Annotated in this window: 50 protein-coding genes (2 of these 50 only partly in view); 31 read left to right on the forward strand and 19 right to left on the reverse strand. The window is 60.8% G+C overall.

The features are described from left to right. On the reverse strand, positions 1-705 hold the 5' end (the start) of the coding sequence (locus AKG12_RS13830) for a UbiD family decarboxylase (RefSeq protein ID WP_052819308.1). Its footprint begins 822 nt before the window's first position; 705 of the gene's 1,527 nt are visible here — the first part of the coding sequence; it begins with the start codon at positions 703-705; its stop codon lies beyond the left edge, outside the window. A 56-nt stretch (positions 706-761) separates the two neighbouring features. Continuing rightward, positions 762-1,112, reverse strand: coding sequence for a DUF488 domain-containing protein (locus tag AKG12_RS13835; RefSeq protein WP_052819238.1), 351 nt, complete (start codon positions 1,110-1,112; stop codon positions 762-764). A gap of 149 nt (positions 1,113-1,261) precedes the next feature. Here AKG12_RS13835 and ubiT point away from each other — a divergent pair, with 149 nt between their 5' ends. The 14 genes from ubiT to AKG12_RS13905 all read left to right on the forward strand — a co-directional run bounded on the left by ubiT (position 1,262) and on the right by AKG12_RS13905 (position 12,757). Then, positions 1,262-1,777 carry a ubiquinone anaerobic biosynthesis accessory factor UbiT gene (gene ubiT, locus AKG12_RS13840; RefSeq protein WP_052819239.1) on the forward strand — a complete coding sequence of 172 codons (516 nt, stop codon included), beginning with the start codon at positions 1,262-1,264 and terminating at the stop codon, positions 1,775-1,777. Continuing rightward, positions 1,768-2,745, forward strand: a complete 978-nt coding sequence (gene ubiU, locus AKG12_RS13845; RefSeq protein WP_052819240.1) for a ubiquinone anaerobic biosynthesis protein UbiU — start codon at positions 1,768-1,770, stop codon at positions 2,743-2,745. The genes ubiT and ubiU overlap by 10 nt, the downstream gene beginning before the upstream one ends. 5 nt (positions 2,746-2,750) lie before the next feature. Continuing rightward, positions 2,751-3,689 carry a ubiquinone anaerobic biosynthesis protein UbiV gene (gene ubiV, locus AKG12_RS13850; protein WP_052819309.1) on the forward strand — a complete coding sequence of 313 codons (939 nt, stop codon included), beginning with the start codon at positions 2,751-2,753 and terminating at the stop codon, positions 3,687-3,689. Then, positions 3,686-4,069, forward strand: coding sequence for a hypothetical protein (locus AKG12_RS13855; protein ID WP_052819241.1), 384 nt, complete (start codon positions 3,686-3,688; stop codon positions 4,067-4,069). The genes ubiV and AKG12_RS13855 overlap by 4 nt, the downstream gene beginning before the upstream one ends. A 149-nt stretch (positions 4,070-4,218) precedes the next feature. Then, the gene (locus AKG12_RS13860) at positions 4,219-5,199 is read left to right on the forward strand and encodes an ABC transporter substrate-binding protein (protein ID WP_052819242.1); all 981 of its coding nucleotides are present in this window, start codon (positions 4,219-4,221) and stop codon (positions 5,197-5,199) included. Positions 5,200-5,204: 5 nt separating this feature from the next. Continuing rightward, positions 5,205-6,014 carry an ABC transporter permease gene (locus AKG12_RS13865; RefSeq protein ID WP_052819243.1) on the forward strand — a complete coding sequence of 270 codons (810 nt, stop codon included), beginning with the start codon at positions 5,205-5,207 and terminating at the stop codon, positions 6,012-6,014. Continuing rightward, positions 6,011-6,763, forward strand: coding sequence for an ATP-binding cassette domain-containing protein (locus AKG12_RS13870; RefSeq protein WP_052819244.1), 753 nt, complete (start codon positions 6,011-6,013; stop codon positions 6,761-6,763). Before AKG12_RS13865 ends, AKG12_RS13870 begins: the two co-directional genes overlap by 4 nt. Next, a complete protein-coding gene (locus tag AKG12_RS13875; protein WP_052819245.1) occupies positions 6,760-7,947 on the forward strand; it encodes an NnrS family protein in 1,188 nt (395 codons plus the stop codon). The genes AKG12_RS13870 and AKG12_RS13875 overlap by 4 nt, the downstream gene beginning before the upstream one ends. Positions 7,948-8,145: 198 nt before the next feature. Next, positions 8,146-8,331: a periplasmic nitrate reductase, NapE protein gene (napE, locus tag AKG12_RS13880; protein WP_052819246.1), complete on the forward strand. Its 186-nt coding sequence runs from the start codon at positions 8,146-8,148 to the stop codon at positions 8,329-8,331. Between the two features lie 7 nt (positions 8,332-8,338). Then, on the forward strand, positions 8,339-8,839 hold the full coding sequence (locus AKG12_RS13885) for a ferredoxin-type protein NapF (RefSeq protein WP_046800941.1): 501 nt from the start codon (positions 8,339-8,341) through the stop codon (positions 8,837-8,839). Further along, on the forward strand, positions 8,832-9,119 hold the full coding sequence (locus AKG12_RS13890) for a chaperone NapD (RefSeq protein WP_052819247.1): 288 nt from the start codon (positions 8,832-8,834) through the stop codon (positions 9,117-9,119). Before AKG12_RS13885 ends, AKG12_RS13890 begins: the two co-directional genes overlap by 8 nt. Beyond that, on the forward strand, positions 9,094-11,598 hold the full coding sequence (napA, locus tag AKG12_RS13895; RefSeq protein WP_052819248.1) for a periplasmic nitrate reductase subunit alpha: 2,505 nt from the start codon (positions 9,094-9,096) through the stop codon (positions 11,596-11,598). The genes AKG12_RS13890 and napA overlap by 26 nt, the downstream gene beginning before the upstream one ends. Next, positions 11,568-12,059 carry a nitrate reductase cytochrome c-type subunit gene (locus AKG12_RS13900; protein ID WP_052819310.1) on the forward strand — a complete coding sequence of 164 codons (492 nt, stop codon included), beginning with the start codon at positions 11,568-11,570 and terminating at the stop codon, positions 12,057-12,059. The genes napA and AKG12_RS13900 overlap by 31 nt, the downstream gene beginning before the upstream one ends. Before the next feature lie 2 nt (positions 12,060-12,061). Next, complete coding sequence (locus AKG12_RS13905; protein ID WP_269747854.1) at positions 12,062-12,757, forward strand: cytochrome c3 family protein; 696 nt, start codon at positions 12,062-12,064, stop codon at positions 12,755-12,757. Positions 12,758-12,862: 105 nt separating this feature from the next. Here AKG12_RS13905 and AKG12_RS13910 read toward each other — a convergent pair whose 3' ends face one another. The 6 genes from AKG12_RS13910 to AKG12_RS13935 all read right to left on the reverse strand — a co-directional run bounded on the left by AKG12_RS13910 (position 12,863) and on the right by AKG12_RS13935 (position 20,214). Continuing rightward, complete coding sequence (locus tag AKG12_RS13910; protein WP_052819249.1) at positions 12,863-14,776, reverse strand: PhoX family protein; 1,914 nt, start codon at positions 14,774-14,776, stop codon at positions 12,863-12,865. Positions 14,777-14,906: 130 nt separating this feature from the next. Beyond that, the gene (locus AKG12_RS13915) at positions 14,907-15,623 is read right to left on the reverse strand and encodes a 4'-phosphopantetheinyl transferase family protein (protein WP_052819250.1); all 717 of its coding nucleotides are present in this window, start codon (positions 15,621-15,623) and stop codon (positions 14,907-14,909) included. A 26-nt stretch (positions 15,624-15,649) separates the two neighbouring features. Further along, complete coding sequence (gene dhbA, locus AKG12_RS13920; RefSeq protein WP_052819251.1) at positions 15,650-16,405, reverse strand: 2,3-dihydro-2,3-dihydroxybenzoate dehydrogenase; 756 nt, start codon at positions 16,403-16,405, stop codon at positions 15,650-15,652. A gap of 13 nt (positions 16,406-16,418) precedes the next feature. After that, positions 16,419-17,288, reverse strand: coding sequence for an isochorismatase (locus AKG12_RS13925; protein WP_052819252.1), 870 nt, complete (start codon positions 17,286-17,288; stop codon positions 16,419-16,421). 95 nt (positions 17,289-17,383) lie between these two features. Next, a complete protein-coding gene (locus AKG12_RS13930) occupies positions 17,384-19,009 on the reverse strand; it encodes a (2,3-dihydroxybenzoyl)adenylate synthase (protein ID WP_052819253.1) in 1,626 nt (541 codons plus the stop codon). A 29-nt stretch (positions 19,010-19,038) separates the two neighbouring features. Then, the gene (locus tag AKG12_RS13935) at positions 19,039-20,214 is read right to left on the reverse strand and encodes an isochorismate synthase (RefSeq protein WP_052819254.1); all 1,176 of its coding nucleotides are present in this window, start codon (positions 20,212-20,214) and stop codon (positions 19,039-19,041) included. A gap of 81 nt (positions 20,215-20,295) precedes the next feature. Here AKG12_RS13935 and AKG12_RS13940 point away from each other — a divergent pair, with 81 nt between their 5' ends. Continuing rightward, positions 20,296-24,753: an amino acid adenylation domain-containing protein gene (locus AKG12_RS13940; protein WP_082178850.1), complete on the forward strand. Its 4,458-nt coding sequence runs from the start codon at positions 20,296-20,298 to the stop codon at positions 24,751-24,753. 53 nt (positions 24,754-24,806) lie between these two features. Beyond that, positions 24,807-26,153 carry a condensation domain-containing protein gene (locus tag AKG12_RS13945; protein WP_052819256.1) on the forward strand — a complete coding sequence of 449 codons (1,347 nt, stop codon included), beginning with the start codon at positions 24,807-24,809 and terminating at the stop codon, positions 26,151-26,153. 201 nt (positions 26,154-26,354) lie between these two features. On the opposite strand, the gene AKG12_RS13950 is transcribed toward AKG12_RS13945, so the two are convergent. The 7 genes from AKG12_RS13950 to AKG12_RS13980 all read right to left on the reverse strand — a co-directional run bounded on the left by AKG12_RS13950 (position 26,355) and on the right by AKG12_RS13980 (position 34,450). Further along, on the reverse strand, positions 26,355-29,180 hold the full coding sequence (locus tag AKG12_RS13950) for a condensation domain-containing protein (protein WP_052819257.1): 2,826 nt from the start codon (positions 29,178-29,180) through the stop codon (positions 26,355-26,357). 75 nt (positions 29,181-29,255) lie between these two features. Next, complete coding sequence (locus tag AKG12_RS13955; RefSeq protein ID WP_052819258.1) at positions 29,256-29,534, reverse strand: phosphopantetheine-binding protein; 279 nt, start codon at positions 29,532-29,534, stop codon at positions 29,256-29,258. Continuing rightward, entirely contained in the window at positions 29,527-30,366 is an 840-nt protein-coding gene (locus AKG12_RS13960; protein ID WP_052819259.1) for a siderophore-interacting protein, read from the reverse strand. The genes AKG12_RS13955 and AKG12_RS13960 overlap by 8 nt, the downstream gene beginning before the upstream one ends. A 235-nt stretch (positions 30,367-30,601) precedes the next feature. After that, positions 30,602-31,555 carry an ABC transporter substrate-binding protein gene (locus AKG12_RS13965; protein WP_052819311.1) on the reverse strand — a complete coding sequence of 318 codons (954 nt, stop codon included), beginning with the start codon at positions 31,553-31,555 and terminating at the stop codon, positions 30,602-30,604. Between the two features lie 23 nt (positions 31,556-31,578). Beyond that, positions 31,579-32,643, reverse strand: coding sequence for a FecCD family ABC transporter permease (locus AKG12_RS13970; protein ID WP_052819260.1), 1,065 nt, complete (start codon positions 32,641-32,643; stop codon positions 31,579-31,581). Then, the gene (locus tag AKG12_RS13975) at positions 32,640-33,653 is read right to left on the reverse strand and encodes a FecCD family ABC transporter permease (protein ID WP_052819261.1); all 1,014 of its coding nucleotides are present in this window, start codon (positions 33,651-33,653) and stop codon (positions 32,640-32,642) included. Before AKG12_RS13975 ends, AKG12_RS13970 begins: the two co-directional genes overlap by 4 nt. Continuing rightward, positions 33,650-34,450, reverse strand: a complete 801-nt coding sequence (locus tag AKG12_RS13980) for an ABC transporter ATP-binding protein (protein WP_052819262.1) — start codon at positions 34,448-34,450, stop codon at positions 33,650-33,652. Before AKG12_RS13980 ends, AKG12_RS13975 begins: the two co-directional genes overlap by 4 nt. Before the next feature lie 214 nt (positions 34,451-34,664). Here AKG12_RS13980 and AKG12_RS13985 point away from each other — a divergent pair, with 214 nt between their 5' ends. Then, positions 34,665-35,966 (forward strand): NtaA/DmoA family FMN-dependent monooxygenase, encoded by a 1,302-nt coding sequence (locus AKG12_RS13985; protein WP_052819263.1) that lies wholly within the window; start codon positions 34,665-34,667, stop codon positions 35,964-35,966. 2 nt (positions 35,967-35,968) lie between these two features. On the opposite strand, the gene AKG12_RS13990 is transcribed toward AKG12_RS13985, so the two are convergent. Continuing rightward, the gene (locus tag AKG12_RS13990; RefSeq protein ID WP_052819312.1) at positions 35,969-36,745 is read right to left on the reverse strand and encodes an IclR family transcriptional regulator; all 777 of its coding nucleotides are present in this window, start codon (positions 36,743-36,745) and stop codon (positions 35,969-35,971) included. A 313-nt stretch (positions 36,746-37,058) separates the two neighbouring features. Between AKG12_RS13990 and AKG12_RS13995 the strand changes: the two genes are divergently transcribed. Next, the gene (locus tag AKG12_RS13995; RefSeq protein ID WP_082178851.1) at positions 37,059-39,125 is read left to right on the forward strand and encodes a TonB-dependent receptor; all 2,067 of its coding nucleotides are present in this window, start codon (positions 37,059-37,061) and stop codon (positions 39,123-39,125) included. Between the two features lie 227 nt (positions 39,126-39,352). On the opposite strand, the gene AKG12_RS14000 is transcribed toward AKG12_RS13995, so the two are convergent. Then, on the reverse strand, positions 39,353-40,540 hold the full coding sequence (locus tag AKG12_RS14000; RefSeq protein WP_052819265.1) for an acyl-CoA dehydrogenase: 1,188 nt from the start codon (positions 40,538-40,540) through the stop codon (positions 39,353-39,355). A gap of 97 nt (positions 40,541-40,637) precedes the next feature. Between AKG12_RS14000 and AKG12_RS14005 the strand changes: the two genes are divergently transcribed. The 8 genes from AKG12_RS14005 to AKG12_RS14040 all read left to right on the forward strand — a co-directional run bounded on the left by AKG12_RS14005 (position 40,638) and on the right by AKG12_RS14040 (position 49,281). Continuing rightward, positions 40,638-41,564, forward strand: coding sequence for a LysR family transcriptional regulator (locus AKG12_RS14005; RefSeq protein ID WP_046800921.1), 927 nt, complete (start codon positions 40,638-40,640; stop codon positions 41,562-41,564). A gap of 127 nt (positions 41,565-41,691) precedes the next feature. After that, positions 41,692-42,753 carry a LacI family DNA-binding transcriptional regulator gene (locus AKG12_RS14010; RefSeq protein WP_052819266.1) on the forward strand — a complete coding sequence of 354 codons (1,062 nt, stop codon included), beginning with the start codon at positions 41,692-41,694 and terminating at the stop codon, positions 42,751-42,753. After that, positions 42,750-43,772, forward strand: coding sequence for an ABC transporter substrate-binding protein (locus AKG12_RS14015; RefSeq protein ID WP_046800919.1), 1,023 nt, complete (start codon positions 42,750-42,752; stop codon positions 43,770-43,772). The genes AKG12_RS14010 and AKG12_RS14015 overlap by 4 nt, the downstream gene beginning before the upstream one ends. Positions 43,773-43,946: 174 nt before the next feature. After that, positions 43,947-44,774: an ABC transporter permease gene (locus AKG12_RS14020; RefSeq protein WP_052819267.1), complete on the forward strand. Its 828-nt coding sequence runs from the start codon at positions 43,947-43,949 to the stop codon at positions 44,772-44,774. After that, positions 44,771-45,550: an ABC transporter permease gene (locus AKG12_RS14025; protein WP_006315562.1), complete on the forward strand. Its 780-nt coding sequence runs from the start codon at positions 44,771-44,773 to the stop codon at positions 45,548-45,550. Before AKG12_RS14020 ends, AKG12_RS14025 begins: the two co-directional genes overlap by 4 nt. Beyond that, positions 45,543-46,568, forward strand: coding sequence for an ABC transporter ATP-binding protein (locus AKG12_RS14030; RefSeq protein ID WP_052819268.1), 1,026 nt, complete (start codon positions 45,543-45,545; stop codon positions 46,566-46,568). Before AKG12_RS14025 ends, AKG12_RS14030 begins: the two co-directional genes overlap by 8 nt. A 2-nt stretch (positions 46,569-46,570) precedes the next feature. Further along, positions 46,571-47,491, forward strand: a complete 921-nt coding sequence (locus tag AKG12_RS14035) for a nucleoside hydrolase (protein WP_052819269.1) — start codon at positions 46,571-46,573, stop codon at positions 47,489-47,491. After that, a complete protein-coding gene (locus AKG12_RS14040) occupies positions 47,488-49,281 on the forward strand; it encodes an adenine deaminase (RefSeq protein WP_052819270.1) in 1,794 nt (597 codons plus the stop codon). Before AKG12_RS14035 ends, AKG12_RS14040 begins: the two co-directional genes overlap by 4 nt. 27 nt (positions 49,282-49,308) lie before the next feature. Here the strand turns inward: AKG12_RS14040 and AKG12_RS14045 are convergent, their stop codons facing one another. After that, a complete protein-coding gene (locus AKG12_RS14045; protein WP_052819271.1) occupies positions 49,309-50,232 on the reverse strand; it encodes a LysR family transcriptional regulator in 924 nt (307 codons plus the stop codon). Positions 50,233-50,324: 92 nt separating this feature from the next. On the opposite strand from AKG12_RS14045, the gene AKG12_RS14050 reads away from it, so the two are divergent. Then, positions 50,325-51,572 carry an MFS transporter gene (locus AKG12_RS14050; RefSeq protein ID WP_052819272.1) on the forward strand — a complete coding sequence of 416 codons (1,248 nt, stop codon included), beginning with the start codon at positions 50,325-50,327 and terminating at the stop codon, positions 51,570-51,572. A 24-nt stretch (positions 51,573-51,596) separates the two neighbouring features. Here the strand turns inward: AKG12_RS14050 and AKG12_RS14055 are convergent, their stop codons facing one another. Continuing rightward, entirely contained in the window at positions 51,597-52,769 is a 1,173-nt protein-coding gene (locus AKG12_RS14055; protein WP_052819313.1) for a M20 aminoacylase family protein, read from the reverse strand. 211 nt (positions 52,770-52,980) lie between these two features. On the opposite strand from AKG12_RS14055, the gene AKG12_RS14060 reads away from it, so the two are divergent. From AKG12_RS14060 to AKG12_RS14075, 4 genes are all read left to right on the forward strand, one after another. Then, the gene (locus tag AKG12_RS14060) at positions 52,981-53,688 is read left to right on the forward strand and encodes a phosphoribosyltransferase (protein ID WP_052819273.1); all 708 of its coding nucleotides are present in this window, start codon (positions 52,981-52,983) and stop codon (positions 53,686-53,688) included. 205 nt (positions 53,689-53,893) lie between these two features. Further along, the gene (locus tag AKG12_RS14065) at positions 53,894-54,949 is read left to right on the forward strand and encodes a dipeptidase (protein ID WP_052819274.1); all 1,056 of its coding nucleotides are present in this window, start codon (positions 53,894-53,896) and stop codon (positions 54,947-54,949) included. Positions 54,950-54,999: 50 nt separating this feature from the next. Continuing rightward, on the forward strand, positions 55,000-56,640 hold the full coding sequence (locus tag AKG12_RS14070) for an ABC transporter substrate-binding protein (RefSeq protein ID WP_052819275.1): 1,641 nt from the start codon (positions 55,000-55,002) through the stop codon (positions 56,638-56,640). A gap of 18 nt (positions 56,641-56,658) precedes the next feature. Continuing rightward, positions 56,659-56,983: the 5' portion of an ABC transporter permease gene (locus tag AKG12_RS14075; RefSeq protein WP_003499026.1), read on the forward strand. Its footprint extends 743 nt past the window's final position; 325 of the gene's 1,068 nt are visible here — the first part of the coding sequence; the start codon lies at positions 56,659-56,661; the stop codon falls past the right edge of the window.

Below are 56,983 nucleotides of genomic sequence, written 5' to 3' on the forward strand. Positions count from 1 at the left end.
GATGGCGACGGTAACGGGCATATCCAGCCCGCGTGCCTGCCACTGGCGGTGGTGCTGCGCGCCGCCGCGATGCGCCAGCCAGCGCATGATCACCCTGTCGGGCGCAAGCACTTGCATGCGGTAGATGCCGACATTGATATCATCGGGGTCATCAGGCGAACGGGTGATAACCAGCGGCCAGGTGATGAGTGGGGCCGGTTCTCCCGGCCAGCACCATTGCACCGGCAGGCGGGCAAGATCGACCGCATCGCCTGTCAGTACCTTTTCCTGCACCGGCGCGCGTGCAACGTTGCGGGGCCGCATGGAAAGTGCTGCTCGCAGCAGGGGCAGCTTACCCCATGCCTCGGCCATGGATTTGGGCGGGCGCGGCTCGCTCAATTCGGCGAGCTTTTGTCCAAGCGCGGGTAGTCCTCCCGCTTCCAGCCGAAGCCCCCATTCGATCCGCTGCCGCGTGCCGAAGAGATTGGCAAGCAGCGGCATGTCCCGCACCTTGCCCTCATGGTCAACGGGTTGCTCGAACAGCAACGCCGGCCCACCATCGGCGAGCACGCGGCGGTGGATTTCGGTGATTTCGTGCACCAGCGAGACCGGCTGGCGGATTCGCCGCAGTTGCCCGCGTTCTTCCAGCAGCCGGACGAAACCGCGCAGATCGGCTGCGCGGGTGGGCTTCACCTCTGTCTTTGTGTCTGTCGGTTCGTCTCTCATGCCGTCTGTTTGCAGGCGGTAGTGCGGCATGTCCTTGCGCTGCCGCAAACGCGGCTTCAGTGCGAACGAAGATAGTCGGCGAGAACGAGGGCGTGGTTGTGTTCGGTATCATGGGCGGCATAAAGCAGTGTGACGCGGCCATTCGCCATCAGCTCCTTCATGCGCGCCACGGCATCGGGATTGGCCGCCAGCTCCTCATGATAGTGTTGGATGAATTCCGCAAAGCGCGACGGCATGTGCGAGAAATTCTTGCGCAATTCGTTGCTGGGAGCGATTTCCTTCATCCACAGGGAAAGTTGTGCGGTTTCCTTGCGCATGCCACGTGGCCACAGCCGATCCACCAGAATGCGTGCGCCGTCATCATCGCTGGCGGCATCGTAAATCCGTTTGATCCTTATATCGGACATTGGCGGCCTCCTTCGCTTCGCAAGTGAATGATTTATAGCGGCTTTTGTGACGCCGCACCCGAAAATCTCTCTGTCTTTGCGTTCGCTCAAACCTGTGCTGGCGCGCTGCGGTTAGGTTTCTGCCCGCAACTGACCTGACAGGACCATCCATGAGACCTTTCCCCGCCGCCATCGCCCGCCCCATGAATTTTTTGCCCCTTGCCGTGGTGCAGCGAGCGACGGCGGCGATGCTGGCGCAGATCATGAAACGGCACCCTCATCTGTTTGCACGGCTCGGTGAGCATGGCGGCAAGCGCTACGCTTTTCTGCCCGTCGATCTGCCCTTCGCCTTCATGGTCGAACCGGCTTATCCCGCCATCACCGTCAGCCGCAAGGGCCGCCTGCCGAGGGTGGATGCGGCGGTCGAAGGGCCGCTTTTCATGCTGCTGGCGCTGATGGAGGGGCGGCAGGATGCCGATGCGCTGTTCTTTTCGCGTGACCTGAGCGTGACGGGCGACATGGAGGCGATGCTGGCGCTGCGCAATGCGCTTGACGATAGCGGCATCGACCTGCCGCGTGATCTCGGTGCATTTGCCGGGCCTTTCGCGCCGGTGGTAACGGGGCTTGCGAACCGCCTGCGCGGCCATGTTCTATCCGAAACACGGGGAGGTGAGGCATGGAACTGATCTGTCCTGCCGGAACGCCCGCCGCCTTCCGCGAGGCCGTGGATGCCGGGGCAGACGCCGTCTATTGCGGCTTTCGCGATGAAACCAATGCCCGCAATTTTCCCGGCCTCAATTTTTCCCGCGAAGAGCTTGCCGAGGCCATCGCTTACGCGAAGAAGCGCGGCGTCCTGACCTTCGTGGCGCTTAACACCTTCATGCGTGCCGGTAGTGAGGATATCTGGTATCGCGGCGCGGCCGATGCCGTGAAGGCGGGGGCGGATGCGCTTATCCTTGCCGATTTCGGCCTGATGGCGCATGTGGCGGAACATCATCCGCAGCAGCGCATCCACGTTTCCGTGCAGGCCTCCGCCTCCAATGCCGATGCGGTAAATTTCCTCGTTGATGCTTTCGGCGCGAAACGTGTGGTGTTGCCGCGCACGCTGACCATTGCCGACATCGCCCGGCTGGCGCGGCAAATCCGCTGTGAAATCGAAATCTTCGTGTTCGGCGGGCTCTGCGTCATGGCGGAGGGGCGCTGCTCACTGTCCTCCTATGCGACAGGCAAATCACCCAACATGAACGGCGTCTGCTCGCCGGCAAGCCATGTGCGTTACCGGCAGGATGGGCGGGAGCTGGTGTCGGAACTCGGCGATTACACCATCAACCGCTTTCCCGCCGGGGAAGCGGCGGGTTACCCCACGCTATGCAAGGGCCGTTTCGAGATTGCCGATGACAGGTCCTATGCCTTCGAGGATCCGGTCTCGCTTGATGTGATGGACCAGATCGATGCCTTGCGCGAAGCGGGGGTCAGCGCGCTGAAGATCGAAGGCCGCCAGCGCGGCAAGGCCTATGTGGCGGAAGTGGTTTCCACCCTGCACAGGGCGCTGGCTGCCAGCGCCGAAGAACGGGGACGGCTGCTGTCGCGCCTGCGACTGTTAAGCGAAGGCCAGCGCACAACTGTCGGCGCCTACGAGAAACGCTGGAGATGATGGCGATGGCAAAAAACGCAAAAGCCACATTGGCGCTCGGGCCGGTCCTTTATCTCTGGCAGGGCGAGAAATGGCGCGATTTCTATTTCCGCATCGCCGATGAGGCGCCCGTCAGCCATGTCTATCTCGGTGAAACCGTCTGCTCCAAACGGTTTCATTTCACCGAACCGCATCTCGCCGAAGTGATAGAGCGGCTGGAGGGCGCCGGAAAACAGGTGATCCTCTCGACACTTTCGCTGGTGACGCTGGAGCGGGAAAGCCGCCAGCTGCGCGGCCTGATCGCCGACAGCCCTTATCCCGTCGAGGCGAACGATCTTTCCGCGCTCGGCATGCTGCATGGCACGCCGCATGTCGTCGGGCCGACGGTGAATGTCTATAATGCCGCGACCGCGCGGTTGCTGTCATCTCGCGGCGCGAGCGCCATATGCCTGCCGCCGGAACTGCCGATGACCTCGGTGGAGCGCATCGTGGCGGAGACGCCGGATTTGGACTTCGAAGTCTTCGCCTTCGGCCGCCTGCCGCTCGCCATTTCGGCGCGCTGCGCCCACGCCCGCGCCAAGGGCAATATCAAGGATAATTGCCAGTTCGTCTGCGGTGACGATCCGGACGGACTACCGGTACGCACGCTTGATCGGCAGTCGTTTCTGGCGCTGAACGGCGTACAGACGGTGTCGCACACCTGCCAGTCGCTGCTTGGCGAATTGCAGGATCTGGCCGCTGCCGGCATCGCCCGCTTCCGGCTCTCGCCGCAGGATTGCGACATGGTTGCGGTGGCGCAAATCCATGACGATGTTCTGGCCGGCAGGCAGGCTGTGGAAGATGGCCTTGCCCGTCTCGGGGAAATTTATCCGGACGTGCCTTTTTCCAATGGTTTTCACCACGGGCAGGAAGGGGCGGCCTGGATCGCCCGTGCTCGCAACACGGCGCATGGGGTAAATGCATGACGACGGACGGGCAAGAGCCACCATCACTGTCTGCGGCAGCGCCGGGCGGGGCGGATATCGCCGCTGCGATCCATCTGGTACGCAACATCGTTTTGGAAAGCGCGCTCGATTGCGGCTGCCGAGACAAGGTGCATGAGGCGCTGCGCGAGCTCGAGGATTTTGAGCGCCAGCGCAATATCGTCAAGCTTCTGACCGCCGCCCGCGAGGAGCGGCGCAAGATCACGCTTCTGACCGAGATGCTCTGCGATTTCGCCGAAGACGACACGGTGGATGAAGGCATCGTCGAGACGGCGAGCCTGATGTTTCTCGACATCGCCGCCGCCGCTCAGGAGGGATCGCGAATTTTGCGCGACGCGCTCTCACTCAAGAAGGGTGAATAAATCCCTGTTTTCGGCCCTGTTTGATCCTGCGCAAAGAGCGGGCGCTTGCAAAATGTCATTTCCGGGTTGGTGACGCGCCGGGACCGGAAGACAGGTCTGAGCGGGCGTCACGCGTATCTGGGCGCTTCCGGCGCGAAAGGATCAGGACCATGGCCCATCTCACCCGTCGTCAGGCTCTTTCAGCCTTTTCTGGGCTCGCGGTTGCGACACTTGCCGCACCGCATGTTGCGAAGGCGGAAGCGCCGCTCACCTTTTATGGCCCTCCGGCCGCGCCCTCCGCCGTGCTGGCTCATGCAGTAAAGGGCGGGTTTCTAAAGGATGTCGCGCCTGGGGCCATATTCAAAGCCTGGAAAACGCCGGATGAAATGCGCGCCGCCGTCGCCTCAGGCTCCATGGGGGCGGTGGTGATGCCGAGTTACGGGGCCGCCAATCTCCACAATCGCGGGCTTGGTCTTGGGCTGATGAACGTGCTGACCACGGGCCTGCTCTATATCGTTTCGAAAGACGAGACATTGAACTCCCTGCAAAGCCTTTCCGGCAAGACCCTCGCTTTGCCGTTCAAGAACGATATGCCCGATTTCGTGCTGCGCCGCCTTGTTGCCGAGAACGGCCTGAAGCCCGGCGATATCAAGCTGGAATATGCCGCTTCGCCGCCGGAAGCCGTGCAATTGCTGCTGACGGGCCGGGTGGATGCCGCCCTGCTCAGTGAGCCGGCTGCGACCGCTGTGCTGATCAAGGCAAAGTCGTTTTTCATGACCGTCCATCGCACCATCGACATCCAGCATGAATGGGGAAAGGTGGCGGGCAAGCCGGAAATCCCGCAGGCGGGTCTCGCACTGACGTCGCAGGTTCAGCAAAAGCTCGGCAAGGCGGGTATAGAGGCCTTGCAGGGGGGCATGGAAGCCGCGCTCGCCAGTGCCGCCGCTGACCCGCAAACGGTTGCTGCTGCCGCCGATACCCTCGGTTTCCCGGCGGAAATTATCGCCGCCTCCTTCCCGACAAGTCATCTGTGCGCCCTGAAGGCGAGCGCTGCGCGTGCCGATCTCGAGGCGTTCTACGATGAACTCGCCAAGGCCGACCCGGCAATCATCGGCGGCCGGCGACCGGATGACGGCTTTTATCTGGTGTAGCAGGCATGAACCGCATTCTTGAAAGTCTCGGCTGGACCGGTCGCTATCTCTGGGCGGGCTGGGCCGGGCTTTCCGGCATTTTCTGTTTTCTCGCCGCCTGGCAGGCCGGGCATGAGATTTACGGCTCATTCATCCTGCCCTCGCCGGGTGAGACTTTCGCGGCAATCGGGGGGCTGGCGGCGCGGCCGGATTTCTTCGCCATCCTGTCGCAGAGTGCAATCAGGGCATTGACCGGTTTTGCCATCGCCGCCGGCATCGGAACGATGGCGGGTGTGGCGGCGGGCTATTCCTTCGCGGCCATGCGGCTGATGAAGCCCGTTGTCACTGTCCTGCTCGGCGTGCCGCCCATCGGCTGGATCGTGCTGGCGCTCATCTGGTTCGGCTCATCCGGTGGCACGGCCATCATGACCGTTGTCATCGCCTCGGCTCCCGTTTCCTTCGCAGGTGCGCTGGAGGGTGTGGCCAAGCGGGACCGTCAGCTGGAGGTGATGGCGCAGGCCTTTGGTGCTCCGTGGTTTTACCGTCTGCGCACCGTCACCATGCCGCATGTGCTTTCCTATCTTTTTCCGGCCTGGACGACCACGGCCGGAAGCGCCTGGAAAGTGACCGTCATGGCCGAGCTTCTGTCGAATTCCGGCGGCATCGGCGGTGAACTGGCCACCGCACGGGCGCTGTTCGATATCGCGCAGGTGAGCGCCTGGCTCACCATTACCGTCGTGCTGGCGCTCATCACCGATTACGGCCTGCTGCATCTGCTGCGCGAAGCGCTGGAACGCTGGCGTGCCGCCGGACTGCCATGGGGTGTCAAACGATGAGCGGCCATTGCGCCTTGAGTTTCGAACAGGTCGGCCACGCCTTTCTCGGCCGCAGCCTGTTCGAGAATTTCGATCTCCGCATCGCGCCGGGGGAAACCGTGGCGTTGCTCGGCCCCTCCGGCAGCGGCAAGACGACGATTTTGCAGATCGCGGCGGGTATCATCGACCCCGTTCGCGGTCGTGTGCGGCGCAATTACCGCCGGCAGGGTCTGGTGTTTCAGGAGCCGCGGTTGCTGCCGTGGATGACGTTGATCGACAATATCGCCTATGGTCTCGCTGCGGCGGGCATGCCGAAACGGCGACGGCGGGAGACCGCTGGGCAGTTTGCCCTGGAAGTCGGTCTGGAGGAGACGGATTTTCAAAAATATCCGGTCGAGCTTTCCGGCGGCATGCGCCAGCGTGCCGGGGTGGCGCGGGCGCTCGCCGTGGAGCCGGATATGCTGTTTCTGGACGAACCCTTCAGCGCCGTGGATGTCGGCCTGCGCCGGCATTTGCAGGAGCTTCTGGTCGCCGCCGCGCGCACGCGTGGTTTCTCCACGCTTCTCGTCACCCACGATCTTCATGAAGCGCTGTTGGTGGCCGACAGGCTGATCGTGCTCTCTGGTGTCGATGGCGATGTCATTGCGGTCCACACTCCGGCCGGTTCGCCGGGGCGGCGCATGGCGCGCGCGGTTTTCGACGAGGTGGAATTTCTGTCCGAAAGCCCGGCTTTCGCCGAATTGTTTTCGGCAAAGGAGCGGATGCGATGAGACAACCGCCGATCCTCTCCGAAGCCCTTCGGCTGTTTTTCCCTTTGGCCGCCCTGCATGGCGCGGTCTGGCCGTTTTTGTGGGTCGCGATCGGCGGCTACGCCCTGCCTTTCTCCGATGCCGTTTCGCCCTCGCAATGGCATGCCCATGAAATGATTTTCGGCACCTATGGCATGGCGCTCGCCGGTTTTCTCGGTTCGGCAGTGCCTGAATGGACCGATACGAAAGCGGCAGCGGGTCGCACGCTGCTTTGTCTTGCTGGCCTGTGGCTGCCGGGCCGGCTCATCGGTTTTGTGGGGGCCGATGCGTGGAGCCTGCTCGCAGGCTTTTTCGATCTGGCCTTTCTGCTCGCGCTCTCCGTCCTCACCGGCAAGGCGATGCTGGTGCGGCGAACGACGAAACATCTGGCGTTCCTCGTCTGGCTCATTCTGTTTGCGGTAATGGAGACGGGCGTGCGCTATGCCTGGTGGGTCAGTGATCTGGAACTCGCAGCCCGCTGTCTGGAGGCGGCGCTGTGCATCTTCACCGTGCTGTTTTCGCTGTCGGCTGCGCGCATCAATGTGGTCGTCATCAATCTGGCGCTCGATCCGAACGGCGAGACCACGCCTTACCGGCCACATCCTGGCCGCCAGCACATGGCGGGCGCCATGGTGACGCTATACATGGTGGCGAAACTCTTCTTTCCGGAAAGCGATGTCTGCGCCTGGCTGGCGCTTGCGGCCGGTGCGGCGTTTTTTGACCGGCTGGCCGAATGGTTCATCGGGCGTGCCGCCTTCAAGACCGAGGTTCTGCTGCTCGGTCTCGGCAATGCCTTTGCCGGTGCGGGTTTTCTGGCGCTCGGGGTGGTGCGGCTCGGTTTTTCCGTCACGCCCGCCGCTGGCCTGCACCTGTTGTCGGTGGGCGCGCTTGGCTGCGCCATCATGGCGGTGTTCATCATCGCCGGGCTACGACATACCGGACGCAACCTGACATATCTGCCGTGGCAGGCGCATATGGCCGCCGCCTTGATGGTGGCGGCCGGGCTGATCCGCATCATGCCGGAATTCGATTTCGCAGCATTCCTGTCACCCTATCATCACGGCCTCAGTGCTATCCTGTGGGCGACAAGTTTCGGCGTCTGGCTTCAGGGCTTCCTGCCCTTCATGCGTGCGCCCGGGGTTGATGCAGCGGGAGCTTGTGGCTGAGGCGCAACGTGTTCCTCTCGCCTTCGACGCTTTCGTGTGGCCTGATTATTTTTTCGGCAAAAGCGCAACATGAAATCAGTGACTTAGGTCGACCCTATTGATGAATGTTATTTCTAATAAATAATCAATAAAATCAAGTGGTTGAATATTTCCGCCTTTTGGCCGATGATAACTCGAACAGAACAGGGAAACGCGAATATGCCCAAAATAGTCGCGCCTCTACATGCAGATGGAAAGCCGAGCCGGACGAAGGAGCTTATTACCTTCGTCGTCCTGGCCTTTGGGATCTGGCCTGTGCTGGCGGTCGGATTTGTCGGAGCCTATGGCTTCATCGTCTGGATGTTCCAGATCATTTACGGGCCGCCGGGACCACCCGGTCATTGAGGGTGAAATGACGATGGAAGTCTCTCTCAGCCGGCGTGACTTTCTGCGCGGCGGACAAAAACGGGAAACACGTATCTGTCCCCCCGGGGTCGCGTTGAGCGACCTCGCCGCCTGCAGCGGTTGCGCAAAATGTGTTGAAGCCTGTCCCACCGGCATCATCACCATGTCGGGTGGCTTACCTTCGGTCGATTTCTCGGCCGGGGAATGCACCTTTTGCGGCAAATGCGCAAAAGCCTGTCCCGAACCGGTTTTTACCGCCCCTGCGGCGCAGCGCTTCGATCATGTCATGGCAATTGGCGATGCGTGTCTCGCCTTCGGCAATGTTGATTGCCAGGCCTGTCGCGATGCGTGCCCGACCGAAGCCATTCGGTTTCGTCCCCGCCGCGGCGGCCCCTTCGTGCCCGAGCTTGTCGAGGATGCCTGCACCGGCTGCGGGGCCTGCGTGTCCGTCTGTCCGACGGGTGTGATCAAGATCAAGGAAACAGCCACGGAGATGCAATATGCCTGAAAATACAGGCCGGTATCATGTCTCAAGCGCTGTCGTGGCGGTGATGCCGCAGATGCGGGACGCCGTGTTCGCAACGCTTTTAACGCTCGACAATGTCGAGGTTCATGGCGAGGGCAATGGCAAGATCGTCATCGTCATAGACGGCACGAGCACCGGCATGCTGGGCGATACGCTCACTTATATTTCGACACTCGACGGTGTGATTGCCGCCAACATGGTTTTCGAACACGTCGACACAGAGGAGACAGGCGGCGATGAGCAGCGAACTGACGCGGCGTGATCTATTGAAGGCCCATGCCGCCGGCATTGCGGCGGCAACGGCGGGCATTGCGCTGCCGGCCGCCGCCCAGCCGGTGCCGGGCGGTGTTTCCGCATTGCAGATCAAATGGTCCAAAGCGCCCTGTCGTTTCTGCGGCACGGGCTGCGGCGTCATGGTTGGCGTCAAGGAAGGCAAGGTTGTCGCCACCCATGGTGACATGCAGGCGGAGGTCAATCGTGGCCTCAACTGCATCAAGGGCTATTTCCTGTCCAAGATCATGTACGGCAAGGACCGCCTGCAGACCCCGCTTCTGCGCAAGAGAAACGGCGTCTACGCCAAGGATGGCGAGTTCGAGCCGGTGAGCTGGGACGAGGCCTTCGATGTGATGGCCGCGCAGTGCAAGCGGGTGCTGAAAGAAAAGGGGCCGACCGCCGTCGGCATGTTCGGCTCGGGCCAGTGGACGATCTTTGAGGGCTACGCCGCGACCAAGCTGATGCGCGCCGGTTTCCGTTCCAACAATCTTGATCCTAATGCCCGCCACTGCATGGCGTCGGCAGCCTATGCTTTCATGCGCACCTTCGGCATGGACGAGCCGATGGGTTGTTACGATGATTTCGAACATGCCGATGCTTTCGTGCTCTGGGGTTCGAACATGGCGGAGATGCATCCGATCCTGTGGACGCGCATCGCCGACCGGCGGCTCGGCTTTGACCACGTGAAGGTGGCGGTGCTTTCGACCTTTACCCATCGCAGCATGGATCTGGCCGATGTTCCGATCATATTCAAGCCGGGTACGGACCTCGTCATCCTCAATTATATCGCCAACCACATTATCAAGACCGGCCGCGTCAACGAAGACTTCGTGAGGAACCACACGAAATTCGTGCGCGGCGTCACCGATATCGGTTATGGCCTGCGGCCTGATAATCCGGTTGAGGTGAATGCCGCCAATTCCGCCGATCCGACCAAGACGGAAGCGATCGATTTCGAGACCTTCAAGGAATTCGTCTCCGAATACACGCTGGAAAAGACCGCCGCCATGACCGGGGTGGAAGCTGGTTTCCTGGAGGAACTGGCCGAGCTTTATGCCGACCCGAAACGCAAGGTCATGTCGCTGTGGACCATGGGGTTCAACCAGCATGTCCGTGGCGTCTGGGCCAACCAGATGGTCTACAACATCCATCTTCTGACCGGAAAGATCTCCGAGCCGGGCAACAGCCCGTTCTCGCTCACCGGCCAGCCATCGGCCTGCGGTACGGCGCGTGAGGTGGGAACCTTCGCCCACCGCCTGCCAGCCGACATGACGGTGACAAACCCGGAACACCGCAAACATGCCGAAGAAATCTGGCGCATACCGCACGGCGTCATCCCGGAAAAGCCGGGCTACCATGCCGTGCAGCAGGACCGCATGCTGCATGACGGCAAGCTGAATTTCTACTGGGTACAGGTCAACAACAACGTTCAGGCCGGCCCCAACACCAAGAACGAGACCTACCTCGGTTATCGCAATCCCGAAAACTTCATCGTGGTCTCGGATGCCTATCCGACCATCACCGCCATGAGCGCCGACCTTATTCTGCCCGCCGCCATGTGGGTGGAGAAGGAAGGGGCCTACGGCAATGCCGAGCGGCGCACCCATGTCTGGCACCAGCTTGTCGAGGCGTCGGGTGAGGCGCGTTCCGACCTCTGGCAGCTGGTGGAATTCTCCAAGCGCTTCACCACCGACGAGGTGTGGCCGGTGGAACTGCTGGACGCCAATCCGGACTATCGCGGCAAGACGCTGTTTGAGGTTCTCTACAAGGACTGCGATGTCGGCAAATTCCCGTTGAGCGAAATCAATGCGGATTATAAGAACCAGGAATCCACGGATTTTGGCTTCTACCTGCAAAAGGGTCTGTTCGAGGAATATGCCGCCTTCGGGCGTGGTCACGGCCACGATCTGGCGCCTTACGATGCCTATCACGAGGTGCGCGGCATGCGCTGGCCGGTGGTGGACGGCAAGGAAACGCTGTGGCGTTACCGCGAGGGTTACGACCCCTACGTCAAGCCGGGCGAAGGCGTGAAATTCTATGGCAACAAGGATGGCAAGGCGGTCATCATCGCCGTGCCTTACGAGCCGCCGGCGGAATCCCCGGATGAAGAATTCGATACCTGGCTGGTGACGGGCCGCGTGCTGGAGCATTGGCATTCCGGCTCCATGACCATGCGTGTGCCGGAACTCTACAAGGCCTTTCCCGGCGCCCGTTGTTTCATGAATGCCGCCGATGCGCGCAAGCGAGGGCTCAATCAGGGCGCTGAAATCCGCATCGTCTCGCGTCGCGGGGAAATCCGTTCGCGGGTGGAAACGCGCGGCCGCAACCGCATGCCGCCCGGCGTCATCTTCGTTCCCTGGTTCGACGCCAGCCAGCTCATCAACAAGGTCACGCTCGACGCAACCGATCCCATCTCCAAGCAGACGGATTTCAAGAAATGCGCAGTCAAGATAGAGCCAGTCGCATGATCAGGAAACACGGATGGATCGCCGCCACTCTTCTGGTCGTGGCGCTGGCGACGGGGGCCGTTGCGCAGATGGTGCCGGAATTGTCCGGCCCGCGCGGCGATGCCATGCGCACCGAACCCGCCAAACCCCTGCCGAAATGGGTGATCGACGATTTCAGGCGCATGCGCGCCTATCCCGAACAGCCGCCTGTCATTCCGCATTCGATCGACGGCTACCAGCTCTCGGTTAATGCCAATCGCTGTCTGTCCTGTCACAAGCGCGAATTCACGCAGGATTCCGGCGCGCCGATGATCAGCGTCACCCATTACATGACGCGGGAAGGCCAGATGCTGGCGGATGTTTCACCGCGCCGTTATTTCTGCACCGCCTGCCATGTGCCGCAGGCCGATACGCGGCCGCTCGTGCCCAACACCTTTCAGGACATGAGCGAGATGGGCGTCAAACCGGCGGGTAGCGAATGATGATCGCCCGTGTGAAAAAACTTCTCGCCTGGTTATGGGCGGTTCTGACCACCCCGGCCGGTACGCTCAGTCTTGCCTTTCTCACGCTTGGCGGCTTCGTCGGCGGGGTGATGTTCTGGGGCGCTTTCAACACCGCTCTCGAAATGACCAACAAGGAAGCCTTCTGCATTTCCTGCCACGAGATGCGCGCGAATGTTTATGAGGAACTGACGCGGACAGTGCATTTCTCCAACCGCTCCGGCGTGCGCGCTTCTTGCCCGGATTGCCATGTGCCGCATGAGTGGACGGACAAGATCGCCCGCAAGATGCAGGCTTCCAAGGAGGTCTGGGGCAAGATTTTCGGCACTATCGATACGCGCAAGAAGTTCCTCGACAAGCGGCTGGAGCTTGCCCAGCACGAATGGTCGCGCCTGAAGGCCAATGACAGCCTCGAATGCCGCAACTGTCATTCCTCCGCCGCCATGGACTTTACCAAGCAGACGCAGCGTGCCGCAGACATTCATTCCAAATATCTGCTGACGGGCAAGGCCACCTGCATCGATTGCCACAAGGGTATCGCCCATGAATTGCCGAATATGGAAGGCATCGATCCCGGCTGGAAAATGCCGCCAGCGCTCAACGATGAACCGGGACAGACGGCGTCCGCAGTCGATGACCTGCGCCGCGCCATGAGCGATGTGCACCGGAACGTTTTCTGATTTTCTTGATGGAATAAACGCCGTGTGTTCTTTGGGCGCACGGCGTTTTCAATGATGGAACCGGATCGTCGTTTTGCCGCGATCCGGTTCTCTTGTGCCTCTGCGTCAGCCGATCTGCGCGTTGTCGTCACGCTTGATGGCGATGACGGCCGAGCGTGGCAACTTGCCTTCGCCGTCCGGGAAGGGCGCGTCGGGGTGCTGGATGCCGACGAAGTGGGTGCGCTTGTCGCCGGACCATGTCTGGCCCGTGACTTCGGAACCCTTCGGTGCTGTCAGGAAGCGCTCGATACGGCCGGTGGCCGGGTCGCCCGCCAGCATCTGGTTGTTGCCCTGGCCGGCGAAGTTGCCTTCATTGCTGTCCTCGCCGTCGGTCTGGATCCAGAGCAGGCCGGTGCTATCGAACATCATGCCGTCGGGTGAGTTGAACATGTTGCCTTCGTTGATGTTCGAAGAACCCGCAAATGCGTCCTTGTGAACGGAAGGGTTGCCGGCCATGCAGAACAGGTCCCACTTGAACTTGCCGTCGGCATGGTCGTCATTTTCCGGATACCAGCGCACGATCTGGCCGTATTCGTTCTTTTCGCGCGGGTTGGCGGCGTTGATCGCCATGGCGTCGCCGCCGGCATTGGCGCGCAGCTTGCCGTCCTTCATTTCGCCGCGGCGGCTGTTGTTGGTCAGCGCGCAATAGGCTTCGATGGCGACCGGGTTGATGGCGACCCACTCCGGGCGATCCATCGTCGTTGCGCCCACCTTGGAAGCGGCCTGACGGGTGAAGACGCAGATTTCATCGATCTTCATGCCGGTGGTTTCAGGCGTCAGGGCCAGCCACTCTCCGGCGCCGTCATCGGCGAACTTGGCGACGTAAAGCGTGCCTTCGTCGAGCAGCTTCGAGGTGTCGCCGCCCGGCACGTAAATGCCGTTGGAGACGAATTTGTAGAGGAATTCGCCACGCTCGTCGTCACCCATGTAAACGACGACGCGGCCGTCGCGGGCAATCACCACGGCGGCGTTTTCGTGCTTGATGCGGCCAAGCGCAGTGCGCTTGATCGGGGTGGAGGAGGCGTCCGAAGGGTCGATCTCAACCACGTAGCCGGCGCGGCGCGGCTCGTTCGGGTTCTTGGCGACGTCGAAACGTGCGTCGAACTTCTCATAGGCATAACGCGTCTCGGCGACGATGCCGTAACGCTTGTAATCATCCGGCAGCTTGAAGGCGGCATCAGCGGTGCCGAAATAGCCGTTGAAGTTTTCTTCGCAGGTGAGGTAGGTGCCCCAGGGCGTGCGGCCGGCGCCGCAATTGTTGAAGGTCCCGAGACAGTCGATACCATCAGGATCGGCGGCGGTCTTGACGAGGTCGGAGCCTGCGGCCGGGCCGGAAAGCTTCATCGGCGTGTTGTGATGGATACGGCGGTTGAAGGGGCTGTCGAGAACGATTTCCCAGCCCTCGTTGCCTTCCGCGACTTCCATGACGGTGACGCCCTGCATGTTCTGCAGGATCTTCACGTCGTCGGCCGTCTTCGGGTTGCCCTTGTCAGTGTGCGGCAGGTTGATTTCCGGGTTTACGTATTCATGGTTGACGGCGATCAGCTGATGGGCGCCCACCATGAAGAGTTCCATGCCGTCGGTGTTTTCACCGAAGACCTTGTCGGAATTCTCAACGCTGACGCCCTTGGCGGGGTCGAGATCGGGAACGTTGGAGAACAGCGGCTGACCCCATTTGGCAACCGGCTTCCAGCTATAACCTTCCGGCACATGGATGGTGTGGTCGGTTGCGGCGGCCACCGGCTTGAAGGGGAAGCGGCCGGCGGCTGCTTCCTGCGCTTCGGCCGAAGTGCTTGCCATCAGGTTGCCGAGCGTGCCCATGGCAGCTGCGGCCGAGCCGAAGGCCAGCACACCGCCGAGGAAACCGCGGCGGGAAATCGCGGTTTCGACCACGCGATCGAAATCGGTTTCGGCCGGCGGCGGGTTTTGCAGTTCGTCCCATTCGTCCCAGGACAGCTTGCTCGTATCGATGTCGGTCATGTCGTGTCTCCACCGTTTGCATGTTTGGAATCATTCCAACAAGCTGCGTACCGTTTGAGTATTTCACACGGATGACGGGAGGAGTGGCTTCAAATATGAGTTTTTGAGAACAGAATCTGTACTTTTTCCCTCATTGCGGGAGGAGGATACGGGTGAGCAGGAGGCCTTCGAAATGGCCAAAGCGGAAGGAGATCTCCGTTCCCTCAAGCCAATCGCCGCTCAGGTCGGCGGTCAGGCGAAGCGACCCTGAGCCATCCGCATCGTAAGCGGATAATTCGGCCGCCTCGAAAAAGAAAAGCCGCTTTACCGTCGGATAAAGCGCCTTGAACAGGCTCTCCTTGGCCGAAAAGATAAGCCCGGTCATGAACGGGTCGACAATGTTGCCGAGGCTGTGAAGCTCATGCGTCGTCAAGGCCTGCGAAGCGATGTCGCGGGCTTCCTCTTCGGTCAGGCATTTCTCGATATCGATGCCGATGCCGAGAAACCTGCTGCCGGAGCCGGCAAGGGCAATTGCCCGATCACTGCTATGAGAAATCGCGCCGACTACGCCTTCGGGCCACATAGGCGCTCGGTCCTCTCCCATTCCGGGAAAAAATGCGTGGCCGGTAAGGCGGCGTATGGCTTCCGCCGCACATTTGCGTCCCGCCAAAAACTCCGTCTTGCGTTTCGGCACTGCCCGCAGCAGCTGCGCGGGCAGGGCAGGGGTGATGTTGGCACCGGTTTCGTGGTGGGGGTTGTAACGAAGGGTGAGGCAATGGCAATCGCTGCTGTCATCCGGCCATGGCCAGACGGATTCCGGTGGGTCGCCGGAAACAGTCTCGCGATGCAATGCCGGCACGATCGCCATATCTGTCCCTCGTTCGGCCGGCCGGATCAGGCTGCGAGCGTTGCGCCGCCGTCGACCACGATCTGCTGCATCGTCACGTGGCCAGCCTGATCGGAGGCGAGAAACAGCACCGTGTCGGCTATATCATCCGGTCTTGCAATCTTGCCAAGCGGAATGCCGAGCTTGAACTGCTCCGGCAGGCCGGCGATGAGCCGTTCCTTGCCTGTGGGATCGCTCAACATACCAGCCAGCATCGGCGTATCGGTGGAGCCGGGCGAGACAACGTTGCAGCGCACGCCATAGGGCGCAAGCTCAAGGGCGGCGCAATGGCTGAGGCTGACCAGCGCCGCCTTGGAGGCGCAATAGGCCATCATGCCGATGCGCGGCACCACGGCGGCGTTGGAGCCGACATTGACGATCGCGCCACGCCGCTGCCGTTTGAAGACGCCGCTCCATTGCCGCAGCAGATAGAACGGCCCTGCGGCATTGACATCCATGCAGGCTTTCCAGTCTTCCGGCGTCAGGCTTTCGCTGTCGCCAAGACGCAAAATGCCTGCGGCGTTGACGAGGATATCAAGACCGCCCCATTCGCTTTCGATTGCCTTGCATACTCTCTCCACCGCCGCAGCGTCGGTGATATCGAGCGCAATCTGGCGGAAGGGTGCTTCCGCTGTGCCGGCCAGAAGGTCGAGGCCGATGACTTCGGCCCCTTCCTCGATGAAACGTTCGGCGATGCGGCGGCCAATGCCCTGGGCCGTGCCTGTCACCAGCACACGCCGCCCGGTAAATCTCTGTTGCGTCATCTTGTCCGTCCGCTCAGGCTGCGAGCCGCTTTTCGTCGATCAGTGTCCACCAGGCGGAAAGTGTCGGTACACGCGCTAGCTCATCGAAGCCGACGGTGACGCCGCGTTCCTTCAACTCGCCGGCAAGCTTCATCACCTGCAGGGAATCCAGCCCGTAGAAGATGAGGTTCTCGTCGGGGTCGATGTCACTTTCATCCTCAACCATCTGCAGGACGCGGGCTTTCAGCCATTCGCGGGTGCCGGTGGCCTGCTCGGTACCGGTCAGGCTTGCGGTGTCGATCACCACGCCGCAACGCGTCGCCACATATTGCAGCGCCATGCGGTGTTCGGCTTCGGAAAAATCGGCGACGCCGTCACCGATCATGAAGGGTTGAATATCCTTCATGAAGGCTTCCACCGCCGTCATCATGCAGCCGATATGGGCGTAAACACCGCCGACGATGATCTGGTCGCGGCCCCAGCCTTTCATCCGCTCAGCAAGATCGGAACGCTGGAAGGCGCTGTAGCGCCACTTGGTCAGCACCACGTCGTCAGGCGTTGGCGCCAGCTTGTCCACCACCTTCTGCAATTCCGGATCAACGACGGTAAGACCCGGTCCCCACATGTCGTTCAGCAGTGCCCGGTCGCCCGGCGGCTGGTTATGCGGCTGGGCGGTATAGATGACCGGTACGCCGTTCTGCACTGCCCATGCCTTCACCTTGGCGAGATTGTCGATGAGGGCCGTCATCAGCTTGCCGTCGGCCTCGTAGAAACGCAGGAAATAACGCTGCATGTCGTGAATGAGCAGCACGGCGCGCTTGGCGTCGGGCTGCCATTTTGTCTTGTTGGCCGGAAAGCTGGCGGCAACCGGCATCGGATAGTCGGAAATGGTGGGGATTGTCATGATGACCTCGGTTTTGTGCTGCGCCGGCTCGGGCGGCGCGTAATCTTTGGAGTTTGGGACGCCCTTTAGAGCGTCCCTTCGATTGGCGTTACCTGTCAGGCGCTGATGGCGACGGGGGTTGTCAACAAATCGCGCAGGCGCTTCTTGTCGATCTTGCCGACGGCGGTGAGCGGCATCGCGTCGATGAAACGCACCCGGTCCGGCAGCTTGTAATCCGCGACGCCGAGACCGGCGAGATGCTGGCGGATGGCCGGCGCTTTCAGCGCGGGATTGCGGGAGACGACGAAGACGCAGCTTTTCTCACCGAGAAGTTCGTCCTGCATCGCCACCAGTGCGGCATGCGTCACGTCAGGATGCCGCAGGATCAGGTTTTCCACCTCCTCCGAAGCAACCTTTTCGCCGCCGCGGTTGATCTGGTCCTTCACCCGGCCAACGACCCGCAGATAGCCTTCGGGCGTGCGCTGCACGACGTCGCCGGAATAATAGAAGCCATCCTTGTCGAAGACACGGGCACTGTGTTCGGGCGCGCGATAATAGCCCCGGAACGTATAGGGGCCACGGGTCGCCAGCATGCCGGCCTCGCCCTCGGGCACATCATTGCCATCCTCATCGACGATGCGGATTTCGTCGTCCGGGCTGATTGGCCTGCCTTGTGTGGTGAAGACGATATGGTCGGGGTCACCGAAGCGGGTGTAGTTCACCAGGCCTTCCGCCATGCCAAACACCTGCTGCAGGTCGCAGCCCAGCACCTCCGGCACCTGGCGGGCGAGCGCTTCGGCGAAACTTGCGCCACCGACCTGCAGGAGCTTGAGGGATTTCAGCCTTTGGCGATGTGCGGGGGCTGCCTGCAACCACAACGCCACGGCCGGCGGTACCAGTGGCACCATGTCGATGCCGTGTTTTTCGATGAGATCGAAGCAGGCGAGCGGCTCCGGATTGGCGGCCATGACCACAGTGCCTCCGGCGTGAAAGACACCGAGCGCACCGGGTGAACTCATCGGGTAATTATGCGCCACCGGAATGGCGCAAAGAAAACGGGTCTGCGGCGAGAGTTCGCAAATCTCCGCGCTGGCCCGTGCGCTGTAATCATAGTCGTTATGCGTCCGGGGGATCAGTTTCGGCGTTCCGGTGCTGCCGCCGGAGAGCTGGAACAGAGCCACCTCGTCCGCCGCCGAAGGGGCGTAGGCGGGCGGATTTTCCGCAGGCGCGGCAAGCATCCGTTCAAGGCTGCGCTGCGGTTTCGTCGCGCCCAGCAACAGGGTCAGGGAAAGATGTGGAGAGGAAGCCTTAAGCCCGTCCAGGAACGCGTCATTGGCAAAAAGCTCATGGCTGCGAGAGGCAATCACCAGTTTTGGCGCGATCTGTTCTGCATAGGAGGTCATTTCCAGCCGACGGTGGCTGAAGAGCGCGTTGACGGGTGCAACGCCGATTTTGATCAATGCAAAAAAGACGAGATAAAACTCGGCGATATTAGGCAATTGCACCAGCGCGGTATCGCCCTTGCCGATGCCTGCGGCCGCAAGATGGCCTGCGAGATTGGAGGATTGCCGGTCGAGTTCGGCATAGGTGAAGCGGCGATCACCGCAGATCAGCGCCGTTGCATCCGGCCGGTGTTGCACCTGTTCGGCGAGGATGCGGCTCAATGGCCTGTCGATCCAATAGCCGCGCTCGCGGTATCGGCGCGCCAGATCGTCGGGCCAGCGTGAAAATTCGATTGTCATGGTTTGTCCCCGGGAAAGTTCGGTCGTGCTCAGGCGGAGAGACCGCAGGCATTCAGCATGGTTTTGAGCTTGGTCTGCACCTCGGCCCATTCGGATTCGGGTTCCGAGGCCTCCACGATGCCGGCGCCGGCGAAAAGCCGCACGGTCTGGCGCTGCACGGTGCCGCAGCGGATTGTCACTACCCATTCGCCGTTACCTTGGGCATCCGTCCAGCCCACCATGCCGGTGAACAGGCCACGCTCGAAGGGTTCGACGAAACGGATGAGGCGATGGGCGCGCTCGGTCGGGAAACCGCAAACGGCCGGTGTCGGGTGCAGCAGGCACGCCAGTTGCAGCGCGTTGGTCTCGGGATCGGCGAGGCGGCCTTCGATGCGCGTCGAAAGATGCCAGAGCGCGGCCGTATTGATGAGGGAGGGTTTTTCCGGAACGTCGAGTTCCGCGCAGCATGGCGAAAGTAGCGAGCGGATATCCTCGATCACCAGGCTATGCTCATAATGGTCTTTTTCCGATGCCGAAAGCCGGTCCGCATTGGCCTTGTCCGCCACCGGGTCGGTCATGCGTTTTGCCGATCCGGCCAAGGGGTTCGAGATGATCTTCTCACCCTGCTTGCGGATAAGCAGTTCCGGGCTGACGCCGATCAGGTCGCCGCCATCCGGAAGCGGAATACGGAACTGGTAACCCTCGCGATTCTGCTTGGCGAGGCTGGCCAGCAATCTCTCGACATTGACCTCGGAGACGAAGGTCAGTTCACGCATGACGGAAAGCACCGCCTTGCGCACTTCGGAATGGCGGAAATTGAGAATGGCATGCTCGACGGCATGTTTGAAACCAGCCTCGTCCGGCAGGCTGTTCTGGCCGACAAGCGCCGGCATGGCCGAATCAGTGGCAACCGGAACCGCGTCGCGCGGACTCCACTCATAGTTGTTGGGGATGTAAAGGCATGATGGTTCGCTGACATCGAAGGGGATTGCGCCGATGGCGATCGGATTGTCCTGTCCGGCCCGGCGTGCCCGTTCAAAAGCGCCTTTAATCGCCTGCTGCAAAGGGCTTTCCATGTCTTCGCCACCGCGGGCTGGAAGGGTTATCCTTTCGCGAATCCCTTCGGCCCGCAATTGCCCCGTGCCGGAGGTGAATAAAAATTCTCTATTAAAATCAGTAATTTCGTCGGATTCGACGTCATTCGTCCTGAGTGCTCCCGTTTTCATGGGATGCCTCCTGTTCGAGTGGTTGACGATGGCATATACTTGATTATGATAATCATGTTTTGTCAATCGGTGCAAACTCACATGCTAAATTTAACCCCGATGCAGGTGGCCTATTGGGTCGGACGCGAGGCGGATGGGATACTCGGAAAAGTTACGCCCCATCTCTATCTTGAGTTCGAGGGGCGGGCGTTTGACGTGGAAAGACTGGCTGTTGCGGTCGAAAGGCTTTGCCGGCGTCACCCCACGCTGAGCCTCAGGATCGATGCGGAAGGGCGTCAATCCGTCGATCCTGCCGGCAGGCCGCTCCGCCTTGATGTAGAGGATCTGACCGCGCTCGATTCGGAGGCGCTTGTGCACCGGCTCGAGGCAAAACGGCGGGATTGGAGCCATCGACAAACCGATCTGCGCAATGACTCACCCGCCGCGATCTCGCTCAGCCTGTTACCGCAGGGACGCAGCCGGCTGCATGTGGACACCGACATGCTGGCGATCGATCCGGCCAGCGTCCGGATCGTGATGGAGGACCTTGCCCGGCTTTACGAAGAGGGTGAAGGAAAAGACGAAGCCACGCTATCGGGAGAGGTGACGCCATCCTTTTTCGACTGGGCGAAGCAGCTTGCCTCCGATCCGCACCAGAGGACCCTGCGTGAAAGGGACCGGTCGTGGTGGCGGCAACATATTGCGGATATTCCTGATGCGCCGCCGCTGCCATTTTTTCCCAATGACGCTACGCGTGTCGTTCACACGGATCGCTTTGCCACCATGCTTTCAGCGGCCGAACGAGGCAGTCTGGAACAGGCGGCGCGGCGTTGCTCGGTGACGACATCGGCCCTGTTGCTCGGTATTTTCGCCGTGGCGCTGTCGCAGGCGACACAGGCACAAAAGTTCAGGCTCTCCGTCCCGGCTTTCTGGCGCACGCCGCTGGTGGAAGGGGTCGATGGCATCGTCGGCGAATTTTCCAATGTGCTGGTGCTCGGCATCGATATCAGGCCGGATGAAAGCCTCGAAGCGCTGCTCCGACGGCTGTTCAACGGGATGAACGACCGTCTTGCCCATCAATCCTATCCGGGCGTCAGCGTCATGCGTGACCTATCCCGTCTGCGCGGTGGTTTGCAGAACTCGCCAGTCGTCTTTACCGCCGGTGTCGATCTGGCGGGAGGAGAGCTGTTTTCGGAGAGGGTTGGGCGGGTATTCGGTCAGATGGTCCACACCGTCTCGCAGGGGCCGGGGGTCGCACTGGATGCGCAGGTCGCGGCGCTCGATGGCGGATTGCTGATCAACTGGGATGTGCGGCTGGACGCCTTGCCGGAACGCTGGCTGCGCGCCCTGTTCGAAACCTACACTGCCTTTCTTCGCCAACTGGCCGCCAGCCCCGATCTCGTTTCCGCGAATGCGCAGCTATTCGGCGCACAGGTGCCGAAAGCCACAGCCGAGACAAAAGGAAAACTGATGGAACGTCCGCTTTCGCCCCTGCAACAGGCCTATCTTCTTGGTCGTGGCACCCATCTGCCGCTCAGCGGCGTGGCAATGCAGGAGTTTCGCGAATATCGCGGCAGCATCAACCCGGCCCTGCTTCAGTCACGTCTCGCCGCAATGGTGGAGCGACATGAGAGCCTGCGCACCCGCATCGACGAGCGGCGTCTGGTGCAGGTCGTCAGCGACGAGCCGAATATCAACCTTGATATTGTTGATCTTTCCGCCCTGTCTCCTGTCGATGCGGAAGCGCGGATGAACGCCGTGCGCCGTGACTTTTCCCATGCGCATTTCGATCTTGCCGCCTCTCCCTGGCAGGTCACGGTCTTCCGCCTGCCGGTGGGTGAGGCAACGGCTGACCGTGTCGCGGCTTTCCTGCGTTTTGATGCGCTCATCCTCGACGGGCGGGCTATCGCCAGCCTGGCGGCGGAACTTTTCGACGGCGTTCTGCCCTTGGAGACCGCTGGTGCTGTCGCCACGCCGCAGGTGGATATTGCGGCGGCTCGCGCCGAGGACGCCGCCTATTGGGCTGACAAGCTGAAAGATGCCGAGGTGCCCTCGCAACTGCCATGGAAGGCAGCGCTCGAAACCATTTCCGTTTCGCGCTACAGCCGCCAAAGCCTGATGGTGGAAAAGCAGCGCTTCGCCGCCTTTTCACGCATCGGCGCAAAGGAGCGGCTGTTCAAGAACTCGGCACTGACAGCGGTGATCCTCGATGTGCTGTCGCTATGGCTGAACGAGGGCGCGCTTGTTGTCGGCATTCCCGTTGCGCCGCAGGTGGAAGGAGCTTTTGCCAATCGCTCAAGCTTCATCGCGGTCAAATGGGATGGAGCCAAGGGCAATTTTGCCGAGCGGGCGGCAGGCCTGCAGACGGATGTGCTGGAAGGGCTGAACCACCTTGTTTTTTCCGGCATCGATCTCAATCGTGTGCTTCTCAACGCCAATGCGGGCGGGCTTGCCTTGCCGGTGGTCATCACCAATGGCCTGAGTTGGCCGACGCTATCGCCCGAATCGACCATGCGCTGGACGGACGGTCTCACACAGACGCCGCAGGTGGCACTGGATTTCCGCTTTTCACAAAACCCGCAGGGTGATCTCGTCCTCGATATCGACTATGCCGAAGAGGCGATCGATGCCGCGATGGTCGGGAATATTCTCGCTGCCATCGAGCGCACGATTGCCGCGATCACGGATAACGGCGCTTACGCTTTCAAAGCGCGCGATATTGTCGACCTGTCCCATTATCGGCTGAATAGCGACGAGCGGAGCTTCGTCTGCCCACCTTTTCTGGAACGGATCGCCGCGCATCTTTTCGAGGGTGATCCTTCGCGCACCGCGCTCGTCAGCGGCAAAAGGCGTATCGCTTACGGTGAACTCGGTGAGATGGTGGCTGGGGCAATGGCAGGCCTCAAGGCCCGAAATATCGGCCGAGGAGATGTCGTGGCGGTGTGCCTGCCACGCAGCCCTGAACATACGGCCATCACACTCGCCGCAGCACTGACAGGCGCCATCTGGGTGCCTGTTGATGCCAGCTCGCCGGAAGACCGTCTGCACTATCTGCTGACAAATTGCCGCCCGGCCATCATCGTCGCCCGCAATGTTCCGCAGGGCTTTGAAGCTGTCGATCCGGCGGTGCTGCTCGCCACGCCCGCACCGGTCGGAACGCCCGTTGCTACGGCGGAGATGGCGGCGCTGTCTCACAGCGAAGAGCCGGCTTATTATCTCTACACGTCAGGTACCACCGGCAAGCCGAAATGCGTCGTGCTTTCCAACCGCGCCACCGCCAATGTCATCGGCAGCACGCTTGCTGAATGGGCGGTGACGGAAAAAGACGTGTTTATTTCGGTCACGCCGCTGCACCATGATATGTCGGTCTTCGATGTTTTCGGCGCGCTGGCTGCGGGTGCGACGCTGGTGCTGCCGGAACCGGGCGAGGAAAAGGATGCGGTCCGCTGGAACGAACTGGTGGCCGAACACGGTGTGACGCTCTGGTGCTCGGTGCCGGCCATCCTCGAAATGCTTCTGTCGTGCCGCCGTGGCGACCAGCTTGCTTCGCTCCGGCTCGTGGCGCAGGGCGGCGATTACATCAAACCCATGATCATCGAGGAACTGCGCCGGCTGCAGCCCGATCTGCGGCTGATATCGCTCGGCGGCCCAACCGAAACGACGATATGGAGCATCTGGCACGAGATCGTTGCGGAGGATGTCTCGGCCATCCCCTATGGCCATCCCCTGCCGGCCAATCGTTATTTTATCCTCAATGATCGGGGCCAGCATTGCCCTCCCGGTGTCGTTGGCCGCATCCATACGGTGGGCGTGAATGTGGCGATCGGTTATCTGGAGGACGGGGCCATCACCCAGACGGATTTCGTCACGGTTGATGATCCGGAAGGAAACGCGGTACGCGCCTTCCGCACCGGAGATCGCGGCCGTTACCGGCCGGAAGGCAAGATCATGTTTGCCAGCCGGGTTAATGGTTACGTCAAGGTGCGGGGCGTACGCGTCTCGCTGCCGGATGTGGAAAACGAACTCATCCGTCATCCTGCCATCCAGCGGGTGCTGGTGGTGGATTATGGCGTCGAGCAGAAGGGCGAGGCGGCCATTGGAGTGCTCTATGTTACCGTAGCCGGCCTCGAACTGTCCTCCGCTGAATTGCGCAATTTCGCCCGCAGCCATCTGCCGGAATCGCATGTGCCCGGCCGGTTTCTCAAGGTTGACGACGTGCCGCTTTCGGGCAATGGCAAGCCGGATCGCCGCCGCGCCCGCGAGTTGCTGATGGCGGTGGCCGGCGGTGCGGAACCGGTAAAAATCTCCGCACCGGCAGCTGCTGCCGTCAATCAGGACGACCGCCGGGTGCTGGATATCTATCTCGGTGTGCTGGGCAAAAAACCGGGGAATGTGGATGCGAGCAGCGATCTGCTCGCACTCGGTCTCCTGCCATCGCATCTGAAAACCGTCTCAGCGGAAATCCACACCGTTTTCGGTGTGGAACTGACGCCACAACAGCTCCTGCGGTGCCGCAATGCCAGGCAGGTTCTTTCGCTTTTGGCTGCGGAAGCGGCCTGAACCCAGGCATTTCGGGCAGCATCCGACAACAGGAATAGTTCAAGGAAAAACAGATGGCGCATATCGATCCTGCCGGCGGCTGGCTTCCGCTGACCCAGCCGCAACTCGACTTCTGGGAGGAATTCTCCTTCCATCCCGACGAGCCGGTTTCCACGGTCGCCCACTACATCGATCTTTCCGGTGCGGTGAATGAAAGCGCGCTCCTTCAGGCGATCGCCCGCACGGTGCGCGAATCCGAGGTTCTGTCGATCCGTTTTCGTATCGGTGAGGATGGCGAGACGCCGCAGCAATGCTGCGATGCCGGCCATGCCCCGGTGGTTGAACTTGTCGATCTCCGCACCGATCCGGCGCCCTTTGAAGAGGCGCTGCGACGCATGAACGTCGATGTGGAGGCGAAGCTGGACCTCAGAACCGACAGGCTTTCCGCGCAGCTTCTCTTCCGCATCTCCGATGATCGTTACCTCTGGTATATTCGCGCCCATCACATCGTCGTTGATGGCTATGGGCTGACGCTGGTGGAGCAGCGCTGCGGCCAGCTTTACGGATATTATTGCGGCAAGGGCGAAGCGGGACCGGATTTCCACCCCTTCGCCAGTTTCCTTGCCGAAGAAGATGCCTACAGGCAGAGCCGCCGTTTCGAGAAGGATCGGGACTTCTGGGAGGCCTATCTCGTCGCATCCGCCGATCTGCCCGTGCTGGACAAGGATTGCGAGGATTATGGCGGCGGCGGCCTGCATGCCGATGCGGCCTTGCCGCAGGGTTTCAGCACGAGGCTACAGCAGATAGCCGGCCGTCTGGAAATCGGCTGGCCTGACCTTCTGGTGCTGCTGTCCGGCCTTTATCTGCACCGGGTTTTACCCCGTCCGGACCGTGACGTGCTGACCTTGTGGTTGCCTTTCATGAGCCGTTGGGGCAGCGTCGGTGCGCATATGCCGGCCATGCTCGTCAATATTTTGCCCTTCCATCTCACGATCGAACCGCAGGAAACCGTGAGCGCATTTCTGGCGCGCAATGCCGCCAATCTGCGCAGGCAGCGCCTGCATGGCCGTTACCGCATTGAGCAGATCGCTGCCGACCGGGAAATATCGAAGGGCCGGCGCTTCTTCTTTTCGCCGCTCATCAATGTGCTGCCCTTCAGCGCGCCGGTCTTTACCGGGCTCGGCGTCTCGCGGCATATTCTCGCCAATGGTCCGGGAGACGGCTTCAATCTCACCTTCCGCGGCGAGGATGACGGCAGCGATCTGAACCTGCATATCGATGCGGATTCTGCACTGACGGAGGCCGAGGATTTCGCCCGCTACCGGGAGGAATTGCCAGTGTTCCTCGATGCCATATTGCACGGGGAGACGCTGACGCTTGCGGCGGAAGAGGCGTCCTCGAGCGTCCGTCTGGTGGTTTGAGGGGACGGCCGACAACGCTTTCCCTATACTCCACGTCATCCTCGGCCCTGTGCCGAGGATCTAATCACGTCCAATAAAATCGAGGCGTTGCAGATGCTCGGGACAGGCCCGAGCATGACGGAAACGGGCTTTCAGGACTTCGTCTACGAACTGAACCCGGCTCTGCGCCGCAAAGCCGGGTTTTCCTTGCACAAGTGCAGCTCAGGCGAGCGTCGCCAACACCCTGTTCGAAGCGCCGGCTTCGGCAAAGCGGCTGAAGACGCCGCTGGTGGTGTTGCGCAGCCGCTCGACATCGTCAGGGCCGTAGCGGTCCGAACGGTAGCTCATCAGCACGCGAATGGAGCGCTCGCCGCCGATCATTTCTTCCATCACCTCGAATTGCAGCCCCAGCATGGATTCGTGCTTGTCGGGGTCGATCTGGCGGAACTCCACCGGCTTGCCATCCGGTCCGGCAAGCGTGCCGTTCAGCTTGTTCCTGGCGTGGATCTGGATGAAGACCTCGAACAGATGGTCTCGGCCCGGTGTCATACCAAGCGCCTCCTCGACGAGATCGATCGGGATTTCGCTATGTTCCAGCGAGCCGTTGATGGTGTTCTTCACCGAAGAAATCAGGTCGCCGACGGTCATGGTCTCGTCGAAACGCACGCGATGGGCGACGACCGTGGTGAAATAACCGATCGTATCGAAATAACCGCTATCGGTGCGGCCCGAAGCCGAGGTGCCGACCACGAGATCGCTCAATCCGCCAAGATGACGCAGCGATGCGGCTATGGCGGCGTAAACCACGTTGAACAGCGAGGCGCTGTTCTGCTTGGCAACGGCGTAAAGCCCGTCGCTGACGTGTTTTTCCAGCTTGAATTCGACCCAGCCGCCCGCCGGTGCTTCGTCCTGCGGTGCCTCGTGCAGCGTGCCATCCTGTCCGTTGAGGGCAAGGCCTTTCGGCGCATCCCGCAACATATCGGTCCAGTAGGCAAGGTGGCCGGCATTGACGCCTGAGGCCACCTGTTTTCTGGCGAATTCATGGAAGGGCGCAGGTTTGGTTGCAAAGATCGGGGCCTTGCCCGCCGCTCTTGCCCGGTAGGCTTCTGTCAGTTCGTCCATCATCAGGTTCACTGACCATTCGTCCAGCACGATGTGATGGAAGAGGAAGGACAGCACCTGCCTGCCGGTCTGCGCATCACGCAGGAAACGCAGCCGCATCGGCAGTTCACGCTCAAGATCGAACCGCCAGCCGGCTTCCGCATGCCGATCCACACCTTCGCTTTCTTCACTGGTCCAGAACCACTTGTAACCGGGCAGGTCATGCATCGGCACGATCTTCTGCAGAACCGTGTCGTTTTCGACGTAGAAATGGGTGCGCAGGCCGGGATGGCGCTCGATGATGTCGAGGAAGGCGCATTCGAAAGCGTTTTCATCGACGGGACCAAGGAAATCGAGCGCGAAGGGGATATTGAATATGTCGCCGAAGCCGAAGGCGGCATAGGCCTTCCAGAGCGACATCTGCGCCAGAGAAAGCGGCGCGGTCAACGAGCCGGTTTCCGTTGCTTGCGCATGTGCGGGCGCTGCAGTTTCGAGGCGGGTCGCCTGTGTGGCAAGCGCGGCGGCGGTTGGATAGCTGAAAAGGTCGTTGAAACGCAGCTCTATGCCGTGATTGCTGAGCAGACGTCCGATGATGCGGGTGGCGATCAGCGAATGACCGCCAAAATCGAAGAAATCGTCGTCCGGGCCCATATCGGGTGAGGCAAGCGCCTCGCGGAATTCGGCAAGGATGGTCGCGGTGGTGGCGTCATCGCCAAGGCCGGTGGATAGGCGAGCCGCCTGCTCCGGTGTTGCGGAGGCATTTTGAGGTACGATGGCGGAAAAATCTGCGCCGCCTTCGAGATGGCTGACGAAACGCTCCAGCAGGAAGGCCGTCGCATGCGGCGACATTTCCTTACCGCCCGTCAGTTCGAGACGGATGTCACCGGCGACTGTCGGGCCGGCGGCAAGGGTGAGACCAAGACCGGATTGCAGGGAGGGCAGGAGCAGGGGTTCGAACTGGAGGCCATGCTCCGATACGGGCTGAACGGGTGCCGCCAGCGCATGAAGTGTGAAGGTGGCGGGCTCGTCATCATTGTCGTTTCGCTGTTCCAGTCCAGCCAGTACGGCTTTTTCAGCCTGTTCGGGCGATTGGTGACGCGAGATCGATATCCGTGATGCAGCCTCCGCTGAAGGTGGTGTGGGGGCGTCGGGGTGCAGGCGGAGCATCACGGTTTCCGGACCGTCGCCTGCCGCTAGGAACAGAGCGAAACGCGCACCGGCACGCGCCAGAAGCGCATTCGTCGCAGTAGAGCCGTTGAGGCCGAGCAGGGTGGCGGGAAGATCGACGCCGTGGCTGTGGCTTGCCGGCCTCTCCAGCCTGTTTTGCCGCAACGTCACGATGGCTGAGCCGGAGACCGGGCGCTGCAGCCAGCCGAGTGGAAGCGGGTTGATGCCACCATCTTCGAACTTGCGAGCGGAAAGCGGCTTCGGTGTCTCACCGGCATAGGCGGCGGAAATGCCATCCAGCAATATCTTTGGCGAGAGAACTTCGCCAAGCAGGCCGTGGACCAGAAAGGCCAGCAGGATTTCCCCTTCATTCAATAGTACCACCGCCTGGAAGGACGGGTCTGTTTCGGCATCGAAGGGCCTTGCCTGAAGGTCGTGCAGAAGGGCGAGGGCTTCTGCTGATGATGGCACCTGCAGCAATTGCACATCGGATGCGGACAGGGTTTCGATATTTTTTGAAAGGGCGCCATCCTCTCCGAAGGCAAAGCGTGCGCGAAGCTCGGGCCAGGCTTCGCAAATCGTCTTCAGCGCTGCGGTCAGGCGCAACAGGTCGCATTCTTCGCCGATGCGGTAGGCGAGAAGATGCCGGAAGACCTGATCGGGATCCTGAAACTGCTTAAACCAGATCCGCTCTTCGTATTGGCTCGGCGGTACTGCGTCGCCTCTGTCAAAGCTTTCTTCGATGCGACGTGCGAGCATACGCGTATTGTCTGCTGCCATGGTCCTCTCCTTGGACATGTTCTGGAAAATGTTCAGGGACATCGCGCCGGGCGCGAAAAATCCTGTTGGCGGGGGTCAGCCTCCCACGCGCGCCCGTTCGATCAACGCCTGCCAGGCAGCAAGCGTGGGCTGCCGGGCCAGGTCGTCATAGTCGAGACGCGTTCCGGCAAGCTGCGAAAGCGGCGGGATGAGGCGCATGAGGGCAAGCGAATGAAGCCCATGACCGAACAGGTTGTCCCCCGGTTCGATATCGCGCACCTCATCCTCCAGAACTCCGGCAAGAAGGGCCTTGAGGTCCGTCAGCATCGTTCCCGCCTCCCGCATCACACCCGACGTGATTGCCGGTTCATTCATCGAAATGATCGTGCACGCCGCTGGCGCCCCGCCGCCAGTAACCGGAGGCGCGTGTCCATTTGGGGTTTGCGCCGAATTCTTCGATCAGGAGGGCGCGAATCTCCTTTGCGGTCTTCGATTCGCAGGCAACCCAGCTGAAGAAATCGCCCTTCGGCAGATCGAGTTTGCGCAGCGCGCCCGTCAATGCGTCGTGATCGGTTCCGCTTGTGGTGTTTTGCGTCACCCAGACGATCGAAGCGTCAGCCTTCGTGGCGATGTCCAGGCGGTCCGCATCCGTCTCGACCTCGATCAGCGCCACGGCCCGTGTGCCTTCAGGCATTTCTTCAAGCCGTCGGGCCAGCGCAGGAAGGCCGGTATCGTCGGCGATCAGCAGATGCCAGTCATAGGTGAAGGGAACGGTGAAAGAGCCGCGTGGACCGGCAATCCACCCCCTGTCGCCCACTTTGGCGGCTTTTGCCCAGTTGCTGGCGGGGCCGTCATGATGGGTGGCGAAATCGATGGCGAGTTCGCCCTTTTCGGCATCGAAGCTGCGCGGCGTATAATCGCGCGCCAGCGGGCGCGGCGCGCCTTCCGGGAATTCAAGGCCGTTCGGGCCGATCACCGGCAGGTTCGGCTCGGTTTGGCCGGGAAGCGGGAAGAACATCTTGACGTGGTCGTCAAAACCGAAGCTGGCAAAACCCTCCAGTTCCGGTCCGGTGAGGACGATGCGCACCATGGACCGGCTGAGCTGTTCCACCCGCGCAACATCGAGGCAGCGCAGCTTGACGGCGTGGCGATGACGTTTCGGAGTACGGTCCGGAACGGCGGTTTCAATGCTGTCGGTTATGCTCATGCTGTTGTCTTTCGTGGGATGTTGCCGACGGGTTCGGCTGTCTCGCTGTCCCGGATCGGCGTGCGGGATGATCGCTAATCGGAAGTGTTATCCGGCGCGATAATCCGGCATCGTTGCGTCAAGATGTGCAAACCATAACAGGCGCTTCCGGCTGTCGCAATATAACTTTACATAAAAACTCAAGTTTATAGCCGGCGCATGAAGTACGCGCCGGTATTCGCCGTTTTCGAGAAAATCAGGGGCGGGCCGCCCAGCCTTCCACCGCGTCCAGCGTGTGCAGGGCGCTGGGAATGGAAGGCGTCGTGACCCTGGTGGAATCGAGGAACACGATCCTGCCTTCGCGGGCCGGTTTCACGAAACGTTCCCAGCCGGGAATGATCTTTTCCAGTGCCGCGCGCGTTCCGGCCTCACCCCGCGCAGGGCTCGTATAGCTGTTCATCACCACCAGCAGATCAGGATTGAGCTTGCCGAAAGCCTCGGCACTCAGCGGCATGGTGAGGGTGGAGCCAAGTCCGCCGGAAGAGGCGGCGTTATCGATCTTTAGCCGGGCATAACCCAGATCCTCCAGTGCCTGCACCGCGCCGGACATGTCGCCAACCGCATTGATCTGGTCGGTCAGCAGGATCGCCAGATAGGTCTTGCCTTTGACATCTTCGCCCAGCGTCTTTTTGACGGCGGCAAGTTTGGTGTCATAGGCCTTCCGGCGTTCGGCGAAAGCGTCGCTCCGTCCCACGAGACCGGCAAGATTCTCCTCCACGCTGAAACCATAGGCATGGCCGGTGCTGACCTTTTGCAGATAGACGGGGGCGACGGTGGAAAGCTGTTCGGCCTTGCCGCCATCCATTTCCGTTGCCACGATCAGATCCGGTCGCAGCGCCCGCAGCTTTTCGAGATCAATCTGGCCGACAGCGCCAAAACCTTTGGGTTTCGTGCGGCCTTCGCCAAGGACGGTATCGATAAAATCGACGGCGGTGGCGAATTTGCCGTCGCTATTGCGGCCATAGGCGCCAACCACATTGGCGCCGAGATCCATCAGCGGCACGCCCAGGAGCGGCTCATGCATGACAACGATGCGTTGCGGCTTTTCCGGAACGGAGACGGTGCGGCCGGCGGCATCGGTCACGTTGCGCTCGGCGGCAAGGCTCGTTCCAGCGGCCAGAAAGGCGGCGAGTAGGATGGCAATTCGCATGGCATTCCCTTTATTCAGTTCATTCAATGGCTGTTGGTTCTGCGCAGCGCCTGCAGGCGCAGCGTGAGGATGAAAAGCGGTACACCGATCAGCGTCAGTGCAAGGCCGATCGGCATCGGCGTATCAGCCACCAGCCCGCGCGACAGCGTATCGGCGGTTACCACCAATATGCCGCCGGTGAGCCCCGAGAGAAAAAGCCTGGCGCGGCCGACGGCGGGCGAAACGAAAGTGGCGAGATGCGGGGCTATGACGCCGAGAAAGGTGAGCGGGCCGACCGCGGTGACGGATGAGGCACTGAGGATGACCGCGAAAACGATGACGAGCGGGCGCGAATGCCTGACGGTTTCGCCAAGCGCCATGGCCATCTCGTTGCCGAGATCGAAGACCGCAAGTGCCCGACCGAGCAGAAAGATGCCGGCGAGACTTGCGGCAAAGAGGGGCGCAAAAACGAGATTGGTGGACCAGCTTGCCTGAAACAGCGAACCCGCCATCCAGTCGGCCAGTGAAAGTGAAGTTTCCGCCGGCGTGTAGAGCAAAAGCACAGAGGAGACGGATGAAAGGGCGGATTCTATCGCTATCCCCATCAGCAGAATGGCAAGTCCGCTGGAGCGTTCACGTCCAACGAGGGCGATCAGGAGGAAGGCCACTGCCAGACCGCCGCCGACGGCCGCAAGCGCTACCATGGTTTTTGGCGCGGCCGGCACCAGCACCAGAAGCAGCATGATAGTGGTCATCGACCCCTGGCTCAGACCGAACAGGCCGGGATCGGCGAGAGGATTGCGGGCGACGGATTGCAGCATGGCGCCTGCCAATGCCACACTCCAGCCGGCCATGAAGCCGAGCAGAATGCGCGGCAGCCGCACCGTCCACAGCGCATAGGCCTGATCGTCGCCCAGATGCCCGCCGGCAAGGCCGTGCAAAAGGTCGAATAAACCTGTTTCAGTATTGCCGAGGCTAACGGATATGGCGGCGAGCACAAGCGCCAATCCAACCAGCGCGAGGCCGGCCTTCAGATTGCCGATGCCGATTTGCAGGCCGCTCGGCAGCCTGAGTACCGCTTTGCCGTCGGTGGCGAAATGCCGTTTCATGACAGCCCCCTCTGCGAAGGCGAAAGATAAAAGCGCTTGACGATGACGATGAAGACGAGGCCTCCGAGCAGATCCATGAACAGCCCGGTATTGACCACATAAGGCGCAAACAGGGTCTGTGCGCCAAGATCGGCCAGCACGCAGAGCCCTGCGCCGACAAGAGCGGAGGCCGGTAGGGCGAGTGTGAAATTCACCCCCACCAGCGGTCGGATCATATGCGGCACGATAAGGCCGACGAAGCCAATCGGGCCACAGATCGCCACCGCCGAGCCCGATGCCAGCATGGTGGCAAAAAGCGCGACCCGGGAAATACTTGTCACGTTCACACCGGCGGAGGCGGCTTTTTCCGCGCCCAGCAGAACGAGCGTCAGCGGCCGGGCGACCAACAACAATATCGCCAGCGCAATGGCTCCAATCCACCAGAAATCGATGAGCCGCGCGGCATAGACGTGGTTGATATTGCCGCCCACCCAGCTCAGAAATTCGCTGCGCCGTGTAGGGTTTGATAACAGCAGGGCATTGGTCACGCCGATCAGCAGCATCGAAACCAGGGCACCGGCGAGGATGAGCGACAGGCCGCGCGGATCGTTCGACCGACCGGCAAGACGGGCGACGAGGAAGCAGGCGCCAAAGCCGAGACCGGCGCCGACGAGTGCCGCTAATCCCTGCACCTCCGGAGAAAAATCGAACACCAGCGCGCCGGCAACCACAAAAAGCGTCGCGCCGGCATTCAGGCCCAGAGTGGAGGGCGAGGCGAGGGGATTGCGGACAAGCCCCTGCAGCACGCAGCCGCTGACGGCGGTGGTGGCGCCCACGTAAATCGCGATCAGCGAGCGCGGGATCTGCTGGTAGAGAAGTACCGACTGTTCATAGGTGTCGGCCTCGCCGCGCCAGAGCGTTGCGGCGATTTCGGCAAGCGGCATGTCGCCGCTCATAACGAGCAAATTAATAGTGAGAATGGCGGCCAGCAGCAGCGCGGCGGCAAAAATCAGCGTTATTTTCGAGGTCATGCCGGAATGGCCTGTTCCTGCCGCTCCAGCCGGGGCACGCAGATGAGCCGTCCCTGACGGGAGAAGATATCGGCTTCGAGATCGAAGACCTCCGCGACATTTTCAGGGGTGACCGTTTTTTCAATCGGCCCTGACGCCAGAACCCGTCCGGCTTTCAGCATGATGACATCATCAGCGAAAGTGGAGGCGAGGTTGAGATCGTGCAGCACGACGATAACGGTTTTGCCGTGCCTGTCGGTCAATTCGCGCACGAGGCCGAGAACGGCATATTGATACTTCATGTCGAGATGGTTGACCGGTTCGTCCATCAGGATCACGTCGGTATCCTGCGCCAGCACCATGGCGATGAAGGCGCGCTGGCGCTGGCCGCCGGACAGCGTGTTGACCTGTGCTTTCGCCTTGTCTTCCAGCCCGACGGTCCTCAGCGCCTCGGCAAAAAGCGCCCGGTCGCGTTCAGTCGGGCCGCCTGCAAGACCGTATCGCGCATAACCGGCGAGCTCGATCAACTCGCCAAGCGTCATATAGTCAGGGCAATGGCATTCCTGCGGCAGATAGGCGATACGGCGGGCGAGTTCCCGGCGTCCGATTTCGCTGATCGAACGCTCGCCAAGCCTTATTTTGCCTGATGACAAAGGTAGGAAACCCATGATGGTTTTCAACAGCGTCGACTTGCCGCAACCATTCGGGCCGACCAGCGCCGTCACCCGCCCGGCTTGGAAACGGGCAGACAGTCCCTTCAAGACGGGGACGTGTCCGTAGCTGGCGTGAAGGTCTGTCGCATCAAGCACCGGATACAACTCCTGTTATTCATGCGGCCATGCGTCGAGACGCCGCACAGCCGTTATAAGTATTTGAACTTAAATATCGATCTTGCGAAAAACGGGTCCCGTTCAGGCAAGCGCGACGCTCTGATCTTGAAGCGACACTAAACTATAGTAAAACTCTCCACAAATCGAAATTTGCCGATTCAACCCGCGGATTTCTTGCCCGTTATTTCAATCGAGGTGCATCATGTCAGTCGCAGCCAAGCTCCATGTCGGTATGTCGCTGGCCCCAACCTGGCTCAGTGGCGAGGCGTGGCGGCGCGCGGACAGCGATATAAGTGGGGTGTTTTCCAGCGATTATTTCGTCGATCTTGCCCAGCGCGCCGAGGCCGCATATGTGGATTTCGTGTTTCGGCCCGATACGCTTTTTCTGCGTACCGAGGGGCTGGAGACCGGCGGCGGATTTGCCAGCATGGACCCGACCATGCTTCTCGCCGCAATTGCCCGGGAGACCAGTCGCGTCGGCCTGTTATCCACCGTTTCGACGACCTTTTTGCCACCCTATGTGGTTGCTCGCCAGATTCAGTCACTGAACTGGCTGAGCAACGGCCGGGCGGGGTGGAACATCGTGACTGCCCTTGAAGGCCACGAAAATTTCGGCCTCAAGCAAATGCCGTCGTCGCAGGAGCGCTATGAACGCGCCGCCGAATTCACGCAGGTGGTGCGGCAGCTCTGGGCAAGTTTTCCGAACGAGGCGTTGAAGCTCGACAGGGAAAGCGGGCGGTTTGCCGATTCCTCGCTGGTGCGGCCGGTGGCACATGAAGGGCCGCATTTCAGCGTCAAAGGCCCGCTCAACCTGCCGGCCCATGCCAGCCGCATTCCGCTGGTGCAGGCGGGCGCTTCTCCCGAGGGCCGTGATTTCGCCTCGTCGGTGGCGGATGCGGTTTTTGCCTCGACGCCGGATATGCAGGCGGCCATCGAACTCAGGGCGGATTTGCGCCGCCGGGCCGAGGGGCATGGCCGCAGGGCGGACGAGGTGAAGCTGATGCCGGGCCTCAGCCTCTATCTGGCGAGCAGCCGAAAGGAGGCGCTGGAACTCTTTGCGGAGACCCATGCGCGCGCCAACCGCGCCCGCGCCTTTGCCTCCATTCGCGATATGACGGGCCTTGATCTTTCGGAGTGGCCGCTCACGCGGATCGTCACCGCTTCGGATCTGCCGCTGCCGCCTGAAACACCGAGAAGCCGCACCCATGCCAACCTTTTACGCCGGCTGATCGAACGGGAGACCCTGAGCGTCGCAGACCTGCTGAAACGGCCGGAAGTGATGGGGTCTGGCCACTGGCAGATCATCGGCACCGTGGAGGATGCTTTTGAAACCATTCGGGAATGGGCGCAGGCCAGTGCGATAGACGGTTTTGTCGCGGTGCCTGGCGGGTCTGTCGCTTCGATGCGGCTGGTATTGGAGCAGCTGCTTCCCAGGCTTGGCGATGCCGGGCTTTTCCGCACCGGCTATTCCGGCCACACATTTGCGGACCATCTGGCCGAATAGGTTTACGATCCGCCGGATTCGCTCGTCGCTTTTGTGGCTGCTTCGAGCAGTCGCGAAAAATGCCCTTCGGCCTCGGCTGTCGCCAGGAAGGATACGGTGGTGGCGACGCAACAGATTTCGCGCTGGGCATCGAAAACCGGGGCCGCCTTGCCCGTCAGGGCCGAAAACAGATGCTCGTTGAGTTCCGCACCGCCTGCCTCGCGGATGGCGTTGAGAACCTTCGCCTCGGGGCGTGAGCCGCGAAAGGTGGCCGGCTGCAATTTGCGCACGGCGGCAATTCTATCCGGTGGCAGGTAAGCCTGAAAAACCAGTCCGCAGGCGCTGTTGTCCAGCGGCAGAACATCACCGAGCGCTACGGTACTGATGGAGAAGCTGGCGCTCCTGTGCCATTGCACTACGGCCGGGCCGCGATCGGTCCAGATCGCCACACCGCAGCTGGCGCCGATCTGCGAGGCCAGATTTTTCATCTGGCGACCGGCGGTCTCTACCGGATTGATTCGTCTCAGCGCGCTTATGCCTATCCCCAGCGCCGCCGGCCCGAGATCGTAGCAACCGCTTGCGGGGTCCTGGGTCACCAGTTCTTCCCGCACCAGGCTCTGCATATAGCGGTGCGCGGTCGAACGGCCGGTGCCGGCGCGTTTGGCCAGTTCGCCAAGCGCGAGTGCCGTATCTGATTTTGCGAGAAGGTCGAGGAAACGCGCCGCGATCGATACGGATTGAATGAGCGCTGAGCGCTTCTCGCCCTCGTTTTCCGGCAGATCATCGGCATCGTCATTCATGACCTTCAAGCCTATTCCCCTTGTACGGCCCAAATTGTATGGCATCGGAGATGCCTAACGCATCGGCCGGGAAATCGGAATTGATTTCTGGCAGGAAAACAGGCCGTTGCGACGCTTTGCCAGCCTTGGTGCTAAGGGTGGTCGATAAACTTTGTTGTAAATATGGCACATCCCGTTACGGAACCCCGATTGTCCGCAATGCAGAACGTATTCTCTATTGCGAAACAGATAACGCATCCGTTACTTGAATATGACTTTAATACTCATGTTTATTTAGGGGTGTGTTATGGGGTTTCGCTCTAACGGTCGTTTGATGAACGGGGTCAGCGTTCTGACGCTGGCGACGCTGTTTGTAACGCCGGTCCTGGGTCAGGATCAGCAGGCTGAGACAGCGGGAACGACAGTTCTTAAACCGATCGTCGTGACCGGTGAAAAAGTGGCGCGCGATATGAAGAACACGGCGTCGTCCGTTTCGGTCATATCCAGCGAGAAAATCAAAAAGGAAAAGACCGGCGATCCGACCGTTTCGGAAGCGATCAAGGATATTCCGAACGTCGTTTATACCGACAATGTCAGCGCGCCCATCATTCGCGGACAGGACACGCAGGGACCGAATACCGGCTCCATCGCCTTCTTCACCGGCACGGTGCCGCGCGCGACGATCAATGTCGACGGCCATTACCTCGGTTATAACGAGTTCATCTATGGCGCGAGTTCCATCTGGGATGTCGAAAGCATCGAGGTGTTCCGCGGTCCGCAGACCACCTCCCAGGGTGCGAACGCCATTGCCGGCGCTATCCTCGTCAATACCAAAGACCCGACGTTTACGCCGGAGGCGAGCTATCAGGCCGAGATCGGCAATTATCACCAGAAGCGCGGTTCCTTCGCCTTTTCCGGCCCGCTGATCGAAGACGAACTGGCGGCGCGTATGGCGATCGATTATTCCGGTCGTGATACCTTCATCGACTACATCAATTCCGCTTTTGCCCATGACGGCACGGACCAGAACTTCAAGGAGTTCAACGGTCGTTTCAAGCTTCTGTGGGAACCCTCGGAAATCCCCGGCCTTTCGACCAAGCTCACCTATTCCTATAACGCCTCCAACCGTCCAAGCCAGGAAGCGGCGTCGCGTCCCTTCGAGGACCTGAACCACATCACCAACACGATGCCGAGCTTCAGCCAATATACCAATACCGGCATTCTCGACATCAACTACGATTTCGAAAATGGTGTGAAACTGTTCAACCAGACGCAGTTTTCCTCGTCCATCGCCAAGCGCAGGGTCGGCATTGCCAATACCGGCGATGCCGATATCGACCTCAAGAACACCTCCCACGAAACCCGTGTGACCTTCGGTGATCAGGAGGATGTGCTGAGTGGGGTGGCAGGTATCTTCTACGCGCATACGAAAGCCGACGAAGTGCTTTATCTGCGTGGAACATCGCGCTTCAACGACACCAAGGACAATCTCGGTCTCTTCAGCGAACTGAGCTATCGCCTGACGGATCAATGGACCCTGACCGGCGGTCTGCGCTACCAGCAGGACCAGATTCAGCGCAACGGTTACAGAACGCTGAGCGCCACAAGCAGAAGTTCGGTCAATTATGACGAGACTTTCTCTGAAATTCTGCCGAAGGCCTCGCTCGCTTATGCCGTGAATGACGACTGGACGGTGGGTGGTTTGATCAGCCGCGGTTACAATCCCGGCGGTGTCGCATTTGACCTGACGACCAGCAAATGGCGGACCTTCGACAAGGAAACCATCTGGAATTATGAGCTTTTCACCCGCGCCAGCCTGCTGGATGACACTCTGACGATCAACGGCAACCTGTTCTACATGGACATGAAGGATGCGCAGTTCAACGTGCCGATCGTCGTGTCCACGGGCATCAGCGAATCCTACACTGTCAATGCCGAAGAGGCCCATGCTTACGGCCTGGAAATCGGCGCCGATTATCAGGTTCTCGACAATCTGACGCTCAAGGCCAGCGCCGGTTTGCTGAAGACGGAAATTGACGAGATTTCCAGCAATTCCGCCTATCTCGGCAAGGAATTCGCCAAGTCACCCGGTTACAGCTTCACCATCGGCGCCAGCTGGGATGTGACGGACAAGTTCACCGTCTCGGGGCAGGTGCGCCATCTCGACGGCTATTATTCCGACACGGATAACAAGGCCGTTTATGCGATCGAGCCTTATACGATCGCGGATGTGCGGGCGAGCTACAAGTTCCAGGAGGAGCTTGAATTCTACGCTTACGTCAAGAACGTCTTCGACGAACGCGCACCGACGCTGATGAAGGAAAATCGCGGCATTGGCGGCATTGAGGCCAGCATGACCGAACCGCGCATGTTCGGCATCGGCGTTCGCGGCACCTTCTGAGCCGTCGCCTGAGCTCGAAAAGAAAAAGGCCTTCGAAGCGATCTTCGGAGGCCTTTCTGTTTCAAGGGGGATTGTTCCCGATGATACGATTTTGAGCTTGGCTCAAAGGGCTGGCTCACATTTGCCGGGGCGCACTCTTCCTCCGTCATTCCGGCCTCGAGCCGGAATGACGGTGAGAAGAAACTTCGCCGTTAACCGACGCCGTCCCCGCCTCCGGTCCATAAGCCTCAGAAAAACGCCTGAATGCCTGTCTGCGCCCGGCCGAGGATCAGCGCGTGAACGTCATGCGTGCCCTCATAGGTATTGACCGTTTCAAGGTTCTGGGCGTGGCGCATGACGTGATATTCGATCTGGATGCCGTTGCCGCCATGCATGTCGCGGGCCTGGCGGGCGATATCCAGCGCCTTGCCGCAATTGTTGCGCTTGATGATGGAGATCATTTCCGGCGCCATCCTGTGCTCGTCCATCAGCCGGCCGACGCGCAGTGATGCCTGTAGGCCGAGCGCGATTTCGGTCTGCATGTCGGCGAGCTTCTTCTGGTAAAGCTGCATGCCGGCCAGCGGCTTGCCGAACTGCTTGCGGTCGAGGCCATATTGAAGGGCACGGAACCAGCAATCTTCGGCGGCCCCGAGCACACCCCAGGAAATGCCGTAGCGGGCGCGATTGAGGCACCCGAACGGGCCCTTGAGACCGGAAACATTCGGCAGCAATGCGTCTTCGCCGACCTCCACGCCATCCATGACGATCTCGCCGGTGATCGAGGCGCGCAGCGAGAGTTTGCCGCCGATCTTGGGTGCGGAGAGGCCTTTCATGCCCTTTTCCAGCACGAAGCCGCGAATCTGATTGTCATGGGCTTCGGATTTTGCCCAGATGACGAACACATCGGCAATCGGCGCGTTGGAAATCCACATTTTCGAACCGCGCAGGCGATAGCCGCCGGCGATCTTTTCTGCGCGGGTCTTCATGCCGCCGGGATCGGAGCCGGCATCCGGCTCGGTCAGGCCGAAACAGCCGATCAGCTCGCCGGAGACGAGGCCGGGCAGGTATTTCTTCTTCTGCTCGTCCGAGCCATAAGCGAAGATCGGGTGAATGACGAGCGAGGATTGCACGCTCATCATCGAGCGGTAACCGCTGTCAATCCGCTCCACCTCGCGGGCGACGAGGCCATAAGCCACGTAGCTGGCATTGGCCGCGCCGTATTCTTCCGGCAGGGTAACGCCGAGCAGGCCGGTGCGGCCCATCAGGCGGAACAGTTCCGGTTCGGTGGTTTCGGAAAGATAGGCCTCGGAGACACGCGGCAGAAGTTCCGATTTGCCGAAGGCGGCGGCGGCGTCGCGGATCATCCGCTCGTCGTCGGTCAGTTGGTCTTCGAGCAGAAAAGGGTCCTGCCAATTGAATGCTGCGCGTTCGCTCACTTTATGCCTCCGGATTTGCTGGCCGGATTATTGGTAATCGGCCCTGCTGGCACAAGCCATGTTTACTCATTTTCGCATTACCTTTAGTAATAGGGTCATGACATCTCTCAGCCGTAAACTCCTGCCGTCCACCAGTGCGCTTGCCGCCTTCGATTCCGTCGCCCGGCTCGGCAGCTTTTCCGCCGCAGCCGATGAGTTGGCCCTGACGCAAGGGGCGATCAGCCGGCAGGTTATGTCACTGGAAGAACAGCTTGGCGTGCGCCTGTTCGAGCGCGGTGCGCGCGGTGTGGCGCTGACGGCGGAGGGTAAAACTTACGCGAAATCGATTGCCTCGGCCCTTGGCGAGATACGCTCCGCCTCCCTGCAGCTCATGACCAAAACGCATGGCAATACGCTGAACCTCGCGATGCTGCCCACCTTCGGCACCCGCTGGCTTCTGCCGCGTATTCCCGATTTCGTCTCCAGCCATCCGGAAATCACCATCAATTTCGCCACCCGCATCGGCCAGTTCGATTTCGAGCGTGAACAGCTGGATATGGCAATCCATATCGGTCAGGCGGATTGGCCGGGGGCGGAAAGCACCTTTCTGATGCATGAAATGGTCGCTCCGGTATGCAGCCCTGAGTTTCTCAATACGCATCCGGTCGAAAAGGCAGGGGATCTCGCCACCCTGCCGTTGCTGCACATGGCCTCGCGGCCAGGGGCATGGGGCCACTGGTTCGAAAGCCTCGGCCTTTCACTCGCTCTGCCGCAGGGCATGCGGTTCGAGCAATTCTCCAGCGTGGCGCAGGCCTGCATCGCTGGGCTTGGCGTGGCGCTGATGCCGCTTTTTCTGATCGACAACGAGCTGAAATCGCGGCAGTTGCTGAAGGCGTTCGATCATCAGGCAAAAAGCCCAAGCTCCTATTATGCGGTGGCGCCGCTCTCTCGCGCCAATCATGTTCCCGTCGTCCTGTTTCGCGACTGGCTGGTGCGGCAGGTGGAGGCCTATCATGCGGCGAACGGTTCGCCGCTGCAAAAATAACCGCACTTTTTTCGGGCATTTATGTCTTATGCCCAGCTTTTCGCCCATTTTGCCGTCCAGTGGACTCGACAGGGCGGTTTCGCTCGATTATCGTGATTAAACGTTTAATCAGCCCTTTCGGTCCATCATGGCGTCTTCACGGCCTGCCACCAATCTGAGCGCGATAGCAACGGCACTCGGCGTGTCGGTGGCAACCGTGTCCAATGCGCTGTCGGGCAAGGGCCGGGTTTCGCCTGATCTGGCGGAGCGCATCCGCAAGACGGCAAGCGAGCTTGGTTATGTGCCGAGTTCGGCGGGCAGGGCGCTACGCACCGGCAGATCAGGTGTTCTGGGGCTGGTTCTGCCCGATATTGCCAATCCTCTCTTTCCACAGATTGCGCAGGCCATCGAAAAGGCCGCAGTGACTGCCGGTTACGGTGTGCTGATCGCCGACTCGCGTGGTGAGATCGCCATGCAGACGGATGCCATCAACCGGTTGATCGAGCGCGGCGTGGATGGAATGGTTATCGTTCCCCGCCGTGGCACGCGCATTACCGATGTTGATTGTCCTGTCGCGGTGATCGACAGCCCCTCGACCCCCGGAAACACTGTTGCCGCCGACCACTGGGATGGCGGCCGGCAGGTTGGCGAATATCTGGCCGCACTTGGCCACAAAAAGGTGGTGCTGGTCGGCAAGAACCGGGATTCCAACGTGCAGAACGACCGCCTCGGCGGCATTCGCGATGGTCTTGGCAAGGCCTGCGTCGCACAGACGCTGTGGATAGACGCCATCGAAAAGGCCGGCGGTGCGGGCTGCCGGCTTGGCCTTGCCGACAGGGTCGCGGATGGTTTCACCGCTTTTGCCGCCGTTTCCGATCTGCATGCGCTGCGGGTGCTGACCGAATTGCAGCGCGAGGGCATCGAAGTGCCGGAAGAGGCCAGTGTCACAGGTTTCGACGATCTGATTTTCTCGGCCGTGGTCACGCCGCCGCTGACGACGATGCGCATGGATATGGGCCGCATCGCCGACCTTGCGGTTGGAGCGCTGCTGCGTGCGATTGACGATGTCAGCGAAGCCGGCATCGCCGTCGATGTTACGGCAGAAATCTCGAAAGTACCGATGGCGCTGATCATGCGCGGCTCCACCGGCAAAGCAAAGCATGATGCGATTGAAGCCAAAAAAATCACAGCAGGAGAACTCACACCATGAAAAAGATCATTCTTGCATCGGGCGCGGCCTTGATGCTGACGATGGGAGCCGCTGAGGCGCAGGACAAGACGCTGACGATTTCGGTCTACGCCTTCGCGCAGGACGAATTCAAGGAACTGGTCTATACGCCGTTTGAGCAGAAATGCGGCTGCAAGCTGGTCGTCGAGACCGGCAACAGCGTCGAACGTCTGGCCAAGATGGAGGCCAACAAGGCCAACCCGGTGGTCGATCTTGCCATCGTCTCCATGGCGGATGCACTTTCCGCCACCCGTAAGGACCTGATCCAGAAGATCGACGCGTCCAAGGTTCCGAATATCGAAAACCTCTATGACATCGCCAAGGACCCGAATGGCGACGGCATGAGCGTCGGCGTCAATTTCTACGCCACCTCCATCGTCTACCGTACCGACAAGATGAAAATCGATAGCTGGGCCGATCTCCTCAAGGACGGCATTGTCGATCACGTCGCCTTCCCGAACGTCACCACCAATCAGGGCCCGCCGGCGCTCTATATGCTGGGCAAGGCCATCGGCAAGGACACGCCTGATCTTTCCGGCGCCATCGAGGCCGTGGGCGAAAAGAAGGACGATATCGTTACGTTCTACGTCAAGTCCTCGCAGCTGGTGCAGCTGATGCAGCAGGAAGAAATCTGGGCAGCGCCAATCGGCCGTTTCTCCTGGGCGCCCTTCACCAAGCTCGACCTGCCGCTTGCCTGGGCCACGCCCAAGGAAGGCCAGACCGGCGGCATGAACGTGCTCGTGGTGCCGAAGGGCACGAAGAACCAGGAACTGGCGCTGCAATTCATGGATTTCTGGCTCTCGACCGACGTTCAGAAGGCGTTGGCCGAAAAGCTGGTGGACAGCCCGACGAACAAACAGGTCAAGGTTTCCGACGAGGTGGCGAACAATATCACCTATGGTGATGAAACCGCACGCAGCCTGCAGCTTATTCCGTCTGACGTGACGCTCGATAACCGCGACAAGTGGTTGTCGGAGTGGAACTCCAAGGTCGGGCAATAAGCCGAGACAGTTTCAGTCAGGAACGGGGTGATTTTCAGCGTCCGCAAGGGCTCGCCCCGTTTCAGGAAAAGCGGTTTGGTCGTCCCCTGACCGCTTTTCCAACCTTTTCAGACCGCAAGCCGGCACGCCGGCTTCAACCGTAACCGGCCGTGTGGCCGTTCAGGGAATAAACCAATGTTTCAGAACCGGGCCGAAGCGCTGGCGCTTGCCTTGCCCGCTGCGATTTTTGCGGCGGCGGTTTTTCTTGTGCCGGTCTTCATGCTTTTGTCGGAGGGCTTTCGCACCGCTGACGGCTGGACATTGTCGGCCTACGCCGATTTCTTTTCCGATCCGCTGAACCAGACGGTTTTCCTGCGCACCCTCAAGCTCGGCGCGCTCGTCACCGTCGTTTCGGCGGTGGTGGGCTATGCAGCGGCCTTCGCCATCGTCAACCTGTCGCAGGGGACGAAGGGCCATGTGGTCAATCTCGTTGTACTGCCGCTGATGATTTCGCCGGTCGCCCGCACCTATGCCTGGATCGTCATTCTCGGCAGAACCGGCATCGTCAACCAGGCGCTGCAGGCGGTGGGCCTCAGCGATGCGCCGATCCGCATCCTGTTTTCCGAGACGGCTGTTTTCATCGGCCTTCTGCAATTGTTCCTGCCGCTGATGATCATCTCGCTCATCAGCGCGCTGGAGAATATGCCGAAGGATACCATCGCCGCTGCCCGCGTTCTCGGCGCAAACTGGTTGCAGGTGTTCTGGAAGGTCATCCTGCCGCTTACCAAGGAAGGGCTGGTCGTTGGCGGCACGCTGGTCTTTACCGGTTCGCTGACGGCTTATATCACGCCCGCCATTCTCGGCGGCTCCAAGGTGCTGATGCTGGAAACCCTGCTTTACCAGCAGGTGACGGTCTCCAACAATTTCGTTGCCGCGAGCGTCATCGCCTTCATCCTGATCGTCATGAGCTTTGCCGCCAATATCCTGCTGAAGCGCATCGCCACCGCAAGGAACAAGAAATGACCCGGCAGCTCTTCATTCCGCTCACGCTTCTTCTCGTTGTCGGTTTCCTCATCGGGCCGTTCCTCATCATCGTTGCGGCCTCGTTTTCTGCCGGCGATACGCTCGCTTTTCCGCCGCAGGGCTTTTCGCTGAAATGGATCGCCAAGGTCTTCACGGTCGAAAGCTTCCGCGAAAGCTTTGCGATGTCGATGTTCCTTGCCATCGGCGGCACGTTCACGGCGCTCATCCTCGGCATTCCCGCCTCTTACGCCATGTCGCGCTACAAGCTGCCCTTTGCCGAGACCGTGCGCACCATCGTTTCCGCGCCGATCATCGTGCCCGGCATCATCGTTGGTCTGGCGCTGCTACGCTATTTCGTCGTGCCCTTCGGCATTGGCATCACGCTTGCTTTGTTTCTCGCCCACACAGCGCTCATCCTGCCCTATGCGGTCAGGGTCGTATCGGCCAGTCTCAACAATCTGCGCTCGGATATCGAGGAGGCGGCGGTGCTGCTCGGTTCGTCGCGCCTCGGCGCATTTTTCCGGGTGGTGCTGCCCAATATTCGCGGCGGCATCCTTTCTGCCTTCATTCTCGGTTTCGTGACGAGTTTCAATCAGGTGCCGGTGTCGCTGTTCCTGTCCGGCCCCGGCGTGCGCACGCTGCCCATCGACATGCTGGGTTACATGGAAATCGTCTTTGATCCTTCCGTTGCAGCACTTTCGTCGCTGCTCGCCTTCCTTTCCATCGGCATCGTCTTCATGGCCGAACGTTTTCTGGGGTTCTCCCGTTATGTCTGACGCAAATTATCTTTCGCTCAACAAAGTCTCGCTCGCTTATGGCAACAGCATTGCCGTCAAGGATCTCGATCTCGATATCCGCAAGGGCGAACTTCTGGCCTTGCTGGGGCCTTCCGGCTGCGGCAAGACAACGACGATGCGCGCCATTGCCGGGCTGATGCCGGTGGCGGGCGGGCGCATCGATCTCGACGGGGCCGATATTACCCGTGTCGCCGCCAACAAGCGCGCCGTGGGTCTGGTGTTCCAGTCCTATGCGCTCTTCCCGCATCTGACGGTTTACGAAAACGTCGCCTTCGGCCTGAAACTCAAGGGCATGAGCGGCAAGGCGCTTGAGGACAAGGTCGCCTCCGGCCTGAAATCGGTGGGTTTGTCCAATTTTGCCTCCCGCAAGCCGGCCGAACTTTCCGGCGGTCAACAGCAACGTGTCGCGCTGGCGCGCTCCATGGTCATGGAGCCGAAGGTGCTGCTGCTCGACGAGCCGCTCTCCAATCTCGATGCCCGTCTGCGGCTTGAAATGCGCACCGAATTGCAGCGTGTGCAGAAGGAAACCGGCGTGACGATGATCTTCGTCACCCACGACCAGATCGAGGCTTTGGCGCTGGCTGACCGCATTGTCGTCATGAAGGGCGGCAAGATCGAGCAGATCGGCACGCCGGAGGAGATTTATAACGCACCGGTTTCCTCCTTCGTGGCTGACTTCGTCGGCTTTGAAAACATCTTCGCGCTGGAAAGCGGCGCGCTGAAAACCGCAAACGGCACAACACCGCTTCCCGGACCAGTCCCTTCAGCATCTGGACTGGCCTGGCGGCCGCGCATGGTCACCCTTGGTTCAGGTCCTTTCCAGGGAACCGTGCGCGGCACATCCTTTGCCGGCAACAGCCGCGAATATCTGCTGGATACGCCGCTCGGGCCCATCAAGGCGGAAACCGATGCGGCGCTTGCCGCGCATGTCATCGGTGATACGCTTGCCTTCGACCTGCCGGTCGAAAAGGCGGCAAGTCTCAAGGTGTTCAACTGACCATGGGTGTGTGGATCGATACCGATATGGGCTTCGATGACATTGCCGCCATATTGGTGGTGCAATCGTCTGGCCTTGCCATTGACGGCGTTTCGCTGGTGTTCGGCAATACGACGCTTCAGGCGGTCTGCGGCAATGCCGCAGGCGCCGTTGCCGCGTTCGGCTGGTCCATGCCGATCCATCAGGGCAGTGCCAAGCCCGTGCTCGGCGCGCTCGAAACCGCCCAGTCGATCCTTGGCGATAGCGGCATCCCGACCGTCGGCCAAAGCCTGCCGGATGCACCGGCATTGCCGAAAAGCGATGCCTTTGCCTCGCTCTGCGGCTGGCTGGAGGGGGAAGGCGAAAAGCGCATTCTGGCGCTCGGCCCGCTCACCAATATCGCCGCGCTTTGCCTTGCCCGGCCGGATCTTGCCGCCAGAGTTTCCGATCTCATCTGGATGGGTGGCGGTCTGACCAGCGGCAACCATACCGCATCGGCCGAATTCAACGCCTTTGCCGATCCCGAGGCGCTGGCCATCGTGCTCTCCCACGGCCTGCCGCTGCGCATGGTCGATCTGGACGCCTGCCGCAAGGTCACCGCCTCGCCGGCCGATGTGCTGCCGATCCGCAATGCCGGCGGTAAAAACGCTGCGCTGATTGCCGATCTGCTGGAAGGTTTCATCGGCATCGCCACCAGCCGTGGCCGAGCCGCCATGGCGCTTTATGATCCCGTGGCCGCCGTTGCCTTCACGTCCGGTCTCATCGGCTGGCGGCAGGCGCGGATCGATATTGAGCTTCATTCCGCCTTGACCCGAGGCAGAACGGTGGTCGAGGCGCGTGCCGACAAGGTGGAAACCTTTAATGCGCACTTCGCCGAAACCGTTGATGCTGAAGGCACAAAGGTTGCCGTTCTCGAGTCATTGCGCCGGGAGGCCGCCCGATGAGTGCGCAATTCCCGATACGAGAGCCGGCTGATCTTGCCGACGATGCACTGCGCACCCGCGCCGTTGCCGCTGCGCGCGGTGACCAGCCTTTCGACGTCCTCATCACCGGCGGAACATTGGTGGATGTGGTGACGGGAGACCTTCGCGCCGCCGATATTGGCATTGTCGGCCCGCTGATCGCCAGCGTCCATGAGCCCGCCAGCCGCAGCGACGCTGCAAGCATCATCGATGCTGCCGGTGCTTTTGTCTCGCCCGGCCTCATCGACACACATATGCATATCGAAAGCTCGATGGTCACACCGGCCGCCTACGCGGCGGCCGTGGTTGCCCGTGGCGTTACCACCATCGTCTGGGACCCGCATGAATTCGGCAATGTGCACGGCGTCGATGGTGTCCGCTGGGCGGCGAAGGCAATCGAAAACCTGCCCCTGCGCGCCATTCTGCTCGCCCCTTCCTGCGTGCCATCAGCTCCGGGGCTGGAGCGCGGCGGTGCGGATTTCGACGCCGCCATTCTTGCCGATATATTGTCGTGGCCGCAGGTTGGCGGCGTTGCGGAAATCATGAACATGCGCGGCGTCATCGAGCGCGATCCGCGCATGAGCGGCATCGTACAGGCCGGGATTGCCTCGGAAAAACTGGTCTGCGGCCATGCCCGCGGCCTGAAAGATGCCGATCTCAACGCCTTCATGGCGGCGGGCGTTTCTTCCGATCACGAGCTGGTCTCGGGCGAAGACCTGATGGCGAAACTGCGGGCAGGAATGACCATTGAGCTGCGCGGCTCGCATGACCATCTTCTGCCGGAATTCGTGCAGGCGCTGAATGCGCTCGGCCACCTGCCGCAGACGGTGACGCTGTGCACCGACGATGTGTTCCCGGATGACCTGCTGCAGGGCGGTGGGCTTGACGATGTGGTGCGCCGCCTTGTCCGTTATGGCCTGAAGCCCGAATGGGCGCTGCGCGCCGCAACGCTCAATGCCGCGCAAAGGCTCGGCCGTGCCGATCTCGGCCTCATTGCCGCCGGTCGTCGCGCCGATATCGTCATCTTCGAGGATTTGAGCGGTTTTGCGGCCCGCCAGGTGATCGCGAATGGCAGGGCTGTCGCTGAAGGCGGCCGCATGCTTGTGGATATCCCTGCCTGCCACGCAACCGCGCTCGAAGGCTCGATGAAGCTGCCGCTTCGTGAACCCGATGATTTCCGGGTCGCATCCAAAGGCGCGAAGGTGCGCCTTGCCACCATCGACCGCCCGCGCTTCACCCAATGGGGAGAAACGGAGGCTGCGATAAAAGACGGTTTCGTTATTCCGCCCGAAGGCGCGACGATGATTTCCGTCACCCATCGCCACGGCATGGCCGAGCCGATCACCAGAACCGGCTTCCTCACCGGCTGGGGAAACTGGAACGGCGCCTTCGCGACCACCGTCTCGCACGACAGCCACAACCTCACCGTTTTCGGCGGCAATGCCGAGGACATGGCGCTCGCCGCCAATGCAGTGATAAAGGCAGGCGGCGGCATGGCTGTCGCCTCCGAAGGCAAGGTGACTGCGCTGCTTTCGCTCCCGCTCTCCGGCCTCGTTTCCGATGCCCCGCTTGAAGACGTGGCAAAGGCTTTCGAAGAGTTGCGCGAAGCCGTCGGCAGGGTGGTGGAATGGCAGCCGCCCTATCTTGTCTTCAAGGCCTGCTTCGGCGCCACGCTCGCCTGCAATATCGGCCCGCACCAGACGGATATGGGCATTGCCGATGTTTTGACGGGCAAGGTGATGGAAAGCCCGGTGATTGCCGTTCTCGAATAGCGGCGGCCCGCATCTGCGGGCTGCGGTTTATTCGACGCCGGTCACGTCAGGCGTCTGTGTTTCGCGTGCGGCAATGCGCGCCGCCAACACGAAATTCTTCACCACCGGCGATGTCGTTCCGCGCCGATAGGCCAGCGATATGGAAAGCCGCGGCGGCGGGCCGCTGGAGGGAAGCAGGACGATGTTCTGCATCTTGACCTGCGCGACGGATTCCGGAAGGAGGGAAACCCCGAGTTCGGCCGCGACCAGCGACAATATCGAGGCGATTTGCGGTGCCGCCGGCCCGAGGCGCGGCGTGAAACCGGCCTCCTGGCAGGCTTTTATCGATGCATCATGAAGGCTGGTGCCGACGTTGCGTGGCGTCAGAATGAAAGGGTCGTCGCGCAATTCCATCAGGTCTATGGCGGTGCCGCGCCGCGCGAGCGGATGGGATGCCGGCAGGGCGACCAGAAGCGGTTCGTCGGTGAGCACTTCCTCAAGCAATGTATCGGGATCGGATTGAGAAGGGCGCAAAAGCGCCACGTCCAGCCGATCTTCGAGCAGGGCCGGCGTCAACGCCAGGGCGGCTGCCTCCATCACCTGAAGTTCTACGTCGGGATATTGGCGTCTGTAGGTGCGGATGCAGGCCGGAACCAGGGGATTGAGCGCCGCCGTGCCTGTAACACCTATTCTCAGAATGCCGGTTTCACCGGCCGCCGCCCTGCGTGCGAGCCGGACACCTTCGCCCACCTGATGCGGAATATGGGTCACCGCAGCACGAAAGGCATGGCCCGCCGGTGTCAGTTCCGCGCCATGCGCGAGACGCCGGAATAGCCTCACGCCGATTTCCTGTTCCAGAACCTTTATCTGCTGGCTGAGCGGCGGCTGCGCGATTCCCAGATGTTCTGCCGCCCGCGTAAAACTGCCTTCATTGGCGATGGCCAGAAAATAGCGGATGTGCCTGAGTTCCATGATATTAGATCCAGATATGATGGGAACGCCTTCCATATATTAGAATGAAAGACAGAGCTGCGCTATAGCTGGGAGCGAAAAGGACAAACCCGATGCGCCAGCTCAAAAAACAGGATTTCCCCCCGCCGATCGTCATGACGGAGGAGCCGCCGGATGTGCTCTGGATACGGCAGGGAAGCCGCCAGTTTCGCCGGGCGAGCTGGGCGCTTTTCCTCGCGGGCTTCGCCAGCTTTTCGCTGATCTATTGCGTGCAGCCGCTGCTCCCGGAATTTCCGGCGGAATTCGGCATCAACCCTGCAACCGCATCGCTTGCCCTGTCGCTGACGACGGGAACGCTTGCCTTCGCCATTCTTCTCAGCGGCGCTTTTGCCCAGCTCTTCACCCGCAGAAATCTGATGTTCGTTTCGATGATGCTGGCCGCCATCGCCAATATCATTGCAGCAAGCACGCAAGGATGGGCATGGCTGCTTGCGGCCCGCGCGCTGGAAGGCTTCGTGCTCGGCGGCGTTCCGGCCGTCGCCATGGCTTATCTAGCCGAGGAGATCGAACCTTCCAGTCTCGGCAAGGCAATGGGGCTTTATGTCGGCGGCACGGCCTTCGGTTCCATGGCGGGACGCGTCGGCATGGGGCTGGTGTCCGCTTATACCTCCTGGCAGGTGGCAATGTATGCGTTGGGGGCGGTCTGCATCCTCGCGGCCATCGGCTTCCTGCTGCTGCTTCCGCCCTCGCGGAATTTCCGGCCGCAGCACATGCCGCTTAAAAATCATCTGATAATATGGGCGCAACATCTTGGAAACCCGGAACTTCGACGGTTCTATTTCCTGGGCGCGATGCTGACGAGCGTGTTCACCACCGTTTTCAACTATTGCGCCTTTCGCCTCGTCGCGCCGCCTTACGAATTGGGCCGCACCGCCGTCAGCATGATTTTCCTGACCTTCGCCTTGGGCATCGTCGCGTCCTCCTATGGCGGCGCGCTGGTAGACCGGTTCAGCCGGCGGATCATGCTGGTGGTTGCCTTTTCCACCATCCTTGCCGGTATCCTGCTCACATTCGCCTCGAGCATCATTCTCATCGTGGCGGGGATTGCGGCGATAACCATCGGATTTTTCATCGGGCATTCGGCTGCCAGCAGCGGAGTGGGCGCCAATGCGGGCGCCGCCAAAAGCCATGCTTCCGCGCTTTATCTGCTGTTTTATTATTGCGGAGCGAGCATTACCGGCTGGGTCGGCGGCTGGTTCTGGATCCATGCCGGCTGGCCCGGCATCATGGCGATTACCGCCGGCTGCGCGCTTGCCGGAATTTTAGCCAGCCTCGCTCGCCCGGGCGCGCGGCGCGCCTGAGCGGCCATCGCGCCGGGCGGGGCGTCACTCCGCCGCCAGTTCCTGCTCCACCAGCGTCGCCCAGAACGCCACGCCCGGCACGATTGCCGCGTCGTTGAAGTCATACGAGGTATTGTGGTGCAGCGCGCCATCCACCGCCGGGCCGTTGCCCAGCCAGACATAGCAGCCGGGCGCTTCGCCCGCGAAGAAGGCGAAGTCGTCGCCGGCGGTCGAGGGCGGGAAGGCGGTGCGGGCCTTGTTGCCGAAGACGGTTTTGGCGGCCCGGAGCGCCCGTTTCGTCGCATCCGCATCGTTGATGACGGGTGGAATGCGGCGGATGAATTCGTAACTTGCCTCAATGCCGAACATCGCCGCCGTGCCCTTGGCGAGCCTGCCGATTTCCGTTTCAAGCTGGTCGCGCACGTCAGCCGCATAGGCGCGCGCCGTGCCGCCGATTTCGACGAGATCGGGAATGACGTTGAGCGCCTTCGGGTCGCCCGCCTGCACCGAGCAGGCGCTGACCACAGCGGGTTGCAGCGGATCGACGACGCGGCCGACTATGGTTTGCAGTGAGGCGAGGAAGGTGCCTGCCGCCGTTATGGGGTCACGGCCGAGATGTGGCTTGGCGCCATGGGTGCCGATGCCCTTGAAGGTCACGCGCCAGCGGTCGGAAGAGGCAAGCTGCGGGCCTTCCACCACCGCCATCTCGTCGATGGCTAACCCCGGCATATTGTGCAGGCCATAAACGGCATCGCAGGGGAACAGCGAGAAAAGCCCGTCCTCCACCATTTTCTTCGCGCCACCACGGCCTTCTTCGGCCGGCTGGAAGATGAAATGCACGGTGCCGGAAAAATCGCGGGTCTTTGCGAGGTAACGTGCAGCACCCAACAGCATGGCGGTGTGGCCGTCATGGCCGCAGGCATGCATCTTGCCGGGAAATTTCGATTTATAGGGCCGGTCGGGAACCTCCGGCATGGCAAGCGCATCCATGTCGGCGCGAAGACCGATGCTGCGGGTGCCGTTGCCCACCTGCAAAGTGGCGACCACGCCGGTGCCGCCGAGACCGCGATGCACCTTCAGCCCGGCACGCTCGAGAAGATCGGCGACGATGGCGCTGGTTCTTTCCTCTTCGAAGCCCAGTTCGGGATGCGCGTGCAGGTCGTGGCGCAGCTCCGTCAGGAATGGCAGGTCCTCACCGATCCGGTCCAGCAGTCTCATGGGCAGCTTGTCCTTGAATATGGGAAAAACCCGAGTCATAGGTGGGTTCGTCCGAATGCCTGTTGCTTTGTTTCCTTCTAGCTGAAAAAGCCAATGAAATGAACCCGCCGCATGTGTGCGGTTGCTGAAATGCTGAATATGCCGAACGGGGTCGGCGTGGCTGAAAAAACCGCGTCCGCTTTGCGCCATCCCGGTCCTGAAAGGAAAACCGATGCCGTCATCCGCATCGCCCGATACCCAGTCCCCGGCCGCTCCTCATGAGTTCTGGCAGGCGATAGCTGCTCCCCGCACATTTGAAACGGCCGGGCCACATTCCACCTTCTTTCCTGCAGTACTCGATGACGGAAGGCAGATTTGCCTGCCGATAAGGCCGCTCGCGGATGGTGAACATGCGCTTGCCTCGCTCATCGTCAATCAGGCGTCTTTTGAGGTGCTTGAAGTGCTTGCGGCTGATCTTGCCCGCAAGCTTTCCACCTTCGAGCCGGATGCCGTCATCGGCCTGCCGACGCTGGGGTTGACGCTCGCCGCCGCCGTTGCCCGCCATCTCGGCCATTCCCGTTACGTGCCGCTCGGCACGTCGCGCAAATTCTGGTATCTGGAGGAACTGTCGGTGCCGATGTCCTCCATCACCACCAAACAGGAAAAGCGGCTTTATATCGATCCGCGCATGTTGCCGCTCATCGAGGGCAGGCGGGTGGCTCTGGTGGATGATGTCCTCTCCAGCGGCAGCTCCATCATTTCAGGTCTTTCACTTCTCGCGTCGTCCGGCATTCAGCCGGTTGTCATCGGTGCGGCCATGCTGCAATCGGATCGCTGGCGGCAGAAAATCGCCGCTTTCGGGCCGGAATGGCCGGAGCGGGTGAGGGGTGTTTTTTCAACGCCGCTGTTGACGAAAGCGCATGATGGCTGGCTGGCTTGACGTTGCGCAAATTCCGGCAAAACGCAAGTGGTGATAATTTCATCATTGCCTAATTTGCGTCTTGCGAAGCTGCGAGAGATCGTCCTAAGATCACCTTCGACAGATTATAGCGCTCGGCGAAAAACGCGCCGATTTGCTTTCGTTCGGTGTCATTCCGGCGTCTGCCCGCCCCCTTTGGTTTTGCCGCTTACTGGAATTTCTTCCCATGCATGCAGTGTTCGACGGTCATAATGATGTGCTGCTTCGATTGTGGCGCAACAGCAAGGCCGGTGCCGATCCGGTTGCGGAATTCAAGAACGGCACGCGCGAAGGTCATATCGATGGTCCGCGTGCCAGGGCCGGCGGTCTTGGCGGCGGAATCTGCGCCATCTATATCCCCTCCGGCGACCTCATCTTGCAGGAACCCGACGAAAGCGGTCACTATGACACGCCGCTCGCCGCGCCGCTGGAGCGCTTGCCTTCGCTCGATATTGCCATGGAGAAGGCGGCAATTGCGCTGAGGCTCGATCGCGCTGGCGCCTGGCGGCTTTGCCGTTCCACGGCCGATATTCGCAAGGCCTTTGCCGAGGACGTTTTTGCCGCCGTGCTGCACATGGAAGGCTGCGAGGCGATCGGTGCCGATCTCGATGCGCTCGAGGTGTTTTATGCTGCCGGCCTGCGCTCGCTCGGTCCGGTCTGGAGCCGGCATAATGTTTTCGGCCATGGTGTTCCCTTTTCTTATCCCATGTCGCCCGATACTGCGCCCGGTCTCACCGATGCCGGTTTTTCGCTGGTGAAGGAATGCAACCGGCTCGGCATTCTCATCGATCTCGCGCATATCACCGAAAAAGGCTTCTGGGATGTGGCCAAGACCACCAACCAGCCGCTGATCGCAAGTCACTCCAACGCGCACGCGCTTACCCCCGTTGCCCGTAATCTCACGGACCGCCAGTTGGACGCCATCAAGGACAGTCACGGTCTGGTCGGTCTCAACTATGCCGTGACCATGCTCAGGCCGGATGCGCGCGACATTGCCGACACGCCGCTTTCCGACATGGTGCGCCATATCGACTATATGGTGGAGCGCATGGGTATCGACTGCGTGGCGCTCGGATCGGATTTCGACGGCGCGACAGTACCCGTTGGCATTGCGGATGCGAGCGGCAACCACAATCTGGTTGCGGCGCTGAAATCGGCAGGCTACGGTGACGGGGAGTTGGCCAAAATCTGCCGGGAAAACTGGCTGCGCGTTCTGTCCCAGGCCTGGCACGAACCGGCCTGAAGACGCCCTATAGCGAATGAAATCAATCTTATAACAAAAGGGGAGATCCTATGATCAAATCGCTCAACAAATCCATGCGTATTCTCAGCACCAGCGCCGCTCTGTCGCTGATGATGCTGCCGGCTCCGCACGCTTTCGCCGCCACGCCGGCCGATACCCTGGTCGAAGGTTTTGCCATCGACGACATCATCACGCTTGATCCGGGCGAAGCGTTCGAACTGTCCGCCGCCGAAGTTACCGGCAACACCTACAGCAAGCTGGTCTCCATCGATCTCAACGACACGTCCAAGGTTATCGGCGATCTGGCCGAGAGCTGGACGACCTCCGAGGATGGCCTCACCTACACCTTCAAGCTGAAGTCGGGCCTGAAATTTGCCTCCGGCAATCCGGTGACGGCTGATGACGTGGCCTTTTCCTTCGAGCGCGCCGTGAAGCTCGACAAGTCGCCGGCATTCCTTCTGACGCAGTTCGGCCTCAAGGGTGATAACGTCAACGAAAAGGCGAAGGCGACGGATGCGAATACCTTCGTACTGACCGTCGATAAGCCCTATGCGCCGAGCTTCGTGCTGAACGTGCTGACGGCAACTGTCGCTTCGGTGGTCGACAAGAAGCTCATCACCGAAAAGGCGAAGGCGGTCACGCCCAGCGCCGATTACAAATATGACACCGATTTCGGCAATGAATTCCTGAAGACCGGTTATGCCGGTTCCGGCCCCTACAAGATCCTTGGCTGGAAGGCCAACGAGGCGGTCATCCTCGAAGCCAACCCGAATTATTACGGCGAGAAGCCGAAGCTGAAGCGCGTCGTCTACCGCCACATGAAGGAAAGCTCCGGCCAGCGTCTGGCGCTTGAAAACGGCGATATCGACGTTGCCCGCAACCTCGAGCCCGGCGATATGGAAGCCGTTTCCAAGAAGGAAGGCCTTGCCGTCACCTCTGCGCCGAAGGGCACCGTTTATTACTTCAGCCTCAACCAGAAGAACGAGAACCTGAAGAAGCCTGAGGTCATCGAGGCTTTCAAATATCTCGTCGATTATGACGCGATCGGCGCGACGATCATCAAGGGCATCGGCGAAGTCCACCAGACCTTCCTGCCGAAGGGCCAGCTCGGTGCGCTCGACGAGAACCCCTACAAGCTCGACGTCGCCAAGGCGAAGGAGCTTCTCGCCAAGGCTGGCCTGAAGGACGGCTTCACCGTATCCATGGATGTGCGCAACACGCAGCCGGTGACCGGCATTGCCGAAAGCGTGCAGCAGACGCTGGCGCAGGCCGGCATCAAGCTGGAAATCATCCCGGGCGACGGCAAGCAGACGCTGACAAAGTACCGCGCCCGCACCCATGATATCTACATTGGCCAGTGGGGTTCGGACTATTTCGATCCGAACTCGAATGCTGAAACCTTCACCATCAACTACGACAATTCCGATGAGGGCAAGAACAAGACGCTCGCCTGGCGCAATGCCTGGGACGTTCCTGACCTGACCAAGGAAACCCAGTCGGCGCTGCTGGAAAAGGACACTGCCAAGCGTGCCGCCATCTATGAGAACCTGCAGAAGGAAGTTCTGGCGAAGGGTCCCTTCGTCATCATCTTCCAGCAGACGGAAGTGGCGGGTTATTCCGCCAAGCTCAAGGGTCTGAAGCTCGGACCGAGCTTCGACACCAACTACGTCTATACGATCTCCAAGGAATGATCCGGAAGGATCGGTCTCTTGAGCATCGTTGAAACGAACAGCCGGGCGAGGCAGGGCAAACGCCGTGCCAACGCCCGTGTGAAGGCCGTTCTCGGCTTCGCCGTCACCGTCATCACCACCTTTCTGGGGTTGATGGCGGTCACATTTTTCATTGGCCGCGTCGTGCCGATCGATCCCGCGCTGGCGATCGTCGGCGACCGTGCGCCTGCGCATGTGGTCGAGCGGGTGCGTGAGCAGCTCGGCCTCAACCTGCCGCTCTGGCAGCAGTTCTTCCTTTATCTGAAGCAGGCGCTTTCGGGAGACTTCGGCATCTCCGTCCTCACCACCAATCCTGTCATGGAGG

Source organism: Agrobacterium sp. SUL3, from assembly GCF_001263295.1.
GTDB lineage: Bacteria > Pseudomonadota > Alphaproteobacteria > Rhizobiales > Rhizobiaceae > Agrobacterium > Agrobacterium tomkonis.

What these genes read in the sequence shown, in the direction of transcription:
- AKG12_RS13835 (WP_052819238.1), bottom strand. Translation starts at nt 1,112, where the DNA reads ATGTCCGATATAAGGATCAAACGGATTTACGATGCCGCCAGCGATGAT.
- ubiT (WP_052819239.1), top strand. Translation starts at nt 1,262, where the DNA reads ATGAGACCTTTCCCCGCCGCCATCGCCCGCCCCATGAATTTTTTGCCC.
- ubiU (WP_052819240.1), top strand. Translation starts at nt 1,768, where the DNA reads ATGGAACTGATCTGTCCTGCCGGAACGCCCGCCGCCTTCCGCGAGGCC.
- ubiV (WP_052819309.1), top strand. Translation starts at nt 2,751, where the DNA reads ATGGCAAAAAACGCAAAAGCCACATTGGCGCTCGGGCCGGTCCTTTAT.
- AKG12_RS13855 (WP_052819241.1), top strand. Translation starts at nt 3,686, where the DNA reads ATGACGACGGACGGGCAAGAGCCACCATCACTGTCTGCGGCAGCGCCG.
- AKG12_RS13860 (WP_052819242.1), top strand. Translation starts at nt 4,219, where the DNA reads ATGGCCCATCTCACCCGTCGTCAGGCTCTTTCAGCCTTTTCTGGGCTC.
- AKG12_RS13865 (WP_052819243.1), top strand. Translation starts at nt 5,205, where the DNA reads ATGAACCGCATTCTTGAAAGTCTCGGCTGGACCGGTCGCTATCTCTGG.
- AKG12_RS13870 (WP_052819244.1), top strand. Translation starts at nt 6,011, where the DNA reads ATGAGCGGCCATTGCGCCTTGAGTTTCGAACAGGTCGGCCACGCCTTT.
- AKG12_RS13875 (WP_052819245.1), top strand. Translation starts at nt 6,760, where the DNA reads ATGAGACAACCGCCGATCCTCTCCGAAGCCCTTCGGCTGTTTTTCCCT.
- napE (WP_052819246.1), top strand. Translation starts at nt 8,146, where the DNA reads ATGCCCAAAATAGTCGCGCCTCTACATGCAGATGGAAAGCCGAGCCGG.
- AKG12_RS13885 (WP_046800941.1), top strand. Translation starts at nt 8,339, where the DNA reads ATGACGATGGAAGTCTCTCTCAGCCGGCGTGACTTTCTGCGCGGCGGA.
- AKG12_RS13890 (WP_052819247.1), top strand. Translation starts at nt 8,832, where the DNA reads ATGCCTGAAAATACAGGCCGGTATCATGTCTCAAGCGCTGTCGTGGCG.
- napA (WP_052819248.1), top strand. Translation starts at nt 9,094, where the DNA reads ATGAGCAGCGAACTGACGCGGCGTGATCTATTGAAGGCCCATGCCGCC.
- AKG12_RS13900 (WP_052819310.1), top strand. Translation starts at nt 11,568, where the DNA reads ATGCGCAGTCAAGATAGAGCCAGTCGCATGATCAGGAAACACGGATGG.
- AKG12_RS13910 (WP_052819249.1), bottom strand. Translation starts at nt 14,776, where the DNA reads ATGACCGACATCGATACGAGCAAGCTGTCCTGGGACGAATGGGACGAA.
- AKG12_RS13915 (WP_052819250.1), bottom strand. Translation starts at nt 15,623, where the DNA reads ATGGCGATCGTGCCGGCATTGCATCGCGAGACTGTTTCCGGCGACCCA.
- dhbA (WP_052819251.1), bottom strand. Translation starts at nt 16,405, where the DNA reads ATGACGCAACAGAGATTTACCGGGCGGCGTGTGCTGGTGACAGGCACG.
- AKG12_RS13925 (WP_052819252.1), bottom strand. Translation starts at nt 17,288, where the DNA reads ATGACAATCCCCACCATTTCCGACTATCCGATGCCGGTTGCCGCCAGC.
- AKG12_RS13930 (WP_052819253.1), bottom strand. Translation starts at nt 19,009, where the DNA reads ATGACAATCGAATTTTCACGCTGGCCCGACGATCTGGCGCGCCGATAC.
- AKG12_RS13935 (WP_052819254.1), bottom strand. Translation starts at nt 20,214, where the DNA reads ATGAAAACGGGAGCACTCAGGACGAATGACGTCGAATCCGACGAAATT.
- AKG12_RS13940 (WP_082178850.1), top strand. Translation starts at nt 20,296, where the DNA reads ATGCTAAATTTAACCCCGATGCAGGTGGCCTATTGGGTCGGACGCGAG.
- AKG12_RS13945 (WP_052819256.1), top strand. Translation starts at nt 24,807, where the DNA reads ATGGCGCATATCGATCCTGCCGGCGGCTGGCTTCCGCTGACCCAGCCG.
- AKG12_RS13950 (WP_052819257.1), bottom strand. Translation starts at nt 29,180, where the DNA reads ATGGCAGCAGACAATACGCGTATGCTCGCACGTCGCATCGAAGAAAGC.
- AKG12_RS13955 (WP_052819258.1), bottom strand. Translation starts at nt 29,534, where the DNA reads ATGAATGAACCGGCAATCACGTCGGGTGTGATGCGGGAGGCGGGAACG.
- AKG12_RS13960 (WP_052819259.1), bottom strand. Translation starts at nt 30,366, where the DNA reads ATGAGCATAACCGACAGCATTGAAACCGCCGTTCCGGACCGTACTCCG.
- AKG12_RS13965 (WP_052819311.1), bottom strand. Translation starts at nt 31,555, where the DNA reads ATGCGAATTGCCATCCTACTCGCCGCCTTTCTGGCCGCTGGAACGAGC.
- AKG12_RS13970 (WP_052819260.1), bottom strand. Translation starts at nt 32,643, where the DNA reads ATGAAACGGCATTTCGCCACCGACGGCAAAGCGGTACTCAGGCTGCCG.
- AKG12_RS13975 (WP_052819261.1), bottom strand. Translation starts at nt 33,653, where the DNA reads ATGACCTCGAAAATAACGCTGATTTTTGCCGCCGCGCTGCTGCTGGCC.
- AKG12_RS13985 (WP_052819263.1), top strand. Translation starts at nt 34,665, where the DNA reads ATGTCAGTCGCAGCCAAGCTCCATGTCGGTATGTCGCTGGCCCCAACC.
- AKG12_RS13990 (WP_052819312.1), bottom strand. Translation starts at nt 36,745, where the DNA reads ATGAATGACGATGCCGATGATCTGCCGGAAAACGAGGGCGAGAAGCGC.
- AKG12_RS13995 (WP_082178851.1), top strand. Translation starts at nt 37,059, where the DNA reads ATGAACGGGGTCAGCGTTCTGACGCTGGCGACGCTGTTTGTAACGCCG.
- AKG12_RS14005 (WP_046800921.1), top strand. Translation starts at nt 40,638, where the DNA reads ATGACATCTCTCAGCCGTAAACTCCTGCCGTCCACCAGTGCGCTTGCC.
- AKG12_RS14010 (WP_052819266.1), top strand. Translation starts at nt 41,692, where the DNA reads ATGGCGTCTTCACGGCCTGCCACCAATCTGAGCGCGATAGCAACGGCA.
- AKG12_RS14015 (WP_046800919.1), top strand. Translation starts at nt 42,750, where the DNA reads ATGAAAAAGATCATTCTTGCATCGGGCGCGGCCTTGATGCTGACGATG.
- AKG12_RS14020 (WP_052819267.1), top strand. Translation starts at nt 43,947, where the DNA reads ATGTTTCAGAACCGGGCCGAAGCGCTGGCGCTTGCCTTGCCCGCTGCG.
- AKG12_RS14025 (WP_006315562.1), top strand. Translation starts at nt 44,771, where the DNA reads ATGACCCGGCAGCTCTTCATTCCGCTCACGCTTCTTCTCGTTGTCGGT.
- AKG12_RS14030 (WP_052819268.1), top strand. Translation starts at nt 45,543, where the DNA reads ATGTCTGACGCAAATTATCTTTCGCTCAACAAAGTCTCGCTCGCTTAT.
- AKG12_RS14035 (WP_052819269.1), top strand. Translation starts at nt 46,571, where the DNA reads ATGGGTGTGTGGATCGATACCGATATGGGCTTCGATGACATTGCCGCC.
- AKG12_RS14040 (WP_052819270.1), top strand. Translation starts at nt 47,488, where the DNA reads ATGAGTGCGCAATTCCCGATACGAGAGCCGGCTGATCTTGCCGACGAT.
- AKG12_RS14045 (WP_052819271.1), bottom strand. Translation starts at nt 50,232, where the DNA reads ATGGAACTCAGGCACATCCGCTATTTTCTGGCCATCGCCAATGAAGGC.
- AKG12_RS14050 (WP_052819272.1), top strand. Translation starts at nt 50,325, where the DNA reads ATGCGCCAGCTCAAAAAACAGGATTTCCCCCCGCCGATCGTCATGACG.
- AKG12_RS14055 (WP_052819313.1), bottom strand. Translation starts at nt 52,769, where the DNA reads ATGAGACTGCTGGACCGGATCGGTGAGGACCTGCCATTCCTGACGGAG.
- AKG12_RS14060 (WP_052819273.1), top strand. Translation starts at nt 52,981, where the DNA reads ATGCCGTCATCCGCATCGCCCGATACCCAGTCCCCGGCCGCTCCTCAT.
- AKG12_RS14065 (WP_052819274.1), top strand. Translation starts at nt 53,894, where the DNA reads ATGCATGCAGTGTTCGACGGTCATAATGATGTGCTGCTTCGATTGTGG.
- AKG12_RS14070 (WP_052819275.1), top strand. Translation starts at nt 55,000, where the DNA reads ATGATCAAATCGCTCAACAAATCCATGCGTATTCTCAGCACCAGCGCC.